A 57,671-nucleotide genomic window follows, 5' to 3' on the forward strand; every position below is an offset into this window, starting at 1 on the left:
GGGGAATTCCTCCCTTTTTAAAGGGAGGTTAGGAGGGATTTTTAACGCTGCTTGCGTTTCCGATATTCCACTGGCGTTTCATTGGTCCAGCGTTTAAAGGCACGATAAAACGTACTTGGTTCCGAGAATCCGGTCAGATAGACAATTCTTTCAACACTTTCAGTGGTACTCGCCAGCAAACGCTTGGCCAGACGACAACGATAATCCGACAGAATCTGTTGAAAGCTGGTATGTGCTTCACTCAGTTGTGTTCTTAAGCGACGTGGCGTGATGTTTAGCTGTGCAGCTACAGTTTCCAGTGTGGTTTCGCCACTTTCCAAAGTAGAGCCAATCGCTCGACGAACTTCACCGACCAGATCATAACGCGCCAGTTCCTGCAGTTTTTCAATTGCCAGCTGCTCATGTAATTGTAAAAGCTCTGGTTCAGCCTGCCACAGTGGAAACTCTAGAATACTTGGGTCGAAATAAAGTCGGGTTTCTTTTTGACCTAAGCTGACCGGACACTCATAAACCCGGAAATATTCCTCGTCAGGAGCACCTTTGGAAAAATTAAAATCGATATAAATCGGTTCAAAACGTCCTTCGGTAATAAATTTGAAGAAACGCAGTACACCCGACATGGCACACTCGGTAAAATGACGATTGACCAGACTTTCAGCAAAAGGCTGCTCGCCATTGGTTAAATAGCAGCGATCATCTTCGATCACCAACTTGGCAGCAAAGGCATCGCTGATCAGTCGTTGATAGGCCAAGGCACGTTTCAGTCCCTCACCAAAATTTTCAGATGAAACAAACAGGTGTTCAATCACCTGACCACGATACAGTGGTAAATGTTCGCCCAGATGCAAACCAATATCCGGGTCCTTACTGACTTCTTCAGCTGCCACCCAAAAGGCATACTGGGCACTCAGCGGCGTACGGTCATTGGCCTCGACCTGATTTAAAGCAACTCCTGCTTTGGTCAAAAGTTCTTCTGTCGGCAAACCCGCACGACGAATCGCCTGATAGCCCAAACGCAATACGACTGATGCATCCGTTAGCTGACTCACTCAAAAGCCTTCCTTGTATGTACTTCATTTATACTTAAAAAGATTAATTTTAGATTAACTGCGATTGACCAAACTGACAACAGAAACCGACATTTTTTTAGTTAAAAAGTTTATCCTGATCGTTCGCTTATTTTACTGACAGATGATCAGTCTAACACCCGTTTCACCTTGTATTTTGCAAAAAAATTGACTATAATTTGCGCCTTTCCAATTTATTCATTCAGGTAGGCTATGGCCAATAAAGAGGAACTCATCGAGTTCGAAGGCGTTGTCACCGAGACGCTTCCTAATACTATGTTCCGTGTACGTTTAGAGAACGGTCACGAAGTGATTGCCCACATCTCTGGTAAAATGCGTAAACACTATATCCGTATTTTAACTGGCGACAGTGTAAAGGTTGAAATGACACCTTATGATTTGACCAAAGGTCGTATCACCTATCGTGCACGCTAAGTTTTAGCGTAAGCAAAAGCCACTTTTAGTGGCTTTTTTATTACTTGATCATTTAGTTGAACAATAAAGTAATTTGACACTAAACTATCCCCTCACGACTATTCATTGAATTAAAATAACATGTCTAAAAAACATGAATATGAAGTGCTTAGTCCTGCTGTGCAGCTTAATCCTCGTCGCCTGTGCCACAGGCGGCAAACATCACCTAAAATCAGTCGCTACAACACTATGTCGGTCAAACTGCCGCACAGGTTCGCAGCCAGCTTGATCTGAGTGCAATGGGATTTAAAACCGCCCAGCAACCGATTCAGACAGCAGAGTTTCTCAGCTATACTATTTTCCGGGACATGAATATTCCGATGGGCACACCGAATATTAGTCAGAGTATTTCGATCGGTGCACCAATGCCTACGCCCTCAAATGGCGGTTATAGCATCGAGATGAAATGCCAAATCCGGTTTGAGTTGAAAGATGAAATTGTCCAATTCGTTCGCTATACCGGCAGGGCTTGTTAAGCTGTCATCCTGTAGTCCAATTTCTTTGATGGATTGATGTTGAGTTAGCTCTCGCTCCCATCTGTACCGCGTGTCAAATTACAACAATACTAATCACACTTCCTGCCTACACTATTGATGAGTCGTTCCTGTGCAGGAGTGAAATGATGCGATTTTCCTATCTCCAACTATCGCTCGGTATTTTGGCCAGTGTTTTAATAGCGGGCTGTGCACATTCCCCCAATATGGGCCAATCTGACCGCGAAGCCTATTTGCAGCAGTTTATTGGACAAAGTAGCCAGCTGATCGATCAAACTCTAGATCTAAAACGTTTAGGTTATCAGCAGGTCAGTGGGCCTGAACTCAGTGCCCAGCAATTAAGCTATGTGGTACAGCGCCCTGTTGCAATTCCTTTGCCTGTAGCACAGTTTCCGGCAGCAGGCGGTGCTGTACCTATTCCGGTTCCTGTGAGTCCTTCAGGTGGCTATGACGTCAATCTGCAATGTAAGATCACCTTCTTACTCAAAGATAATATTGCAACCGCAGTTCGTACTACAGGTCGAACCTGTTAACCTGAGCCAGATACGAGAAATCTGACATAAAAAAACGCAGCCCAAAGCTGCGTTTTTTAATCATTTTTTTAATCAAAACAGACTTAGTTCAATGCAGCAACCACTGCCTGACCCATTTCAACTGTACCGACTTTCTGCATGCCTTCAGACATAATATCTGCTGTACGCAAGCCTTGATCCAAAACATTGCCTACGGCATCTTCAATCGCTTTGGCTGCAGCTTCTTCACGGAAAGTGTAGCGTAGCATCATCGCAACAGACAAAATTGTGGCCAATGGGTTCGCCAGGTTTTGACCCGCAATATCAGGGGCTGAACCATGACAAGGCTCATACATGCCTTTAGCATTTTCATCTAGCGAGGCTGATGGCAACATGCCGATTGAACCGGTAAGCATCGCTGCTTCGTCAGACAAGATATCACCGAAGAGGTTAGAGGTGACAATCACATCAAATTGTTTTGGCGCGCGCACCAGTTGCATCGCAGCATTGTCGACATACATATGTGACAAGTTAATTTCTGGATACTGTTCTTCTTTCAACGCAGTAACGGTTTGTTTCCACAACTCAGTGACTTCAAGTACGTTGGCTTTATCCACTGAACAGACCTTGGCACCGCGCAGCTTCGCCATTTCAAAGGCAACTTTGGCAATGCGTTTGATTTCAGATTCTGAATACACATCCGTGTTATAACCTTGCTTCTCGCCATTTTCCAATTCACGGATCCCACGTGGCTGACCGAAATAAATACCACCCGTCAATTCACGCACGATCAGGATATCCAGACCTGCCACGATTTCAGGTTTCAGGCTTGAAGCATCAGCCAATTGTGGATAGAGAATCGCTGGGCGCAAGTTGGCAAACAGGTTCAGCTCGCTACGTAATTTTAATAAACCGCGTTCCGGACGGATTGAGCGCTCGATCGTATCCCATTTTGGCCCGCCGACGGCGCCCAATAAAATTGCATCGGCTTTTTTGGCCTGTTCCGAGGTCACTTCAGGATATGGTGAACCGTGGGCATCAATTGCCGCACCACCGAGTAAACCCTGTTCCCATGTCAAATCGAGATTAAATTTTTCATTTACACGATCCAGTACCTGCTCTGCCGCTTTGACAATTTCAGGACCGATGCCATCACCAGCTAAAATCAAAATTTGTTTAGACATGAGATTTTCCGTTTAAAGCGTCAGATTCAGACCTGACAAAGGTTAAATTTTCTTTTCTACAAACTCTGCAATGCCGTTGACCACATTATAAGGTTTGCAAAAACGACGAATGGTTTTTTGCTCTTGCAATAAATCCACGCAAAGCGGATCAGGTGCAGAGGCATTTAATAAACTGCTGCTACGCGCACTACGGTCGCGGAACATTTTCAAGGTATAAGTTTTGTTGGCCTGAAAGCGATGAAACACATGTAAAATTTCCGCTTTATCCTTACTGATTGGATAAAAACGGACGACTAATTCATGCTGTCCTGCGGGTACTGACAAGTAAATCGGATTGGCCTGACTTAAATTCTTAGCCTGCAAACGTACCAGTTTTTGCTTTCGCGCCTCATTACTGAGGCGGCCATTGTCGTTATTGACAATGATGGTCTGGTTTAAGCGCTCGAACTGGCAATCCGATGTTCCTTTACAGTAAATCAGCGCATTGTTTTTGCTTTCGGCATTTTCTTTGGCATGTTTGAGCTTCATGGTATCGATGCTTTGACATGCAGTCATCAGCACCGACACCGTACTTAAAGCAAGCCACTGTTTCCAATAATTCGCCATAATGTCTGTCTTACCCAATCAAAAAACCCAATAATCTTCCGATATTAGCAAGGGCATCGCAGTCATGCTATGACAATTTTCGCTGATTTAGCCCTGAATTTCGGCAAATACCCATGGACGTGATTGTTTGGTTTTTTCCTCATAAGCACGAATGTCATCCGCAGCTTGTAAAGTTAAACCAATATCATCCAGACCATTTAACAGGCAATGTTTACGAAATGGATCGACTTCAAATTGAAAGCTTTCACCATTTGGTGTGCGTACTTCTTGTGCGTCCAAATCGATGGTGAGTTGATAACCTTCAGTTGCAAAGCATTCTTTGAATAACTGATCAACAATCTCTTCAGACAAAATCACAGGCAACATGCCATTCTTAAAGCTGTTGTTATAGAAAATGTCGGCATAGCTTGGTGCAATCACGGTACGGAAGCCGTATTCTTCCAATGCCCATGGCGCATGTTCACGACTAGAACCACAACCAAAGTTGGCGCGTGAAATCAAAATGCTCGCGCCTTGATAGCGAGGTTGGTTTAATGCAAAATCCTTGTTTAAAGGTCGTTTTGAGTTGTCTTGACCCAAATAGCCTTCATCCAGATAACGCAATTCATCAAATAAATTCGCACCAAAACCACTACGTTTGATCGATTTCAAAAACTGTTTTGGAATAATTAAATCGGTATCGACATTGGCCCGGTCTAATGGTGCAACGATACCTTGTTCAACGGTATATTTTTTCATTGTCTTTATTCCTAAAGAATGTCATCACTTTAAATCTCCCCTAACCCCCTCTTTATTAAAGAGGGGAACTTCCCCCTTTTCTAAAAGAGGGACTGAGGGGGATTTTTAGAAACTACGCACGTCAACAAAGTGACCGGCAATTGCCGCGGCGGCTGCCATTGCAGGGCTGACCAGATGCGTACGACCGCCATTGCCCTGACGACCTTCAAAGTTACGGTTAGACGTCGATGCACAATGCTCGCCCGGTTGTAACTTGTCAGCATTCATTGCCAGACACATTGAACAACCTGGTTCACGCCATTCAAAGCCGGCTTCTACAAACACTTTATCCAAGCCTTCAGCTTCTGCCTGGGCCTTGACCAGACCCGAACCCGGAACCACCATCGCCTGCTTGATGCTTGCCGCGACTTTACGACCTTTGATCACTTCAGCCGCAGCACGAATATCTTCAATACGCGAGTTGGTGCATGAGCCAATAAAGACACGGTCTAATTGAATTTCAGCCAAGGCCTGCCCGGCATTTAAACCCATATATTGATAAGCACGGTTCCAGTCATTGCGTTGTACTTCGTCTTTGGCTTGTTGCAAAGTCGGTACTGCCTGAGACACTGGAATCACCATTTCAGGAGAGGTTCCCCAAGACACTTGCGGCTCGATCTCTTCGCCTTGCAAGACCACAACCGTATCAAAGTGTGCATCTTCATCCGAATGCAAGGTATTCCAGTAGGCTACAGCCTGATCCCACTGTTCTGCAGTCGGTGCATAAGGACGACCTTTAACATATTCGATGGTTTTGTCATCAACGGCGACCATACCTACGCGTGCACCGGCTTCGATTGCCATATTACACACGGTCATACGACCTTCGATCGACATATCACGGAACACCTGACCGCCAAATTCAATCGCATGACCAGTACCCCCTGCTGTACCAATCTTGCCGATAATCGCCAAGACCACATCTTTCGGTGTCACGCCCTGACCCAACTGACCGTCAACGCGTACCAACATGTTTTTCATCTTCTTTTGAACCAGGCATTGGGTCGCCAATACATGTTCAACTTCTGAAGTACCGATACCATGCGCCAAACAACCGAAAGCACCATGGGTCGCAGTATGTGAGTCACCACAGACCACGGTCATGCCCGGCAAGGTTAAACCTTGCTCAGGCCCAACCACATGCGCAATCCCCTGACGGATATCATTAATATCAAATTCAACAATATTAAAGGTCTTGCAGTTGTCGTCCAAGGTTTGTACCTGAATGCGCGAGGTTTCATCTTCAATGCCGGCAACACCCTGTTCACGCTCTTTTTTCGAGGTGGGTACGTTATGATCCGGTGTAGCAATGTTTGCGCTTAAACGCCATGGCTTGCGCCCGGCGAGTTGTAAACCTTCAAATGCCTGTGGCGACGTTACTTCATGTAATAAGTGACGGTCGATGTACAGTAAGGCAGAACCATCATCACGTTGTGTTACTAAATGGTCATCCCACAATTTATCATATAATGTTTTTGCTGTTTGGGTTGCGCCTGCCATGTCGATGTACTCCACTGGACTGGGTAAATTCTTGCTCTGATTTTGATTATATCGCTGCTGTCACATAAATCTAATTTATCATTTTTATTAGTTAAAAAACTTTTTGGAATCTTTCAAAAGCTGAATAAAATCATGCTTTCGCTGCATTCCCATAAATCTACTTTTCCGATCAATTTATTAAAAATATTCGTTTTTACAAATTAAATGAGAATTATTATTATTCCTGCATAGACAGAGATTTATATTTTGAGGAACTTCGACATGGCACATATCCAACGTTTTGTAGACAATAATCAGCGTATGTTTAAAAAGACCTTCAGCTATTACATTATGCACATCACGGTGGCGATGATTGTCGGTTATTTGGTGACTGGCAGTTTGGCCATGGCAATTGCCTTAAGTTTATTGGAACCCACAGTACAGGCAGTTGCGTTCTTCTTCCACGAAAAAATTTGGGAGCGCAATATCGAACAACAGAATGAGGACATCACCGCCTGATCTTTTCTGTCGATGTTCCTGACCAAAGACCATCTCATCCAAGAGGGTCTTTTTTTGACGCTATTTAAATCCCAAGGCTTTGAAAATGTTTAGTAATGCAGCAATGCAATACAAACAAGCGAATTATGCTTTGATTTATTCTTAAAAAATAACAATAATATAATTACACATAAAAATTCTTTATAGGTGATTAAGATGAATCTCGCAGCTTTTGAAGCCTTCGTAAAAGTCATGGAAACTGGTTCGATTTCTCTGGCCGCAGATCAGCTTTTTATTACCCAGCCTGCCGTCACCAAACGTATTCACAGTCTGGAAGAATATTTTGGGGTCAAACTGTTTGAATCCGCCGGACGTGGTGTACAAGCCACCCATGCCGCGCATTCGCTATTGCCTAAAGTGAAAAACTGGCTGAATGAACTCGGTGATATTCATTATACCTTGAGCCATGAACAGGGTCAGGTACAGGGAAAATTGAAAATCGGCACCAGCCATCATATTGGCCTGCATCATCTTCCAAGTCATTTGCGCCGCTATGTACAAGAATATCCGGATGTAAGGCTGGATGTACATTTTGTCGATTCCGAGCAGGCGCACGAACAAGTCATTGCCGGCGATCTGGAACTGGCATTTTTAACCTTGCCGCCACGGGGCGATGCACGTCTGAATTATGTCACCATCTGGAATGATCCTCTGGTCTTTGTAGTTGCACCCTTTCATCCACTGGCCCAGCAAAAAAATCTGTGCCTGGAAGATTTGCTGAATTACCCGAGCCTGCTACCGTCTTCACAAACCTATACCTCACAGATTACTTTGGCCGAGTTTGAAAAACAGGGCATTAAACCAAAAGTCAGCATGAGCAATAATCCGCTGGAATCAATCCGCATGCTGGTATCCATTGGTCTCGGCTGGTCTGTGCTGCCAAAAACTCTGGTCAATCACGATCTGCATCAGCTGGATATCAATCTGGAAATGAACCGCCGGCTAGGCATGGTCTGGCATCCGGGTCGTACTCAGTCCAAAGCGGCGCAAGCTCTGGTTCAACTTATGCAAAGTAGTTCCCTGCCTCTTTAATTCATTTCTAAAAATGCTGCATTCAAAACAGTGCAGCATTTTGTTACCTAAATACACCCATCTGGGGATTTCTTTCGCGTATTTTTAAGATAAATCTATTCTTTTGCGATGCAGAGGAATACTTAAAATTATTCGATGGAGCCTGACGGATGCAGCTCGATTCTCCCCTAAAACCCCTCTCTCAAGATAAAACAAATGCCAGCAGCCTATGGCTTTCGGCCAAACCGATGCTGTTGCCTACACCTGCGCTTGATTTTGCCGACGAACAGACAGCGCGACACAGCCTACGTGATTACTTCCTGAATACCTTTGATACCTATGAGCAGTTATTTGAATGCCTCAAGCATGAAGATGCTTTTTTTATCAAGCCAATTAATTTGCGTCATCCGCTGATTTTTTATTTTGGTCATACCGCGACTTTTTTTGTCAATAAACTGCTGCTGAGCAAACTCATTACTGAACGTCTGAATCCGCATTTTGAAAGTATTTTTGCGATCGGGGTTGATGAAATGAGTTGGGATGATCTGGATGAAGTGCATTATGACTGGCCGACTGTGCAGGCAGTCCGGGATTATCGACATCAGGTACGCGCGCTGATTCTGAACATTGTTGAGCATGCCCCGCTGAATCTGCCCTTAAACTGGCACAATCCGTGGTGGACGCTGATTATGGGCATCGAGCATGAACGGATTCATCTGGAAACGTCATCGGTGCTGATTCGTCAGCATGCTTTAGAACATGTACACCAGCATCCGCAGTGGCGTGCCAATATCATTACCGGCATTGCCCCGGAAAATAGTTTGATTGCTGTGCCTGAAGGCCAGGTACATCTACAGAAAGATTTTAACCATCCTTTTTATGGCTGGGACAATGAATACGGCCAGCATGAAGCCGAAGTTGCAGCCTTTGAAGCTGCAAAATATCTGGTGTCGAATCAGGAGTTTCTGGCCTTTGTCGAAGCAGATGGCTACCAGACCGGACACTACTGGAGTGAAGAAGGCTTAGGCTGGCTACAATTTTCACAAGCGACTCATCCGTGTTTTTGGTGCAAGACTGAACTCGGCTGGTCACTGCGCCTGATGCTGGAAGAAGTCCCCATGCCCTGGGATTGGCCGGTAGAAGTAAATTATCATGAAGCCAAAGCCTTTTGTCAGTGGAAATCGCAACAGCTTGAAAAAACCATCCGCCTGCCCACCGAAGATGAATGGTATCGCCTGTATGCGGTTTCAGACCTGGATCCAGATTTACCCAGTCCTGAACAGGCCAATATCGAATTGAAATATGGCACCAGTTCCTGCCCGGTCGATCATTTTCAGCAGGGCGATTTCTATGATATTCAGGGCAATGTCTGGCAATGGACTGAAACGCCAATCTATCCGTTTCATGGCTTTCAGGTGCATCCTCTTTATGATGATTTTAGCACCCCGACCTTTGATGGACGGCATAATATTATTAAAGGTGGCTCCTGGATTTCAGCAGGCAATGAAGCCCTGCACAGTTCACGTTATGCTTTTAGACGGCATTTCTTTCAACACGCTGGCTTCCGCTATGTCGCCTCTGATCAAGCCTTGCAACAGTTTCCTTCACAGTATGAAAGTGACCAGTTGGTGTCTCAATATCTGGAGTTTCAGTACGGCGCCGAATACTTTGGCATCGCCAATTTTGCCAAAACATTGGTGCAGCTGGCACAGCCGTATTTCCGGGAAACTGCATGTAAAAGTGCTCTGGATATTGGCTGTGCTACTGGCCGCGCCAGCTTTGAACTGACACACTATTTTGATCAGGTCACCGGTCTGGATTTTTCTGCACGCTTTATTCAGCAAGCCGTCTTTCTGGCCCAAGGTCACCGAATCCGTTATCAGCTCCCCGTAGAAGGTGAATTAAGCGAAGAGAAAATCTGCTCGCTTAAGGATTTCGCTTTGGATCGGCTTGCCTCTAAAGTGGAATTTTTTCAGGCCGATGCCTGTAATCTGAAAGCACATTTTATTGGCTATGATTTTATTCTGGCGGCCAATCTAATTGACCGGCTGCATCATCCCAAAGACTTTTTGATGCAGATCCATCAACGGATAAATATGGGTGGAATTCTACTGCTCAGTTCGCCTTATACCTGGCTGGAAGAACATACTGCACGTGATGAATGGCTGGGCGGGTTCAAGCAGGCAGACAGAGAGGTCACTACGCTAGAGGGTATCTCGGAAATATTAAAGGCTCATTTTGAGCTGGTGACCCAGCCTCAGGATGTGCCTTTTGTTATTCGTGAAACCGCCAGAAAATATCAACATAGCTTGTCGCAAGTCAGCATCTGGCGACGCACTCACTAAAGCCTTCAAGCTAAAAAAGCCAATCATTCGATTGGCTTTTATTTCATCCTTCACTGGTTGAGTTTTCATGCAGGGATTCATTGAGTTGATCCACCACAATGGCCCATGAACCATCAGATGCAATTTTTTCGGTTAGAAACTGACGTTGTGCTTCTGACCAGTACGGTGCATCGAGTAAAGTCAGATCTTTATGCAGTTGATGTTCGTGAATAAACTTTTCAATGCCTTCCTGAGTGGCATCCAAGCCAAGCTGCTGAAACAGATGTGTCATACGCGGTCGAACGTGAGTCATAGCATTACACCTCAAACTTTTCCATTATTTTCATGTCCTGTTTTTTGAGCATAACATGTCCGAGGCAAGCGGACTGTGAAAAAACATTAACACTTACATTGAATTCGGGCAGATAAAAAAGCACAACCGAAGTTGTGCTGGATCAATCAGATGGATAAAAGGCAATCAGTTAAATCGACCAGTCCTGTATGTTCCAGCCCTGCGCTTTGGCTAAAACTTCAAGGCGGTCATCCGGATTCACCGCAATGGCATGATCGGCATATTCCAGCAAGAAACGGTCATTAATCGAATCTGAATAGGCCCAAGACTCGGTCACATCGCGACCTTGCAGCCACTGTTCCAGACGCACCAGCTTGCCTTGTTGATAACACGCGGTATTGATCACTTTTCCGGTATATTTGCCATCGAGTACTTCAGCATTGGTGGCAATAATTTCAGTAATGCCGAATTCACGAAAAATTGGTGCAGTAATAAAATCCGAAGTCGCGGTAATTCCGACCAGAGCATGACCGGCGTCTTTATGCCGTTGAATGGCCTTAAAACCTTCTGGACGCATTTGCGGGCGAATCACCTTTTGCATAAACAGCTGGTGCAACTCGGTTAAATAAGCATGCTCATGTTGGGTCAGAAACTGGAACACAAATTCATTATAGGCATAGGGGTCTAACTGACCTTTTTTATAGTCGTCATAGAACTTGTCATTCATGGCACGATGCTGCACCGGATCGACCAGGCCCTCGCTGACCAGAAACTCTCCCCAAGAATGATCCGAATCCGTGTTTAACAAGGTGTGATCGAGATCAAATAGCGCCAATTTCATGAAAATACTCGTAAAAACTGAAATTTAAGAAAAAAATTGTAAATCTATCTCCGCTAGTCGATAGAAATTCGTTAAGATCATAGCAATTTTAACATTTTTAAACTTTGCTTTTTTCGAGTTGGATAAAGAAATAACGCTCCCCGATGGCAAAGGTATAAATTAAACAATTTTTAGGTAGCCAAATGATCGACTCTGAGGGTTTCCGACCAAATGTCGGGATCATTTTGGCAAACGATGCTGGACAAGTTTTATGGGCAAAACGCATTGGTCATAATGCATGGCAATTTCCACAAGGAGGTATCCAATATGGAGAAACCCCTGAGCAGGCACTCTATCGTGAGCTGAGAGAAGAAGTTGGCTTATTGCCCGAACACGTCCAGATCATCGCGCAAACCAAAGGCTGGTTGCGCTATCGTTTGCCGCATCGATACATACGACCGGACTCCGATCCGGTGTGCATCGGTCAAAAACAAAAGTGGTTTTTACTCAAACTCACGGCCCCCGTTCAGCATATTCAGTTGAATCTGTCTGATCCGCCGGAATTTGATCAATGGCAATGGGTCAGTTACTGGTATCCATTAGGTCAAGTCGTGAATTTCAAACGTGATGTTTATCGCAAAGCCCTGGTGGAGTTGTGTCAGCAGCTACCCCAGCAAAAACCTTAAAAAATCGCATAAATCATGCAGATTTTTTGGTCGGCTATTGTTATAAATAAACGTATCACTGAAATTCTGAATAGACGGAGCAGACCTTATGTCGAATATGCAACTGGACACGTTGAGACGTATTGTTCAAGAGATCAATGCATCTGCCAGTTTGCATGAATCCCTCGATATCATGGTCAAGCATGTCGCGGACGCCATGCATGTCGATGTCTGCTCTATTTACCTTCTGGATGAACGTAACCAGCGTTATCTGCTGATGGCTTCCAAGGGCCTGAAGGCTGAGTCTGTAGGTCACGTATCGTTACAGACTGGCGAAGGTTTGGTGGGTCTGGTCGGCCAGCGTGAAGAAATTGTCAATCTGGACAATGCACCCAAACATGAACGCTTCCTGTTCCTGCCTGAAACCGGTGAAGAGCTGTATAACTCTTTTCTGGGCGTCCCGGTGATGTACCGCCGTAAGGTAATGGGTGTGCTGGTGGTTCAGAATAAAGAATCTCAGGATTTCTCTGAAGCCGCCGAATCATTTCTGGTCACACTGTGCGCGCAGCTCTCTGGCGTGATTGCCCATGCCCATGCGGTGGGCAATATTGATGTCTTCCGCAAGCCAAATAACCTGCCTGCCTATAAAACCTTTCAGGGTGTGTCCGGTTCAGGCGGGATTGCTCTGGGTCGTGCCGTGATTCTCTACCCGCCAGCAGATCTGGCCGCCGTTCCCGATCGTGAAGCCGATGACATCAGCGAAGAACTACAATTATTAGACAGCGCCCTCAACTCCGTCCGTGAAGAAATCCAGTCGCTCGATGACAAGATGCAGGATGCGCTGATGGCCGAAGAACGCGCCCTCTTTAGCGTATTCTTGCGGATGCTGGATGAAAATGCCCTGCCGGCAGAAATCAAGGCGCTCATTCGCGAAGGCCATTGGGCACAGGGTGCAGTGCGCATCGTGATTGATAGTCATGTGGCACAGTTTGCCCAGATGCAGGATGATTATTTACGTGAACGGGTGGCAGACTTAAAAGACTTGGGCCGCCGTATTCTGGCGCGTTTACAGGAAGCTGATGCCAGTCATCGTGAGCTGACCGATGAGAGTATTCTGATAGGGGAAGAGATTTCCACTGCAGCTCTGGTTGAACTGCCAGTGGATAAAATTGCTGCGATTGTCACCACTGAAGGTGCCATGAACTCGCATATGGTAATTGTGGCACGTGCCCTCGGCATTCCGACTGTGGTCGGTGTGACTGAACTGCCAATTAATACCCTGGATGATGTAGAAATGATCGTTGATGCGCATCAAGGCCGGGTCTTCATCAATCCGCCACGGCGTTTGCGCAGTCGCTATAAAGAAATTCAAAAAGAAGAAGAACAGATCGCCAAAGATCTGCGTCAGTACGAAACCAAAGATGCGATTACCCCGGATGGGGTAGCGGTAAAACTGTACGTCAACACCGGCCTGATGATCGATGTGGTCCGTGGCGTGCAACGTGGTGCCAAAGGCGTTGGTTTATACCGTTCTGAAATTCCATTTATGCTACGCGACCGCTTCCCGGGCGAAGAAGAACAGCGCGCGATTTATCGCCAGCAACTCACTCACTTTGCCAATAAACCGGTAGTGATGCGTACCCTGGACATTGGGGCAGACAAAGACCTGCCGTATTTCTCGATTGAAGAAGAAAATTCGGCACTGGGCTGGCGTGGCATTCGTTTTACCCTGGACCATCCAGAAATTTTTTCTTCACAAATTCGCGCCATGCTTAAAGCCAGTATCGGACTGAATAACCTGCATATTCTGTTGCCGATGGTGACCAGTGTCAGTGAGGTTGAAGAAGCCCTCTATTTACTGGAACGTGATCATGCGGCGATTCAGGAAGAAGAACAGGTCAAAGTGAACAAGCCAAAACTCGGCATCATGGTGGAAGTGCCGAGTGTGCTGCATCAGATTGATGAGTTTTCCGAACTGGTCGATTTCTTCTCGGTTGGCTCTAACGATTTGACTCAATATCTTTTGGCAGTCGATCGCAATAATCCGCGGGTTGCCAATGTCTATTCACATTTACATCCTGCCGTACTGCGTGCCCTGACCCGTCTGGTGCAGGACTGTCATCGTAATGAAAAACCGGTCAGTATCTGCGGTGAAATGGCAGGTGATCCGCTGTCTGCGGTTTTGCTCATGGCCATGGGCTTTAATACCCTGTCAATGAGTTCGAGTAATATCCTGAAGGTACGTAAAACCATTTGTCACGTGCCGATGAGTGATGCACAGGAATTGCTACAGCATGTGTTAAAAATGGACAATCCACTGATGGTAAAAAGCTGGCTGGAATATTATTTCAGAACCCATGGTTTGGGTGATATGGTGAAATCAGCCACGCGTATGGTGAGTGCCTAATCCGGGACTTTTCCAGTCCCTCGACGAGTGTAGAGGTGGTTATGGAATTTCTGGTTATCCTGTTCATGCTCATTGCGGTGTTCTATATTGTTATTATTGCACCTGCCTTGCGGGCCCGGAAAAATGCGGATTATTCCGGTTCATCTTATACACGTCCTGCCAGCGGCTATGCCGATCGGCCTAAAATGTCCCCTCTATTGGGCATCGAAATTTCAGCATCCCAGCGACGGCGTTTAGGCCGAAATGATCCCTCTGTGATAGCGGCCAAACTCTATCGTCAGCAAAAAGATCAATTTGCCAGTTTTCAGCAGGCCAGAACTGAACCTCACCCTGCACATTATGGACAGCCAAATCAGGGAAGACTGAATCAATTATTTAATGATTTTATACGAGATGAGCCAACAAATTCATCGCGGCGCTCCACTCAAAATACACAAAATCGTAGCAACCGCCCCGTTGCCCCGCTCTCTCCACTTGGAACCAACTCCAAACAGCCAACGCGTCATCCTCAACCACCTTACAGATCTTAAGCTGCCATTAAAAAAGGGCGATCTTCCATGGAATATCGCCCTTGTCTGTGCTTGTTGTAGCCACGTTTTGCATTTTTCTTTCGGTCTACAAAAACCTGACTTTTGTTGACTTCATGCATGTATTTTGCCACAAAATTATGGATCACCACATGCTCGACTGTTTTCTTCTTGGCCATGTTGTACTTTCGCCTTTTAACTAGATTTTAGTGAGTTTCCACGCGAGTGGGAAAATAATGATACGCCATTTTGGACAATTTTCAAGCATATTTGCCAATGCTTTTTTTAAAAATAAAGACCATTTAAGCAGGATATTCTGTATTACAAAAATGAGCGCTATGGCCGGAAAACATGCTGATTACATTCAGCATTTCATGATGTTTTTCACACAGACAAAACCTGATCAAAAAAAGCCTTTAAAATAAATAAGTTATAATATTTATTTTAAACAGCACGATTCATCTATTAGTTTGATCCTTGGATAAAAACATATGAGGGACTTGAAGATTGTTATTTTCGTTTAATCCGATTCATTATTTGAGTTATCTAAAATATAGAGAATTTGATATTGTCAAAGAGTAGAAAACCGGCTACTTTTAAAAAGTAACCATTTAATTTTCAATATTTTAGACTTTATTAACTTTAAAAATATTTTTTGAGTGACATCACTCAATTATATCCTGTGAATTCCACTTCGTGCGCTAACAGTATTTATATCAAGATATTGAAAATAGAGTAAAACCTGATGCCCTTCGCAGATAACTCAATATTTTATAAATACTGAATAAACGCTACAAGATATTCAAAACTTGGAGAGGAAAAATGAGCCAAGATTTTAAAAAATGCCCTGTTACCCACCTGACTACTGAAGCGGGTGCGCCTGTGGTCGACAACCAGAACAGTATGACGGCAGGTGCGCGTGGACCTTTACTCGCTCAGGATTTATGGCTGAATGAAAAACTGGCCAACTTTGTCCGTGAAGTGATTCCAGAGCGTCGTATGCACGCTAAAGGTTCAGGTGCTTTTGGAACCTTTACCGTGACCAACGATATTACCCAATATACCCGCGCAAAAATTTTCTCGGAAGTGGGCAAGAAAACCGACATGTTTGCGCGTTTCTCGACCGTCGCAGGTGAACGTGGTGCGGCCGATGCAGAACGCGATATTCGTGGTTTTGCCCTGAAATTCTATACTGAAGAAGGCAACTGGGATCTGGTCGGCAATAACACCCCGGTATTTTTCCTGCGGGATGCGCGCAAGTTTCCAGATCTGAACAAAGCCGTTAAACGCGACCCGAAAACCAACAAGCGCAGTGCCACCAATAACTGGGATTTCTGGACGCTGCTGCCTGAAGCCTTGCATCAGGTTACGATTGTCATGTCGGATCGTGGTATTCCAGACGGTTATCGTCACATGCATGGTTTTGGCAGCCATACCTTTAGCTTTATCAATGCCAATAATGAACGCTTCTGGGTGAAATTCCATATGCGTACCCAGCAAGGCATCCAGAACCTCACCGATGCTGAAGCTGAAGCATTAATCGCTAAAGACCGTGAAAGCAGCCAGACTGACCTGTTTGATGCCATCGAACGTGGTGATTATCCAAAATGGAAAATGTATGTCCAGGTGATGCCGGAACTGGAAGCTGAAACCGTTCCTTATCATCCATTTGACCTGACCAAAGTCTGGCCGAAAGGTGATTATCCGCTGATTGAAGTCGGTGAATTCGAACTGAACCGCAATCCGGAAAACTATTTCCAGGATGTGGAACAGGCGGCTTTTGCACCCAGCAATCTGGTACCGGGCATCAGCTACTCGCCGGACCGGATGTTACAAGCACGTTTATTTAACTATGCCGATGCCGCGCGTTACCGTGTCGGCGTGAATCACTCACAGGTTCCGGTCAATGCTGCACGCTGTCCGGTCAATTCTAACCGTCGTGATGGTCAGGGTCGTATGGATGGCAACTACGGTTCCTTGCCACATTATGAGCCGAACAGTTTCAGCCAATGGCAGGAGCAACCGGAATTCAGAGAGCCACCACTAAAAATCACCGGTGCTGCCGATTTCTGGGATTTCCGTGAAGATGATAACGATTACTTCAGCCAGCCACGTGCCCTGTTCAACCTGATGAATGATGAACAAAAGCAGGCCTTGTTTAATAACACGGCTGGCGCGATGGGTGATGCACTAGATTTCATTAAATACCGTCACATCCGCAATTGTTATAGTTGCGATCCGGCCTATGGCGAAGGCGTAGCACAAGCACTCGGCATGACAGTGGCAGATGCACAGGCTGCTCGTGAAACCGATCCAGCCAAAGGCTTAGCCAGCTTGCTTTAAGCTGCCTTAGCGATATATAAAAAACCACCCTCGGGTGGTTTTTTAGTGTGATATCAAGCAGTATACAAATAATACGTCACTAGAAAAAATATAACGATGAGCAAAGATATTGAAGACATCATTCAACAACACGACATCATTTTATTTGATGCTGTTTGTGTGATCTGTAATGGCTGGGCACGTTTCTTGATTAAATACGATAACAAGATACAGTTTAAACTGGTCTCTGCCCAATCCCCTTTAGGTGTTGCCCTGCTCGAGCATTATCAAATGTCCACTGAACATTACAGCACGATGCTCGTCATCCAAGCTGGCACACTTTATACCGAATCCACTGCCCTGTTAAAAGTCATGCAGCATCTCGGTTTTCCGTTGAATTTAATGAGTACAGGCTATTTAGTACCGCGTTTTATCCGCGACTTTCTGTATCGTGGGATTGCTTTAAAGCGCTATCAGCTATTTGGTAAAACTGATTATTGCCTGATTCCATCTAGCGAAAATAAACACCATTTTCTGGAAAATGCTATTCGTGAATTCTGAGCCTGTTTTCACCCAAACACTTCGCAACATTCAGCTAAGCTTGGCAATGCGCTGATTCTATCAAGGACTGATTCCAAAAATACTGTTTCAGTCCCCTGCTGAAATCACAATCTGGCAAAACCTGGGCTTTGAGCGGGTACTGGCCAAAGTCTTGGTTGGATTTTCTGGCATAGGTGAAATGCTGTTTGGCTGATGCTTTCTGTGCTTGCCATTCAACTCATCAAGCAAGAACAGCGTGAAGCCATTAGACAATAATCCGTTTGCCTTCATGTACGCAGTAAAACGGATTAATCAGCTTGGAAGAATGTTTGATAATTTCATGCAATTCATGCTCTGGTGCATCCCGATCTTCATCAGTGAGCTGGAAAGTACGGTAATGAATCGCCAGTGAGCATTTGGCCTGCAAGTCCTGATGTGCATGAAATGCATCTTCCGGATTCATATGAATCGCACGCATCAGTGCACGCGGCTCATAGGCACCGATGGGCAGCAAGGCAATTCGGGGCGCACCCAGACGCTTGCGAACCTCTTTAAAATGCGAGGCATAACCACTATCTCCGGCAAAGAAACAATGTTCCTGACCATGCAATAAGGAAAAGCCACCCCACAAAGCACAATTCTGATCACGCATACCGCGCCCCGAGGCATGCTGTGCCGGCGTATAGACAATGCGGATTTCTTCAAAAAATGCATTTTCCCACCAGTCCATCTCATGCACGGTATAGTGCTTTGGCAAATACCAGGCATTGCCCAGTCCGGTATAAATTGGCATTTCAAATGTGCTATGCAACCATTCCAGTGTGGCCAGATCCATATGATCATAGTGGTTATGGCTGAGCAGCACAGCATCAATATGTGGCAGTTCATCTAGCGCAATACCGGCAGGAATGACCCGCTGCGGGCCAGTGGATGCAGAAGGACTGGCATATTCAGCCCAGACCGGATCGGTCAGGAAATTATAAGGCCCGATTTGAATGAGCACAGTGGCGTGACCAATAAACCAGATTTGCCAGTCATCTAAAGGCGCATCGGGACGCTGCTGTGGCAATGCACGCGGTCGCGCAAAAAACTCGGCACGTTCTGCATCGAGATTGATATTCCAGGTTTTGGATTTTCGGGTAATGAGCCATTTATATAAGTCAAAACGACTGTGCGCCCGAGCAGGATGCTCGAGATTACGAAACTGTTGTCCATTGAAATGATCTGAATGCAGATACTCAAATACCGGCTTAGACCAGAGATGTTTCCAGCTGGACTCCGTGGTTAACTGAAATTTTTTAGTTTTGAGAAGATCTTGCATAAACATCCACTATTTATTATTCGCTATATGCAAGACAGCAACCGCTTGAAATGGTCAGGCGACGCATCTTTTAATGAGCATACAAACTAAAAACAGGCGCACTTGAGTATAGTATGAAATCCATCACAGACAATCATGTATGTTTTTGTTATTTTAGCAAAAAAATAGCGCTCTGATAGCCTGCTGGCTGGCCGGACTAGGGGTACTATCGAGAAAGACATGATGCATGCAGTTTTTTAAAGAATACAAAATCATACCAAGCCCTACTCTGCTGATTTCAGCCAAAATTTTATCCTCATAATGTGCTGATTTGATCGTGCATGCCTGAGTTATGCAACGATTGAGAGTGCGGACGATGAAATCTACTATTTTTAACATTTGGCCAATCTGCTAAATAAACTTGCTTAAACTCTTGTGAACGGATGTAGCCATAGACTTCTTTCATCTAAAAAATTTAAAGCATAAAAAAGGGCTTTCGCCCTTTTGATTTGCTACAGATTTAGCGCTTGGAAAAGTATTGCTCACGCCACTCTTTCCAAAAGTACATAATGATGCCAAACATCACCACGGCAATTCCTGCAAAGGCATGACTGCTGATGATTTCATGATTCAGAGTCGCACCAAGTACCAGTGCGATGACTGGCGTCATGACATTACTCAAAGATACTGTTGAAGCATTTAAACGCCGAATCAGCCAGAAATAACACAGCATCGCCACAATCGAGGACATGATCATGGTAAATACAAACCCGATCAGCGCCTGTGTGCCAGGCAACTGGGTCGGCATATGCTGCCAGATAAATGGAATCAAGAGCAGTGAACCGGCTGCTGATAGCAGCAATGAACCTGTCGCTTGTGACATTGGGCTTAAAGGTGCGTTGATCTGTTTGACCCAGAAGATTGAACTGATATAGGACACCATACTGATCAGCATCAGCACCACACCCCAAGGATTCACCTTGCTGTCTGCCGAATCTAAAAATACAAAACTCAGTCCTGCAATGGCAACAGCCATACCCGACCATTGCAGCCACACTAACTGATGAGTTTTTAAGATCACATGCCCGATCAGACCGGCAATCAGCGGCGAAAAACCAAAAATCAGGGCCATCAGACCTGAGGTCAGATAATTGGCTGCCAGATAAATAAACAGCTGTGCACCGATTAAATTCAGACTGCCGGCCAGATAGCTTTTCATTGAGGTGCTGTCAAAAGGCAAGGGATCACGCATGATTTTTAGCAGGAATAGCGCAATAATCGATGCGCCAAAATAGCGAATGATCAGTACCCACATCGGGTGAATCTCGGCCACGCTCCAGACAATCGCCAAAGGCGTTGCGGCCCAAATCAGCACCAGTAAAGCATAAATACTTGCCGTCACCAGCATGGGAGATGAATTTGAATTCATAAAAGACTCAATTAAAGTTAATCAGAAAGAGTTGAACTAACTTCTCGTTCAAATCCACAATCGACAATACTGATTGCGGCATGGATGCCGCCGCTAAACTGGGATATATGGACATATCCTCAGTTTAGAAAAAGATTTTTGTCACCTTGCGCCATGTATGGCTCATCTATCAAAAGTGAGGCATTACCTACGCAAAGTAATACAAACCAAAACTGAAACTTGAGGTAGTGATCATATAGAGTATTCGATAAACATAAAAAAACAGACCTATGCAAAACATAGGTCTGTTCCAAGATATCTCAATACAACTTAAGCAATTTTGCGTAAGTCTTGTGCCAGATCCAAATGTTTTTCAGCTTCAAAAGCCGTATTCTTGCTGATCATTTTTTTCAGATGACGCATTTCTTTGGCCGCATTGACGGTAATACCGGCAACGATTTGACCATCGGTCACACCATACATCACAAATGAATTGTCTGCGCCTTTGGCTGCATCCATGTCACCACGAACCAGCCATTGGGTCGCTGCCATATTACCGACAAACTGGAAGTTGATATTGAGCTGATCGGTCCAGAACCAGGCCGGATTGGCTTTTGGATGTTCGACACCCATGACATGACGCGCAAAAATGCCTGCCTGAAGATTGGCATTTTCCCAAGTCTCGACACGGCGGAATTCGCCGTCTTCACGAAGTTGTGTCGCGACATCGCCTGCTGCATAAATATCGGCATTTGAAGTCTGGCAGTTTTCATTGACCTTGATCGCAAGATCAGCATCTAAACCGGCTGCAATGGCAAGCTGTGCGTTTGGCACAATTCCGATTCCATAAACCACAGCATCAGCACGTAACTCTTCGCCATCAGCTAAAGTCACCACAATTTCTTCACCATCTAAACGGCAAGCTGCAACTTGAGTATTTAAGCGAACATCTACGCCTGCCAGACGGTGTTGTTCAAGCAGAAATTCACTTAAAATACGCGGTGAACAACGCCCCATTACCATTGGTCCCTGCTCAAGCACAGTCACCTGACAGTCTTTGTAACGCGCAGAGGATGCCAGTTCAAGACCGATCACACCGCCACCGATCAGCAGAATACGTTGACCTGCTTGCAATACAGGAACCAATGCCTGTGAGTCTTCAAGGTTACGCAAGGTATAAACATGTTTGCCTAACGCATCGAAGTTTGGCAGACGGCGCGCGGCACCGCCTGTTGCGAGAAGCAATTTGTCATAAGCAACAACATCACCATTTTGAAGTTCAACCGTTTTCGCGGTCGCGTTGATTTGAGTCACGCCATTGCCACGAATGGTGGTCACGCCAAGATCAGCCAGTTTTTCTGCTGACAGAATTTCAATCTTGGTGTCCTCAGGTTTTAGAATCACATCTTTCGACAGTGGTGGACGCTCATAAGGAAGATGCGTTTCATCACCGATCAGAATGATTTTACCTGCGTACTTGTTGCCACGAAGTTCTAAAATCGCGCTTGCACCTGCCTGGCCAGCCCCTACAATTACGATGGTTTCGATGTTGCTCATGTCAATTAACCTTTTAACTCTGCAGATACGATGCCGAAGCCCGCAATCCATTCACTGATATCTTCATAGCAGTGTGTTGTCATGTCGTATTCGCCCATTTCGCTTAAGGCTGCAAATGCCGCCATCCAGGAACGGACTTCCTGACCACCACGACCGCCGTCACGACGAATTTCATCTTCTGTCATGGCTTCTAAGGTCGCGAAATCAGCGTTCTTGAAGGTTTCAAGTAGTGCACGATCCCATTCAGCATTTAAAGGAACTGCAACCGAAGTATCGCCTGCTGCCAGTTTCTGACCGACTGCAATGACTTTGCCCTGACGTGCTTCACGTGCTTCAGGCGTTGGATTACGACCTGCAATCAGGAATTCTTCTACTTGTGGTGGAACCGAACCCATTTGCGGTGTGGGTGGATCATGCGACAGACCGCCCGTACCCAGAACCAGTACGCGTTCGTTTTCAAGATTCAGTGACTTGATAAACTGACCGACCGCACGACCTAAAGCAATAGTACGTTTGGTGGTTGGCATTGGTGCTGCAGCGCCATTAATAAAAATTGGAATCGTTGGATAACGATCGAGTTTGCCGTCACACAGGAAGTGTAATGGCTGAGTCACCCCATGATCCGCCTGCATACGGTAAGAATATGCAACGTCTACACCTTCATCGAGTACACGTCGAACCAAGCCTAATGCTTTGTCTTCAGGTACATCAATGTGATCATTGTCTTTACCATAATCCCAGTCACCCGCAGCTTTGGCACGAATACCGACACAGAAACTTGGCATCAGGTCATAGAAGAAACCATTAAAATGGTCAGGACCAAAGGTAATAATCAGGGTTGGGTCGTAAGCTTTTACTTCAGCAGAGAGTTTTTCAAAAGCATCACGAACGGCTTGTTCTTTACGCTTTTCCTGTGGTGAAGCAAATTCCATTAAAGGACTGTGCGATGCACAAATAAGTTTAACGGCCATGAGAGACTCCAAAAAGGAAGACTTAAATCCTCCCCATCCTTCCTTTAAAAGGAGGGAGATTCTTTCCCCCTCTTTTATAAAGAGGGGTAAGGGGAGATTTTTAAAAGCAGATTTTTATTCGTCAAAGAAACCGGCACGGGGCTGACGTAAGCCACGAATTCCCAGACCGCATTCTGCATTGATCAGAACGCCAGTCAAAGGACGGTTATTTTGACGAGATGCCAAGAGTACGTATGAACCTGTCATATCTTCCGGTTCAGGCAAGAAATTCAATGGCATACCACGTGCAATTTTCTCAGGATCACGTGCATCGAGCAGGCCAACATTTTCCTGACCGAGCGACGCTGCGCCTTTGATATTCACATTCATACCTGACGGTGCAACCGCATTCACTCGTACTTTAGGCGCAAGCTCATAGGCCAATTCTTTCATAATACCCACCCCTGCATGCTTAGATGCAGTATATACAGGGCCTCCGCCAGCGGAGTACAGTGCCGAATTAGACAAAGTAAATATGATAGAACCTTCAGAAGCGATCAATGCATCCAGTGCAGCCTTCGCACCGAGAATGAGCGACTTGGTATTAATCCCCATAATCTCGTCAAAGGCTTTTTCCAGCTGCTCACCAGAGGTATTGACGATATCGGCATAATGATCCCAGATCCCGGCATTGCCGACGAAACAGTCGAGTTTGCCGAAACGCTCTACAGTGGCATTCACTGCACGAACGTTGTCTGCATAGCTGGCTACATCGCCTTCAATCGCAAGAACTTTACCGCCAAAGTGTTCGTTTAATGCCTCCACTTTTGCTTTTGAACGTTGAAGAACGGCAACTTGTGCACCTTCTTCCAGGAAACGTTCCACTAGCGCCCAGCCTAAGCCTGAACCACCACCGGTAATAAGTGCAACTTCGCCTTGTAGCCAACCCATGATTACTCTCCTGCCATCTCTACATATAATGCGCCGTCTTCAACCACTACCGGGAATGTTTGAATTGGATCAGTTGCTGGCAAGCAAAGTGCCTCACCTGTTTTCAAACAGAAACGTGCAGCATGAAGTGGACATTCCACTGTACCGTCGTCTTCCAGATAACCTTCAGACATAGACGCATTGCCGTGTGAACAGCGGTCGTTCATTGCGAAGAACTCACCACCGTTATTGAATACTGCCAATGCATCAATACCATTCACGCCGCAATCTACTTTTAGCGCTTCGCCTTCGTCTAATTCGTCAACTTGGCAAACAAAAATCTTATTCATTAGAAGAATACACTCAGGTTATGTGAGCTATAGGTCGCTTGATCCAGCATGATCTTACGGTTGAAGATCTGGAAGCCGAGGCCGTCTTCAACTTTACGGATCTTGTCATGGCGTTTACCGCAGTAAATGACAATGTCTTTCTCTTTTTGCGTACGATATAGCAAATAGGTTACATATACGTCGTATTCGCCTTCAACTTCAGCTGGCTCTACGATCACGTTGCTCACCATGTGAGTGGTACGTGATGGAGGCTCTTCAGCCCAAGCCATACCGGTTTCAAGACGTGCGACACGACGCTCTAAAAGGTCTTTGGTATCGTTGAATACCCAAGTCGTCGGTGGCTCAACTGAACGGCGACGGTCACGGGTTTGCGCGTTTGGTGTGGTACGTAGCGTATAAGAAATATCTTCAGCCAAGGTATCCAACCAATCGCGGAATTTCCAGTCGTCCAGCAATTTTGCTTCGCGATACAGGAACTGACTGATTTGATGATGAAGTTCTAAACTCACTTGACTCATTTCATAAGCTCCTTCTCGTATGCGTCAGCTGCTGCTTCAACGTCTTCCCATTTTTCATGGATCAATAAATCTGCCCAGCGGCGGTACATGCCACGTGCTGCAGTTTCAGAGAAAATATAGTTGGTGATCCCCGGAATACCGTCTTCACGGATTTTCTCGTTGCCTTTACCCATTTCCATAATGAGTTTGTTTTGACGGGCTTTATAACCACGTAAAACTTTTTGGATTTCGATCCAGTTTTCAGAGTCATCTTGCTCTAGGAAACCAGCAGGACCGAAAGCACGCGTTGCAGAACGTTCAAATGCTTCTTTGACTTCTTGCGATGCTTCAGCATCCGCAATACAGAATGCCCATACTTCAGTTTTGTTTGGACCACGTGGGTGCCATACACGAAGCGTTGCCGTACCGTTCAACCAAGACAAGGTCGGGAACATGGTGTTATGACCTGCAAGACGCAGGGCACGGACTTCACCTAAACGCTCTTTTACTTCTTCATAAGTTTCGCGGAAGTAGTTGGCTACTTCACCGTCGACCCATACGTTTGCATCTGGTTTTTCTGTAAAGAAGAAGCCTGAACCGTGACCACGTGAACCGTACTGAAGTGCATCTTTAGCCGTTTCCCAGACTGGACGAGCCGTTTGTGCAGCACCAAGTTTTTTCGATGCTTCATCATCTGGTTTTGCGCCAAGGACTTGGATCGCAGATGCATGAGAGAACAAGGCATGATACTGGTCAGATGCAAACTGTTCCGCTGCAAATTTCCAGTTACACTCGATTTCCCATTTGTGTACACCACCGATAATTTCTGTACCACCTGGACGACGGTCAAGTACACCATCTAGATACCAGGCGATATCGCCCATGTATTCTTCAAGATCAGGTGTGGTTTCATCCCAACAAGCGAATACCAGACCTTTGTAAGACTTGACACGATTCACTTCGACCAAGCCCCATTGCTCTTTACATGCACCTTGTGGGTAAGCACGTTCTTCAAGCGGAATGTCTTTTAAAGAACCGTCAATGCCATAAGACCAGCCGTGGTATGGGCAAGTGAATGCACGGGTATTACCACAGTCTGCGAAACTCACACGCATAGAGCGGTGACGGCACTGGTTTAAGAATGCTTTGATTGAGCCATCTTTTTGACGTGCCACGATGATCGGATCTTCACCCATATAGGTATTGAAGAAGTCACCCGCCTTTGGAATCTGGCTTTCATGACAAAGGAACAACCAAGTACGGCCAAAAACGCGTTCAAGTTCTAATTCGTAAATATCTGGATCTGTATAGATAGATGGAGTGATACGCCCATTTTGTGCATCGACTAAAGCGTCGATTTCACGCACATCAATTTTTCCACTCATGAAAAGCTCTCCTGTGACCCATCAAGGCACAAAGTAAATAGACTCAATTCGAATGGATAATGGATTTTGGATTGATTTTGGGGAAATATTTTTTTTGTTTCAATTAATAGCTTTAAGCAATTATTCCACGTGCTTGTTCTGATATTAAAACATTAATAAATATCTCAAGAGTATTTACTTTCTAAATATCAAAATAACCTTCACGACATAGTTGTTTATAGATTATACTTCTATGAAATTATAGTAAGACATTTTTTGGATTACTCTTCGGGCTGATGACATGGAATTACGACACCTTCGCTACTTTATCACCGTTGCTGAAGAACTGAACTTTAGTAAGGCAGCACTTAAACTTTATACGGCTCAACCCTCACTTAGCCAGCAAATCAAAGACCTGGAAGAAGATGTCGGCGTCAAGCTACTCAACCGAACCAAACGTAAAGTGGAGCTGACCGAAGAAGGTGCCGTATTTCTGGAACAGGCGCGCCTGACCCTGGCACAAGCAGACAAGGCCGTTGCCATGGCACGTCAGGTGTCACAAGCCAAGCAGCAAATGCTACGGATTGGTTTTGTTCCGGTGGCCGAGATGAAAATCTTCCCGTATATCTTGCCAAATCTGCGTGTGCAAAATCCGGATTTAAAAATTGAATTGCTCAGCCTGAACAATAATGAACAAATGCGTCTGTTGAAAAAAGGTGATCTGGATCTGACTTTTACCCGTCATAACTTCAATAGTGATGAAATTGAAAGCCAGTTTGTAATTCGTGAGCCTTTGATTTTTATATTACCTAAAGATCACCCTCTGGCAAAATACGAGAGAATTCCAGTTAAAGCATTGAATGGTATTGATTTTATTATTCCATCAGCAGAGCAGTCACATACTTTGCATCATGCCATTCTGGACTTTGCCAAAGCCAATAATGTTGAGCTCAACATCGTACAGAAAGCGGATAATATCCTGTTCAATATCAACTCGATTGGTATCGGCTTGGGCTGCACCATATTACCGGGCTATATTGTACCGCTGACTATGGACAATACCGTAATTCGCCCTCTGGACGTGGAACTGCCATATCTGGATCTGTATGTCAGTTACCACAAAAACAACAAATCCTATGCGGTAACCAAATTCCTTGAGCTATTAACTCGGGTGTTTTATCTGGACATTAACCGCGACGAACAGGACTAATCCCGCTCCATCCCCGATCAAGCATATGCCATTCAACTTTTGAGTAGCATGTGCTTTTTTGTTTTATCATTTTTTGCTAAAAAATTTATTTTAAATTCTATTTTTTGATAAAGGATCAATCTGTAGCTCCTTAATTGGTCGCCTGATCTAGGCTAATACTGCCTGTTTTTCACCCTAAACTCCCTTCATTTACAACTTAAGTCTAATAAAAGTTAAGTCAGTTTTTTCTCGGCTTAAATTTAATAACTTGCTAAAAATAATTAGATTTTTACATCAACCTATACAAATGAGAATCATATGCACTTAAATACATTCTGTTCAATATTTTGCCCACAAAAAAAGGATGACCGAAGCCATCCCTTTTTAAAACACGGTAAAATTATTTTACGCCGTGAACAGCAAGATAGTTTTTGATCACAGTATTGAATTCGTCTGCTTTCTCAACTTGAGACCAGTGACCACATTGGCTGAAGATGTGCGCATCAGCATTTGGAACCACATTCAGGATGTCCCAAGTACGTGATACTGGAATGACCACGTCTTGCGTACCATGAATCAATAACACTGGCACAGTAATATCTTTCATTTTTTCGAAATCAAGCGGGAATTCGAAACGGTCACGGTCACGTGCGCCAACTACATCCATCAAACGATTTGATGCATAGTCATTTGCAGCAGAAGCAAAGCGAACTTTAACCAGTTCATCCGTGATCAAGTCTTTATTTACCACAAACATTGACAAGGTTTTCTTGATGCCTTCTTCAGTCAACACCGGGTTTGCATGCGCTTTGAGTGCAGCAGTTTGTTTCGCACCGCCTGTCCCCATAGACACGATACCCAAAACGCGCTCTGGATAATCCAGTGCCAACTGGAATGCCAACCAGCCACCTAAAGAGTTACCCACTAACCAGGTTTTTTCGATACCCAAAGCATCTAGCGTACGGATCGCATGGTCTACCCAGGCACGAATACCATATTCAGTGTTTGGCGCAACCACAGTTTGGCCATAACCAATGGTATCAATCGCGATACAACGTGCTTGCTCACCAATTTGTGGCAGGTTTAACCACCAGTTTGCCGCAGCAGATACACCTGTGCCTGAACCGTGTAAAAATAGAATAGGCGTACCTTCACCAATTTCGTGGTAATGGGTCAACTCACCTTCAGCAGTTTCAATCCATTTGTCTTCCAAGCCAAAGAACGGATCTGTTTGATAGTCAGGGATTTGAACAGTGCTCATATTACTTCCTCTTACAGTCTTTCGCTTGCGTGTCCCTCTCTTTTCAAGAATTCGACGTCAAGTTGACTCATTAAAATGACTTTTTTACATCCTTATCTTAACCGCTCAAGACGGGTCAACTGATACAAAATTACGATTGCACACTACAAAATAAATATAATTTAAGTTTATGTTTTATATGGTTATTTTAATATCAAAACCCTTATTTATTTTCAGGATTTAGTTTATGTGCAGATAGAAAAACAGCGCTACACCGGATAGCGCTCTTGATCAAGGCAGCAGAATTAGAATTTATAGGTATAAGTGGTTGCTACACGGTATTCCTGAAGGTCTGGTTTTGCTGGATTTGCAAAATTCACATCAATATACATGCCCTGTACGCCTAAACCTTTTAATTTACCTTCTGGCACAGTGTAATTGACGATTGCATTCACTTCATCCGTATTGAAGTTTTGACTTTGATATACTCCGGTACCTTGCTGATCATAGCCTTTGAAATAAATCGCTGTTGCATTTAGTCCCTTCAAGCCGACTTCAGAAAAGTCATAACCATAAGACACATGCCATGACTTTTCTTCCGGCGCTGTGAAAGTTGCGACTCCCCAGTTCGCCAAATAAGGCTGTGGCACCCAGCCTCCCAATGTCGGGAATGCACTGTCACCAAACATTTGCTGATAACCCACGCCTACCGTATGTGCACCATGATTGATTTTTGCAGCTACCGATAATGCCTGGTTATCCACTTCACCATATAATTTGTCACCCGAATCTGAGTTATCGAAGTAACGTACATGGCTATCAAGTTTGGCTTTTTCACCTAACTTGGTTTTATAGTTTGCACCAACATATTGCTGGGTATAAATATCTTGTACATCGGCATACCAGTAGCTTGCACCAATCTCAGGTGTAAATTGGTGATCAATACCCGCAATGTACATACCATCCGCTTCCGCACCTGTATCATAATTTGCTGGTGGCGCAAATTTAGTTAACTCACGGAACTGATTGTCATAACGGTTATTAATGCCATCGATGTAAGCCAAGGTTAACTTAGTATCTTTTACATCTTTTGATTCCAACCATGCACCACTATAAGTCGTCAACAACTGACGTGATGGATCGAAAACTAAAACTGGAGAAACAGGTAATAATTCACCTACTTTCAATTCAGTTTGAGATACTTTGGCTTTTAATGTCGCACCAACCTTCCCAAAATTATCTTTTGATTCTTTGCCATCATGCGGCAAAATCCAGTCTGGATTTTTATCACGCGCATTCAATTTGAATGCATGTTGTACCAAAAGATCTGCACCTACTTGAATGCCAGCACCAATATCTTGGTAACCTGACTTCGCATCCAAAGTGATCCCTTGCGACCATGAACCCCAGTTCGCTGCAGGATTTTCTTTGATTTGGCGATCAAGATAGAAGTTTTTAAATTTTAATTGCACATTACTGTCGTCAATAAAATCTGCATTCGCTGCAGTTGTTCCTAAAGTTGCTATCGCAGCAAACATTGCTATCCATAAGTTTTGACGACGCATCATGAGTTCCCCATTTAACAGATAAAATCTATGTCGCCATCATGCGCAAGTCGATTTAAATAAAAAATCCGACCACAGTATTAAGATTTTCTGCTTTCATCGGCCGATATTTCAGACCTCTCCTCAAGCAACCAATCGCTTAGACTTTAAAACGATTAATTAAAATAAAAAATTGACCAGATATTTAATTCAAACTTTTGTTTCTTCTATTAATAAGAGTAAATTTTTTAAAATCTTTCAGCAGCCATTTTTTATTTATCGTTTTTATGTTTAAGGAAAATATAAAGCCAAAATAATCGCCCTACAATATTATCACTAAAACATCTCACCCCAGAGTTTTAATATATTAATCAGTCTCATTTAAAATAAAAAAGCACCCAATTTGGATGCTTTTTTATCAAACTTATTTTAATACTGAGCGATTAAAAGTTAAGCTTGTAACTCACGCGCTTTAGACATGGTTAATGCTAAATCTTCAATCATGTCTTCCTGACCACCGACCGTACCACGACGACCAAGCTCCATCAGGATTTCACGTGCAGAAACGCCATATTTTGCTTCAGCGCGTTTAGCAAACAGCAGGAATGAAGAATACACACCCGCATAACCCAAAGTTGCTGCATCACGATCGGCACGGATCGGGTTGTGCATCATTGGAATGACCAGATCTTCAGCAACGTCTTGTACTTTGAACAAGTCAACGCCAGTGTCCATGCCCATACGGTTTGCAACCGCAATGAACAACTCAAGTGGTGTATTACCCGCACCCGCACCCAAACCTGCAGATGCCAAGTCAACACGTACTGCACCGGCTTGTACCGCAGCAACCGTATTCGATACACCCATACCCAAGTTATGGTGACCGTGGAAACCGAGCTCAATGCTTGGGTCCAAGTGTTGACGTAAATGACCAACACGATCAATGACATCTTGAGGAAGCATATAGCCTGCTGAGTCAGTGACATAGATACAGTTTGCACCGTAAGACACCATCTTGTTTGCTTCTTCAAGCAGTTTTTCAGGAGTCGCCATGTGAGCAAGCATTAGGAAGCCCACTGTGTCCATGTCTAACTTACGCGCAGCAGTGATGTGCTGTTCTGAGCAATCCGCTTCTGTACAGTGCGTTGCAACACGAATAGTAGAAACACCAATTTCATGCGCCATTTTCAAATGGTCAACCGTACCGATCCCAGGCAGAAGAAGTGCAGAAATTTTTGCATTCTTCATACGTGGTACAACAGCTGTTAAATATTCTTCGTCAGTCGCAGCAGCAAAACCGTAGTTGACGGATGAACCGCCAAGGCCGTCACCGTGCGTGACTTCAATTAAAGGTACGCCTGCATCATCAAGTGCTGTTGAAATCGCAATCATTTGCTCAACAGTGGTTTGATGGCGCTGTGGGTGCATACCATCACGCAAAGTCATATCATGAACAATAATCTTAGACATGTGGTTGCTCCTTAAGCGTCTTTATTGAATACGTGTTCTGCAAACATCTCTGCAGTACGTGCTGCAGCAGCAGTCATGATGTCAAGGTTACCCGCATATTTCGGCAGGAAATCACCAAGCCCTTCAACTTCTAAGTAAATTGACACGCGGTTGCCATCAAAAACTGGACCATTGACAAGCTTGTAACCCGGTACATATTTTTGAACTTCTTTAATCATTGCATGTACAGATTCAGTGATCGCTGCTTGATCCGGTTCACCTTCTACCAGACAGTGAACCGTGTCACGCATCATCAGTGGTGGCTCAGCCGGGTTGATGATGATAATCGCTTTACCCTGTTTCGCGCCGCCCACTTTCTCAATGGCACCGGCAGTGGTACGGGTAAATTCATCAATGTTTTTACGTGTACCTGGACCTACTGATTTAGTCGATACCGTTGCGATGATCTCACCATATTCAACCGGCTGAACGCGAGAAACTGCAGCTACCATCGGAATCGTTGCCTGACCACCACAGGTGACCATGTTTACGTTTGGCACTTCGCCACCCGCAAGCAATGCTTCCAGGTTGACCGGTGGTACGCAGAATGGACCGATCGCAGCAGGCGTCAAGTCAATCATCAGTACACCAAGTTCATTGAGCTTGCGGCTGTTTTCAGCATGTACATAAGCAGACGTTGCATCGAATGCAATTTTAATATCATCTGCAATCACGTGAGGCAGAAGACCATCCACACCTTCAGCGGTGGTTTTTAAACCCATTTTTGCAGCACGTGCCAGACCTTCAGAGGTCGGGTCAATCCCCACCATCCACACTGGCTCTAACCATTCGCTGCGTTGTAACTTGTAAAGCAAATCAGTACCGATATTACCTGGACCGATCATTGCACATTTAATCTTTTTCATGAATGTACTCTCTTGGAATCTCGATTATTCAGCAGCAAATGCAGCTGTAACAGAACCGAAGCCTTCAATTTCAACTTTGAATTCATCGCCTGGTTGAGCCACAACCATAGGCCCTAAGGCACCTGTTAAGATAATGTCGCCTGCAAGTAATGGACGACCACGGCGTACCATTTCATCTGCCAGCCAAACTGCAGCATTGAGTGGATTGGCCAGACATGCTTTACCCACACCTTGAGACACAACTTCGTCACCACGCGTCATGACCATTTTGCAGTTCACCAGATCAAGGTTTTCAAGTTTTACAGGTTGAGAACCTAAAACGAATGCTGCGGAAGATGCGTTATCTGCAACTGTATCAATTAAACTGATTTTCCAGTTTTCGATCCGGCTATCGACCACCTCAACTGCAGGCAGGGCATACTCAGTCGCGCTGATAATGTCTGCATAGGTATGTTTTTCTTTGGTCAAATCCTGGTTAATTACCAATGCGATTTCCGCTTCAACCTTAGGTTGAATCAGCAGACCTGCAGGAATTACTTCACCATCGCCATAGGCCATGTCAGCAAACAACATGCCGAAGTCAGGCTGATCTACGCCGAGTTGCGCTTGAACCACTTTAGAGGTTAAACCAATTTTACGGCCTACCAGACGGCGACCTTCAGACAAAGCGCGCTCGGTATTCACTTCTTGAACGGCATAGGCAATATCTACGTCAGCACTTTCACCACCCAGTTCTGGGCGAATCGGCGCGATCGCAGTTTGTGATAATTCAGCGCTACGAAGGGCTTGTGCAACTGATTCAACAACAGCAGAATTCGACATCAATGTTTCCTTAAACTGCAAAAATTAGGCTTATGCTGAGATCTAAGATGGACAGAAAATATGGACATGATCAGGCCGATAATCCGTCAGGATTACCTTTCTCAGAGCGAGCATAGGAATAAACAGTTTTAGAATGGGAAAAATACGGCGTTTGTGCCAATAGTTATTTTATTTTTTGCTATAGCTATTATCTATAAGAATAATTTATGAAAAACTAAATAAAACAAAATCTTATTATTTAAAACACATCGTTATTTAGCAAAATAACTGCCATAATATGACCGAATAAAATCAGTACAATTACGACTTTAGACTAAAAGATAAGAACCAGCGCTTAAATCTGCGGCATTCCCCAGCCAATTCAAACCGGGGAAATACTTGTTTTTCACTGCAACAAAGATAATGGATTAAACTGCTTGTTTCCATTGGACTTTAGCCAACAATGCAGTATGTAAAGCAGCCACATCATCCACGATACAGACTGGATTAAATTGAGCCAAAAGTTCAGGCGCATGCACGCCATAACTTACGCCAACACTTGGCATGGCAATATTTTGCGCCATTTCCAGATCATAAGAAGTATCACCGACCATAATCGCATGTTCAGCCTGCACACCGGTTTCCGCCAGAATTTCTTCCAACATTAATGGATGAGGTTTAGAACGGGTTTCGCTGGCTGCGCGCGTAGTCACAAACAGCTCCTCACTGTTCGTCTGTTTTAATACACGATCCAGACCTTTACGGCTTTTCCCTGTGGCTACTGCCAGCTTCACGCCTTGCTGCTGTAAATCTGCGAGCATGTGCGCTACGCCTTCAAACCAGGAATCCCCTGATGAATTCGCCACATAATGCTCTGAGTAGCTTTGTAAAATTTCCGCATGCAACTCAGGCACACTCGGGAATAAACGCTGTGCCACTTCAGGCAAGCCTAAGCCAATAATGCTTTTCGCGTCTTCATCAGTTAAGGGCTGCTGAAATTGCTGTGCGGCAAACTGTAAACTCGCCACAATTTGACCGACTGAATCAAATAAAGTGCCATCCCAATCGAAAATGACCAGTTTTACAGGTGTGTTCATAAGGTTTCCTAAATTTGATTCAAGGTTAGGTAGCTTTACCACCTCTCTCTACCCTCTCCTTGTAGAAGAGGGTAGAGAGAGGTTTAATGCCTAAAATCTCCCCTAGCCCCTCTTTAAGAAAGAGGGTTAGGGTGGATTGAATTTATTAAAAGAAAAAATAAGTCTTTACTGAGCCGTCGGCTTATCCGCTTTCTGTGCTCTTAACTGTGCCACCAGACTCTGCATATCTTCCGGCAAAGGTGCTTCAATCATGGCATAACCCGGAATTTCCAGACGCATGGCATGCAGGCAAAGACGGCGTGGTTTCGGCCCGTTATAGCCAGTTTCATGACCATATTTTTCATCGCCCACCAGCGGATGACCAATACTGAGACCATGTACACGAATCTGATGGGTACGACCCGAAAGTGGAGAGGCATAGACCAGTGTGGCATGCATAAAGCGTTCCTGCACATTCCACTGCGTCTTCGACTCTTTACCTTCTTTCGGCGATACACAGACACGACGCTCGCCATTGGCCAGCTCATAGCGATGTAAAGGCGCATCAATCAACTGACGGTCAAGTGCTACGTTACCTTTGACCACAGCGGCATAGGTTTTTTTGATTTTATGTTCACGCAACATATCTTGTAATGTTTTCAACACGCTACGCTTTTTGGAAATCATCACCAGACCGGAAGTATCACGGTCAATCCGGTGAATCAGTTCCAGATACTTTTTACCGGTTGCGGCACGCAAGCCCTCAATCAGGCCATAGGCCACACCGCTACCACCATGCACAGCAATCCCGGAAGGTTTATTCACGACCATCAAACCTTCATCTTCATAAATCACACGGGCCAATAAGCCTTGTGCCACTTTGTCAGAAACAGGTGCAGCAGATTCATCTTTTTGTTCATAGCGAATCGGCGCAACGCGAATCTGGTCACCGATTGCGAGTTTGGTTTCTGCTTTAATGCGTTTTTTATTAACGCGAACCTGGCCTTCACGAATCAGACGATAGATACGGCTTTTTGGCACACCTTTCAGACGACTAAACAGGAAATTATCGATGCGTTGTCCATCTTGATGTTCATCCACTTCAAACCAAGTGACGTTTTGCCATTGTTGCGTAGAATTCATACAGTTACTATGACCCAAAAAATACTAAAATTGATTAAAAACTGATCACTTAGGTTATGCTTTACACAAGAAACATAAGCTTAGCCCATAGGCAGATGATGCAAGGTTTGATATAGTCAGCGCACGGAAACCATCGTTTGTGAGTAAAAGTTGAATCATTTCAGATTTTTCTGAACTTGATTGTTCAATTAAAGACTCACATGATACGGGAAGGTCCCCAAAGAATTATGCCACGCCGAAGGCTTATTATATCGGCAAACAAAGCAAACTGTTGCGTTTAATTGTACCTCAGGTACATAAATCAGTTTGTCTTAAAAAATATGTCGCCAACTTTCGTTGGTTTTTAAACGTAAACTGATACACATCAGATTAGTCGCACCCTGAAGACGACTTCAGGCTACAGCGTCGATGCATTGGATCTGCACAGTTTGTAAAGATACGACGACAATTCCGTATCAAGACACTTTCTATAAAGAAGGGATGATCTTCGAGCAATGTGACAGTGAAAGTTACATACATCCAATGCACCGCTCGTCCGCCAGTGAAGCGTTCAGGTGACTTTAATCCGTTTAAAGATTGAAGCCGTATTGCCATCATCAATACGTGAATCAAAACCGAAGCCTATCTATACAAGTAGAAGCCGGTAAGAAAAGACTCAGACCACAATGAAATTCATTGCAGATTTGAGCCATTGATCCGTGATGTGTGATGTTCGCTACGTGTATAGCGATTTTTTGCTGTGTATCACTATAAGGTGTTACACCCATGAAACGTATGTTGATTAATGCAACACATGCCGAAGAAATTCGCGTTGCACTTGTCACTGGTCAGCGTCTTTACGATTTTGATTTAGAGAATCGTACCCGTGAACAAAAAAAATCCAATATCTATAAAGGTCACGTGACTCGCGTTGAGCCTTCTTTAGAAGCTGTATTTGTCGAATATGGTGCAGGTCGTCAAGGCTTCCTGTCGATGCGTGAAATTGCAAACTCATATTACAAAGCCGATCCGCGCCAGACCTCAAATATCCGTGAACTGATCACGGAAGGCACCGAGCTTTTGGTTCAGGTGGAAAAAGAAGAGCGTGGCAATAAAGGCGCTGCCCTGTCTACGTTTATTTCACTTGCTGGCCGTTACCTGGTTTTAATGCCAAACAACCCGAAAGGTGGTGGTATCAGCCGTCAAATTTCTGGTGCTGTGCGTGAAGAACTGAAAGAAATGCTGGCGACGCTTAACGTACCACGTGGCATGAGCGTGATTGTGCGTACTGCCGGCATCGGCCGTTCACAAGAAGAGCTGCAACTTGATCTGCAACATCTGCTTGACCTTTGGGCACAAATCCAGAAAACAGCAAGTTCTGGCCCATCTCCAATGTTGGTGCATCAGGAAGCGGGTGTGGTGACACGTGCCATTCGTGACTACCTGCGTGATGATGTTGCGGAAATTCTGATTGACTCTGAGCAAGCCTATAACGAAGCTTATAACTTCGTAAAAGCAGTCATGCCACGTCAACTCGACAAACTGAAAACCTATACCTTAAATGAGCCTTTATTTGCTCATTTCGCGATTGAAAGCCAGATTCAGACTGCCTATGAACGTGAAGTAAAACTGCCTTCTGGTGGTTCGATCGTCATCGATCAAACTGAAGCTTTGGTGTCGATTGACATCAACTCAGCAAAATCGACCCGCGGTAGTGATGTTGAAGATACTGCGCTGAACACCAATATTGAAGCTGCAGAAGAAATTGCGCGTCAATTGCGTTTACGCGATATCGGCGGCCTGGTGGTGATCGACTTTATCGACATGACCAAAGATCGCAACCAGCGTATGGTGGAAGCGAAACTTCGTGAAGCGACCCAGAGTGACCGTGCCCGTATTCAATTCGGTCAATTGTCACGTTTTGGCCTGATGGAAATGAGCCGTCAGCGTCTACGTCCTTCTCTTGAAGAAGCGACTGGCTATGTCTGCCCACGCTGTCATGGTACCGGCATGGTACGTGACTTGCGTTCACTTTCACTTTCAATCATGCGTAAAGTGGAAGAGATTGCGCTGCGTGAACGTCAAGGTGAAGTTCAGGTCGAAGTTCCGGTCGAAATTGCTGCATTCATGTTGAATGAAAAGCGTCATACCCTGGTATATCTGGAACAGACCTCGAATGTACGTGTGACAGTATTGCCGCATCCACATCTAGAAACACCGCATTATGAAATTACCTATAATGCCGAAGGCTTTGCCCCAACCAGCTATGAACGTACCGAAGCGACCCGTTCAAGTGAAAAAGAATTGGGCTATGAGTCTTCTGAATGGCATCTAGAAGAAGAGCAGCATGCGCAACACGCAGCACCAGCGCCTTCACAGCCGCAACAAAACAACGGCCGTAATAACAATAAACGCCGCAATCCACAAAACCAGCCGGCTCAACCGCAAGTGGCACAGCAAGCACCTGTACAGGCAGCAGCTCCAGTGGCTTCAAGCAGCCCATGTGCATGGTTAGAAAACCTGTTTGTACAAAAACAGGCAGCGACTGTTGATCCATCACGTACTGCCAATAATGCTGCAGCAGCGATTGAACAAATGATCAATGGCGGTGCGGTAAGTCGTGGCCAGTTCGGTCAGGTGGCTGCACCGGTTGCACAGCCAGCACCACAGCACGTAGCACAACCTGCTGCTGTATCAAGCAACAATAATGCTTACCTGGCACCATCGACTGTTGCACAAAAACAGGAACGTGATGCGGCAGAAAAACCGGCAGAGCGTGAAGAAAGAGCACCACGTCACAACAAGAAACCGCGCAACCCGAACCCGAAGCACAAAGAACCGCGCGAGCAGGTTCAGTCTGAAGCTCCTGTACCTCAGCAACATCAAGTGCATGAAGAAGTGGTTCAGGTGTCTCGTCAAGAACAACGCCATGAAGCACGTGAAAACAAGCGTCATTCTCGCCGTCAGCATCACAACGAGCCAGCGCAGCAAAATGATGTTCAGAACAATGAACAACAGCCACAACAGGCAATGCCGCGCCGTGACCGCCGCAACCAGCAACGTCCGGAACGCCCAAATCGCCACCGCGATCCAAGTGTTCTGAACGAACAAGCGCCTCAGGCAGCTCCTGCAGTTGTTGAAGCGCCGGCCGTCAATGACAAGCAGCTTCGTGTTGAATTGGTCGATGCACCCCGTCCGGATGTGATGCCAACAGCAATGGTCGTAAATATTGACCAGGCAAAAAGCGAAATCGTGGCATTGAATGACAATGCTACAGTTGCAACGCCAGCAGTTGAAGTCACTGCACCGGCAGATGCGCCAGTTGAAGCGGCTGCAGCTGAAAATGTGGTTGAAGCCACCTTGACAGCTCCTGTGGAAGAAATTGTAGCGACTGAAGCAACGTCTGAAAAAACACGGGCTAGCAACGATCCGCGTCAGCGTCGTCGCCAGCAGCGTGCAGCACAGTCGCAACAACCTGCAGCTCAGCAGTTAACACCGTCACAAGTGCCAACTTTGGGCCAGTTCACCATTGGTAGCCTGATTCGTCATGTCTATGGTGAAGACTGCTCAGTGCTGATTGAACAGTTTGGTTTATTACCAACCTTCAACCGTGCTTTAGAAAAGTTCACGAAAGAGTACAACGCGAGTCTGGTGGCTGCCGCAGCGCCTGCTGCTGCTGCAGAGAAAAAACCGGTCACCCGTGATGTTGAAGTAACGGTAGCCAAGGTTGAAGCAGAGCCTGCTCCAGTCCTGGACCTGAACCCACCAAAACCGGTCTCAGACAAGCGTGTTGCCAACGATCCACGTGAGCGTCGCCGTTTGGCTAAACAGGCTGCGGAGCAGGCTTTGCAACAAGCCAAACAGCAGGCAAAAGTGGAAGCCGCGCCGGCAGTTGAAGCTGCGCCAGAACCTGTAGCAGTAGAAGCACCAGCTGAACCTGTTGAAGCAGCTGTAACTGAAGCACCTATAGCATCGGAAGCAGTGATTGAAACGACAGAAAATACTCAGCCGACGGAACCAGCAACTGAAACCGCAGCACCAGTAGAAGTGACCACTGAAGTTGCACCAGCTGAAGTTCAGGTCGAAGAAGCTGCTCCAGCTGAAGCAAGTGCTGAAACAGAAGCGCCTGTGGCAAAAAGCAAAGATGTGGCAGAAGCGACCCTAGAGGAAGCTGAAGCCAGCGAAGCGGAAAAAGCCGAGAAGCAAGCTGCTCGCCCGCGTCGTCCACGTGGCCGTCCACCGAAAAAAGCCAATACTGCAACTGAGTCATAATTTGCCCAATTGCAGTCACATAAAAAAACCTAGTCATTTCGATGACTAGGTTTTTTTTGCTAGATTTGGTCAAAATAGGTAGATTGCACTAGCTTTTTAACGTTAAAAGATGGATAGCTTGTCTACTGTATATAAATTAAACCTATCGGATACGAAAAACAAATAGGATTCTCATGACCCAAATGAAACCGCACGATCTTATTGGTATTGCAGATGTCGCTGCCAAAATCCCGGCCTTCTTAATCAAAGTGCCTAATTTGCTGACTGGGCTAAGACAGGCTTATTTACGTACTCCGAATACACCGGCCGGTCTGGGTCTGGCTTTTGAAAAAGCTTCACAGCGTAATCCGGAAGGTATCGCTTTGCGTTTTGAAGATCAAAGCTATAGTTATACCACTCTTAATGCCTGGGCCAACCAGATTGCACATTTCTATCTTTCCTTGGGTGCCAAAAAAGGTGATGTCGTGGCGCTGATGGTCGAGAACCGCCCTGAACTCATTGCCAGCGTGCTCGGTCTGGCCAAACTCGGTGTCACCACGGCACTGGTCAATACCTCACAAGTGGGTAAGGTGCTGACCCACAGTATCAACCTGGTCAAACCAATTGCGGTGATTGTCGGTGAAGAGTGCCGGAACGCGGTCAACGAGACTCGTGATGACCTCAATATTAGCAGTGATCGCCTGCATTGGTTTGCCGATCAAAATACTCAAGCCGATCCGGGTCAGGCGCCTGCGGGCTTTATCAATCTGGCTGAAAAAATCGATCTCTCCCCGAAATTCAATCCACCGACCACCCATTCGGTGCAAGGCAAAGATGGGCTGTTCTACATTTATACGTCGGGCACCACCGGCCTGCCTAAGGCAGTCATCTTTACCAACGGGCGCTGGACGCTAGCTTATGGCACCTATGGCCATGTGCTAAACCTGAAGAAAGATGATGTGATGTACTGCACCCTGCCGCTTTATCATGCCACAGGCATGGTGGTGTGCTGGTGTGGCGTGATTGCAGGTGCAGGAACGCTTGCGATTCGACGTAAATTCTCGACCTCCTCCTTCTGGAAAGATGTAAAGAAATTTGATGCATCTGCAATTGGCTATGTCGGTGAGTTGTGCCGCTATCTGATGGATGCCCCTCCCTCTGAACTGGAAAAAGACCATCGGGTCACCCGAATGATTGGAAATGGCATGCGCCCGAATATCTGGGACAAGTTCAAATCCCGTTTTGGGATTCAGGAAGTGCTGGAATTGTATGCGTCCAGTGAAGGCAATGTCGGTTTTAGCAATATTTTCAATTTTGACAATACCGTCGGTTTCTCCCCGACACCCTATGCCATTATTGCCTTTGATAAAGATAAAAATGAACCGGTTCGGGATAACAAGGGTCACTGCAAACGGGTGAAAAAAGGTGAAACAGGTTTACTGATTGGTAAAATTACCCGTCGCTCACCCTTTGATGGTTATACCGACCCGGAAAAAAACAAGTCCGTGATCATGCAGGATGTATTTGGCAAAGGTGATGCTTATTTCAATACGGGCGATCTGGTACGTAATATCGGCTTTCGTCATGCCCAGTTTGTCGACCGCTTAGGTGATACTTTCCGCTGGAAAGGTGAAAATGTCTCGACCACCGAAGTCGAAAATATGCTCACCGAGTATGACAAAATTGTTGAAGCCGTGGTCTATGGCGTTGAAATTCCAAATACCAATGGTCGTGCCGGGATGGCAGCGCTGACCTTAAAACCAGACATGCAACTGGATCAAGAAGACCTGCAACAGATGGTCAGCACCTTTAAACAGTGCTTGCCTGCTTATGCCGTTCCGGTGTTTTTACGTATCCAGCAGCAAGTCGAAACGACAGGCACCTTTAAATACCAGAAAAACAGGTTGAAAGAGCAAGCATTCGATCCGAATAAAACCGATGAACGCCTGTTGGTTCTCTTACCAGGTGCAACGGCCTATTCTGAGCTCACAGCAGAGATTTTTGCCAACATTCAGGCCTACCAATATCGCTTCTAAGTACTGAAGTTGCCTATTTTTTGTTTAGATAAAGCACAATTGTTCTATTTATAATCAAACATGGGCAACTTTGTTATTTTTTGCTTGCGCTGAAATGAGATCTTGCTACAATACGCTCCATCAAACAAAGTGGTGCTTTAAGCTATTTAGCTTGACTTGCACTATACATTCAAACCTAGTTTGAATGCCGGTTCAGGGCCGTTAGCTCAGTTGGTAGAGCAGTGGACTTTTAATCCATTGGTCCCGCGTTCGAGTCGCGGACGGCCCACCATTTCTTTGATATCCCTTGATGGGCCGTTAGCTCAGTTGGTAGAGCAGTGGACTTTTAATCCATTGGTCCCGCGTTCGAGTCGCGGACGGCCCACCATCATTCTAAAACATCAGTTTTAGAAATCTCAATCAAATTCATTTTGATTACCCAGAATGGGCCGTTAGCTCAGTTGGTAGAGCAGTGGACTTTTAATCCATTGGTCCCGCGTTCGAGTCGCGGACGGCCCACCATTCTTTGCTTAGAATGTTTTCTGAAACATCCCTTACACTATTTTGATTTGCTTTCTATCAGCTGCTATTATATTTTCACGCTTGGATTTTAGGCTGATTTGTCTTCAAAACTTGTTTTGATTTTTAAACAGTTATAAATAGTTTTCTTTAATCCAATTCTAAAAAAAAGAGCAGCGCCGTTTCTTATCGCATTATTTTCTAATATCAAATGTGGTGTCTTTTACCAGTTCATAAGCTTTAGAGGGTGCAGGATAGCCGCGATCAAATAATTCACGATTGATTCTTTCCTTTTCACTATAGATTTTGTCCAGATTCATCACCAGATGGTTCGAATCCTTAATCGTATAATAAAAGCTCGCCCCTTCTTTGCGACTCACCACCACCTCGGTACGTTCCGGATTGATAAACCAGCGGTCTTTACGGTAGGTGATATTGTGAGCCGTGCTGTTTTTGGTATTATCAATAAATACTTTGCCATACTGTAAAATGCTGCGATGCACCGTACCATCCGGCATCAGAGTCAAAATAAATTCTGCCTTGCCTTCAGTACAAGGCGCAAAGCGGCCATCACAATCAATTTCAGTATGATAGCGGCCTATAAACGCCTTGGCATCCTCTGGTACAGTTGCAGGGTTTAAATCAGCTTCTGCCGGAAGAGTCGCCTGCCCTGCGACCTGAGTTAAGGATTTGGCACTGACGGTCACTACATCGGCCTTCGTATTGGCAGCGGAAATTTTAACACCCTCTTCTGAGGTTGCCTGACTTTCCTGTTCAGGTTTGACTTGTTGCTGATCACAAGCCTGTAGTATGCCCATCCCCCCCAACATTAGGCCGAATTTAAAAAAACTGCTTAATGTACAACTTGATACATCCAATTTCATTTTAAAGCATACCTAAATTAGGAAACACAGCACGTACAGAGCACATTGCAAGCCAATGAACTTTACACAAGAGTTCAATAGAATTTTCACTATGTTAGTGGCTCTTAGAGCTGGATTTAATCTTTATTAACATTACTTAACGAATTTATTTGCAATCAGCACTTTAAAAATTTTGATCCAACTCCATTTTTGAAGTATGGATCTGTTTTAGGATTCAACCCTATTTTTAATCAGGAGATTTTAATGGCCAATGTTGGTTTATATCGCTCTAACCGCTCAAACATGATTGCAGGTGTGATGGGTGGTATTGCTGAACGTTTTGGTTGGAACGCGAATTTATTACGTCTGATTTTTGTGGTGATTTCAATCATGAGTGCCGCATTCCCGGGTATTTTGGTTTATCTGGTTCTGTGGTTAATCATGCCAAAAAAGCAGTACAACATTGAACAGGACAAGGTTCAGCAAGTTCAGGGCTATCAAAATCCTGTGCGCACCGTCAATCAGGATAAACGCTATTAATCTGCATCCTAATTTATAGCAAGATGTATTGAAGTGCTTCCTCCTTCACCCAGTCTAATGGGGTGAGATTTTGATGCCACGATAATTCCCCTAGATTATCGTGGCTTTTTTTTGCCTATATTTTTGTTATTTCTATGCTGTATGACAGCTTTTTACTTTATCTTTTAGCTCAATTAGCGATAAATTCAATATTCCAATGTTTGAAATGGATGTCAGATGACTCAGGCAGAATGGATGATGCTCTGGCTCTGTGCCTTAGCTGCACTGCTGCATGGTTTAAGCGGATTCGGCTTTCCCATGATGAGTACAGCCGTTCTGTCCAGTGAATATCCGCTGAGTATGGCAGTGACGCTTGTGATTCTGCCCTGCCTGCTGCTTAACCTGATTATGCTCAATGCCGATCCACAGCATGGCCTGTTCAGCAGTATGGGCTATTATCTCAAACGTTATTGGCCCTTAATCCTGAGTAGCCTGCTGGGAAGCATGCTCGGAGTTCAGTTATTATTCTGGTTGAATGAAGGGATTCTAAAATTATTGCTGGGTCTGGTGATGGTGTTCTATGTACTCGACCAGCTAAGAACACGGCCGCTGCAAGTCAGTTCTCATGTTTCCAGTATGCTGTATTTTGGTTTACTGGCCGGCATTATTGGAGGTGCGACCAATGCTATGGCACCTTTTCTGATGATGTATCTGATGAGTTGCCAGCTCTCAAAGATAGATATTGTTATTATCAGTAATCTCAATTTTATTGCCGGTAAACTGATCCAGCTGATTTTACTATTTCCAATTCTGATCACACTGGAAACCCATCAACAGCATATTCTGATCGGGATCAGCTTATTCGCCCTTGCTGGTGTCTGGATCGGAGGCAAAATACGCCATCGTTTATCTCAGCAGCATTTCAAATGGATTGTCCTGGCTTTACTTTTTGGCTTGGGCCTGTATGCCCTCTGGCAAAGTGCTGGATTATTGCAACAATCTGGTTATAGTATCTTTAAATAGGGTATTTTTTAAACAAAGCAAAATTACAAATTCAAAGCTGATATAAAAAAATGACGTAAATAAAAACCTTGCAAGGAGAGCATATGACTCAGACCAATCTAGCCACCCCAACCAATGCGATGCCTAAAGGGCTGCTCAAAGGCTGGATCCTTATTGTTGTTGCAGCTATTGTGGCCTATAGCCTCTATCTTTATCTGCCCTATGACCAGAATGCCAATAAGGGTCTGGCTCTGCTGGCTTTTATCGGTATTCTCTGGCTGACTGAAGCGATTCATATCACCATTACCGCACTTTTAGTTCCAGTGATGGCGGTGTTACTCGCCATGCCAATGGCCTCTGACGGGGGACTGGTTCCCATCACCACACAAGCCGCTTTGGCCACTTTTGCCGATCCTGTCATTTTCCTGTTTTTTGGTGGTTTTGCGCTGGCAACGGCATTGCATATCCAGAAGCTGGACCGGAAAATTGCCATGTGGATTATCTCCATGTCTGGTGGGCATTTGGGTATTTCTGTACTGGCGATTTTTGTGGTGACGGCGCTGCTGTCCATGTGGATTTCCAATACGGCCACTGCTGCCATGATGCTGCCTTTGGCCTTAGGCTTGCTTTCACATCTGGATGTCAGCAAGGATCGTAAAACTTTTGTCTTTATCCTGCTCGGCATTGCCTATTCGGCCAGTATTGGCGGGCTGGGCACCATGGTCGGTTCCCCTCCGAATGCCATTGCCGCCAAGGCACTCGGCTATGATTTTGCCGACTGGATGAAAATCGGCTTGCCGATGATGTTCATTATTCTCCCCGCCATGCTAGTCAGTTTATATCTGGTACTACGTCCAAAACTAAATCACAAAGTACAATTTGTGACCGAAGATATTCCCTGGACCGGCACCCGTATAGCCACCATGATCCTCTTTCTCTGTACTGCAATTGCCTGGATTTTCAGTAAAAAATTCACCGAAATTTTTGGTATTTCTCAGCCGGATACCTGGATTGCAATTTCGGCTGCCTGTATGGTGGTAATTCTAGGTACCGCAAGCTGGAAACAGATTGCAGAAAATACCGACTGGGGGGTCTTGTACCTATTTGGTGGTGGTCTGACCTTGAGTGCCATTCTGAAGGATTCAGGCAGTTCGCTGGTACTGGGGCAAACTCTGGCCAATGCCTTTGGTGATGCCTCCCCGCTGATGATTATTTTTGTAGTCGCCACTTTTATTATCTTCCTGACTGAATTTACCAGTAATACCGCTTCGGCTGCCCTGCTGGTACCAGTATTTGCCGCAATTGCGGATCAGATGGGCATGCCCAAAGAAATTCTGGTGATTGTCATTGGTATTGGTGCCTCATGTGCCTTTATGCTGCCGGTAGCTACCCCGCCCAATGCGATTGTTTTTGGAACCGGTCATATCCAGCAAAGCGAAATGATGAAAGTCGGTTTTGTACTGAATATTATGTGTATCTTTATTATTTCACTGTTTATTTACTGGTTCTTCCTCTAAACCAAGTCCAATAAAAAAGCACGTTTTGGCGTGCTTTTTTATTGGCAAGTATCGCTGCTTTTTAAGCAAAATCCTTGCTCAAAGCAGATGCATTAAACTCAGATAATTTCTCTAAAATCATCTTATTCAGTTCTGCTTTTGATCTTAAGTTGATTGAGTTCCTGATTCAGTGCAGCAATGATATCGGCACGACTGATAATTCCCACCAGCTGTTGTTGACTGACCACCGGAATATAATTAAAAGAACGTTCAACAAAATAAGGCACCAGATCCTGAATCGGCTGGGTCGGCTGCACCGTGACGACTTTTAAGCTCATAATATGCCTGACCTGATCTTCCCAACTGCTGCGAATATCCGAAGCACGCTTAAACCATTCCACCACGTCATACATGGCCAAAGTGCCGACCAGTTTTTCTTCTGCATTGACCACGGGCAGGCTCATCAGGTTCATCTGTTTAAACTTGTCCAGCGCATGATGAATATTGTCATTTTCATGCAGCGTGACCACATCTTTGGTCATAATATCCTGACAAGTAAATTCATGCACCGCCCGCGCATTGGCAATATCCTGTGCTTCCAGAATAATCTTTTGCAGGTCATATTCACTGATATCCAGCAATTCTGTTTGCTGGTCTAGCACGTCCTGAATATCCTGCGGCTGAATGGTAACTTTCTGGGTCGGGGTTGGATCTTTAGAACGGGTATTCAGTTGCGCCTGCTGCGGATAGCTCTTGCCAATCATGCGGTTAAATACAATGGCGATGATCATCAGCAGCAGTGAATTTAAGAGCACCGGATAAAACACAAAGGCATAGCCCAGATCATGTACCGCATTTCCGCCCAAGACCGCAGTAATCGCGACCGCACCACTCGGGGGATGCAAGGAATCTGTGGTCATCATCAGCATAATCGACAGAGCGACGGCGACACTAAAAGCTTCAGTCGGATTGGCCATGAATAATGCGCAGGTTACGCCGACCACAGCCGCAATGGTATTCCCCACCATAATATTCCAGGGCTGTGCCAGAGGACTGGCCGGCACTGCAAACAGCAACACCGAAGACGCCCCCATCGGTGCAATATACCAGGCCTTAAAATCACCCAGAATCCACAAACTCAGCAATGAGGATACGGCCAAGCCGATCAGGGCACCGATGCCGCATAACAGACGGTCTTTGAGCGGAAGGACTTTGAAGTTTGGTTTTAAGGTATTGAGCCAGTCTAGATTTGAGTGAAACACAGTCTACCTGATTTACTTTTTATCGATTTTCCGCATTATAGAACCAAGCAGCCTTAAAGGTATATTTGTTTTATATCTTTTAATGCTGCAGGTATGCCTACTTTTTAGAAAAAAAATGTCGGCATGATTGCTCATCATCAAAATGGTTTTGAAGGGCTGAGGCTTTATACTTCATGCATATTCCAACAACATCGTGACTTACAATGAAGCTGATAAAACTGTTTAAAATCATGTTATTTTGCAGTAATTTCAGTGGGCTTTGATAGCGGATTTTCATCTGATTCAGATCGAATAATCGGCTCGATTTTAATCAGCTCGACCTCACCATAGAAGGTCGAAAATGCCACATCTCCGGCATCGATGCCAGTGCCAATCCGAATTAAATTTTCTACAGGCGCCAAACGGGTCGGATCAAACAGTACCCACCCACCCTCTAAATAAGCTTCAAAAATGGCGTGAAAATCGGGTAAAAACTTTTCGATTTCGACATAACCGACCACCATGCGTGCTGGAATGCCTAAAGCACGACACAGCGCAATACCTAAATGAGCAAAGTCACGACAGACGCCCGCCCGATGGATGAGCACATCTGTTGCAGTACTAAACTGATCCGTGCTGCCAGAAACATAAAATATATTGTTATAAATCCATTGTTCAATCGCTTTGACCCGCGCATAACCCGGCGTCATCCAGCCAAAGGACCGATTGGCCATTTCTGCAAATAAATCCGAATTACAGTAACGGCTGGCCAGCAAATAAGGCAGCACCGCATCAGGCAAATCCGGAATCAGCACTTCATTCAGATTATGCTGCGCATCTGCATTAATCACCGGATGACGTTCAACTGTCGCGTTATAGTGCACTTCAAAGACATCACAAGGTTGGACATGCAGACGTATATAACGATTTTGATGATTTAAATCCTGGAATTCACGCCATACGACAGGCATATTAAATGTCAATTGTTGTTCAAGAATAGTTTGATCGGAATGATGTGCCGCCTGAATCAGAAAAACAAATTCTGTGGTCTGGACAACCTTATATTTTAAATGACATTGAATTTGATAAGTGGTCATGAATTTCCTTATTTTTAAGCATTATTATATTGTGTGAATATTAAACTAATTTTAGGATGCTAATCGTATAAGATCAGTTGAGCTTTATAACGCTCCGGTTAATCGGATGCCATATATCTGATTTATTCTTGATTTTTAAGTTAGCCTCAATCGGCCAGTAAAGCTGAAATCACGACAGATGCATAGATGACTCTTCTTGTTTAAAGGTATTCTGGGTTTTTTCAAAAAAGGTTCCACACATTAACCCTTTGCCACTCCCCTGCAAAGTCCTTATAATTGAGCACAATTTTTCTCTAATTTTAAGTGGATGACCATGAGTCGCGCCATATCGCATATTGATACCTTCCAAGGCTTAATTCTTGCCTTACAAACTTACTGGGCGGAGCAAGGCTGTGTAATTTTACAGCCTTACGACATGGAAATGGGCGCAGGAACATTCCATACAGCGACTTTCCTTCGTGCTTTAGGGCCTGAAACCTGGAACGCAGCCTACGTTCAGCCGTCACGTCGTCCGAAAGATGGCCGTTATGGCGAAAACCCCAACCGTCTGCAACATTATTACCAATTCCAGGTGGTACTGAAGCCAAACCCGGACAACATCCAACAGCTCTACCTTGACTCGCTTAAAGCGATTGGGATCGACCCACTGGTACACGACATTCGTTTTGTCGAAGACAACTGGGAATCGCCAACCCTCGGCGCTTGGGGTCTAGGCTGGGAAGTCTGGCTCAACGGTATGGAAGTGACTCAGTTTACTTATTTCCAGCAAGTGGGCGGTGTTGAATGCTACCCAGTGACAGGCGAAATCACCTACGGTCTTGAGCGTCTTGCCATGTACTTGCAAGGTGTAGACTCGGTTTACGATTTAGTTTGGACCAAAGGTCAGTTCGGTACTGTGACCTATGGCGATGTGTTCCATCAAAATGAAGTTGAGCAGTCAACTTATAACTTTGAATATGCAAACGTTGAAAAAATGTTTGAGCTGTTCGATTTCTACGAAGCTGAAGCAACGCGTTTAATCGAAGCTGAACTGCCATTGCCTGCTTATGAGCAAGTGATTAAAGCATCACACTGCTTTAACTTATTAGATGCGCGTGGCGCGATTTCGGTGACTGAACGTCAACGTTATATTTTACGTGTGCGTACTTTGGCACGTGCCATTGCAAATAGCTATGTAGCAGCGCGTGCGAAATTGGGCTTCCCGATGGCTGAACCTGAGCTTCGTGATGAAGTTTTAGCGCAGTTAAAAGCACAAGTTGAAGCGGAAGCAAAAGTTGAATCTAAGGAGAGCAAATAATGTCTAAACATACCGTTTTGTTCGAATTAGGCTGTGAAGAACTTCCACCGAAAAGCCTTAAAAAATTACGTGATGCATTGCAAGCAGAAACCGTAAAAGGCTTAAAAGATGCTGGTCTTGCTTTTGATTCTATCGAAGCCTATGCAGCACCACGTCGTTTAGCATTAAAAATTACCAATGTTGATGGCGCGCAAGCTGACACGCAAAAACGTTTCGACGGCCCTGCAAAGCAAGCAGCCTTTGATGCGGAAGGCAACCCAACCAAAGCGCTTGAAGGCTTTATGCGTGGTCAAGGCATCACGGTTGATCAAGTATCGACTTTCCAAGCCGGTAAAGTTGAAAAAGTGTGCTACCTAAAAGATGTCAAAGGCCAAAGCCTTGATGCACTTTTACCACAAATTTTACAAAATGCATTAGACAACCTGCCAATTGCAAAACGCATGCGTTCTGCGGCGAGCCGTACTGAATTTGTACGTCCTGTGAAATGGGTGGTATTGCTTAAAGACAACGACATTGTTGATGCAACCATTCAAGATCACAAAGCAGCTAACGTGACTTTCGGTCATCGTTTCCATGCACCTGAAGCAATCACTTTAACGCATGCTGACGAATACTTAGCGAAATTAAAAGCAGCGCATGTTGTGGCTTCTTTTGAAGAACGTCAAGCCATTATCGACCAACAAGTGAAAGCGTTGGCTGATGAAGTCAATGCCATTGCAATTGTACCAAGTGACCTTCGTGACGAAGTAACAGCATTGGTTGAATGGCCTGTTGCGCTTCGTGCAAGCTTTGAAGAACGCTTCCTTGCTGTTCCTCAAGAAGCGTTGATCACGACCATGCAGGACAACCAAAAGTACTTCTGCTTAGTGAACAGCGACAATAAACTTCAACCGTACTTCATTACGGTGTCTAACATTGAGTCGAAAGACCCGACACAAATTATTGAAGGTAACGAGAAAGTGGTTCGTCCACGTTTGTCGGATGCTGAATTCTTCTTCCTGCAAGACCAAAAACAACCGCTTGCTTCTCGTAAAGAGAAATTGGCGAACATGGTGTTCCAAGCAGAATTGGGCACGCTTTGGAACAAGTCTGAACGTATTGCAAAATTGGCTGTTGCTTTAGCGCCTATTACGGGTGCAAATGCTCAAGACGCTGAAAAAGCAGCGCTTCTTGCAAAATGTGACTTAACCTCTGAACTTGTGGGTGAGTTCCCTGAACTTCAAGGGATCGCAGGGACTTACTACGCACGTCTTGAAGGCGAAAATGATGAAGTTGCTGAGTCTTTAGGCGAGCAGTATTTACCTAAATTCGCGGGTGACGTTTTACCGAAAACCAAAACAGGTACAACCATTGCCCTTGCGGATCGTTTAGATACTTTGACGGGTATTTTTGGTATTGGTCAAGCGCCTACAGGCTCTAAAGACCCGTTTGCACTGCGTCGTTCTGCAATTGGTATTTTGCGTCTTGTGACTGAAAATGAACTTGATGTGTCGATTGAAAACCTGATCAAACTTGCTTTAGCTGCTTATGGCGATGTATTGAAAGATCACGACAAGACTTTAAATGATGCAGTTGCATTCCTTGAAGGCCGTTACCGTGCGAAATACGAAGACCAAGGCGTAGCTGTTGATGTGATTCAAGCTGTTCAAGCCTTGTCACCAAAATCTCCACTTGATTTTGACAAGCGTGTAAATGCGGTCAATCACTTCCGCGCGCTTCCTGAAGCTGCTGCACTTGCTGCTGCCAACAAACGTGTTGCCAACATTCTTGCCAAAGAAGCTGCACCTGAAGGTGCTGTGGTTGAAGCAAACCTGGTTGAAGATGCTGAAAAAGCATTGTTCGCTGAACTTGCGAAAATCACGCCTGTGGTTGAGCCGTTATTCGCTGCCAAAGACTACACTGCTGCGTTATCTGCACTTGCTGCACTTCGTGCGCCAGTCGATGCTTTCTTTGACGGTGTAATGGTGATGGCTGATGATGCTGACTTGAAAGCAAACCGTTTACGTATGCTTGCTCAGCTGCGTGATTTGTTTACGAAAGTCGCTGATATTTCAGTGTTACAGCACTAAGTTCCGATTTAATAAAAAACCCGCTTTAAAGCGGGTTTTTTATTTCATACTTTTCATCAATTTCAGCCATTAAGCTTTTGAAATAGTCATTTTTTTCATTAAGATAAAAATTATATATTCGTCCAGCTCGTTCATCATTGCTCCGCATTGCTTTTCTCATTAACTCGATTGCAACTAGATAATCTTCAATTTCATTAAACCAATATTCACCATGTAATAATCGATTTTCTAAAGATTGTTTTAACGCTAAATATTCTCTCTGGATATTATCTAAAGCTGTATAAGCAAATAGTTTATTCTGCTCATCATAAATACTATGAATTTTTTCAAACCAATAAGAAATTGGCAACAAGCCAACTAATTTTTCATTTTCAAATTTCTTTTTAACTTCATTTTCCATAATAATTATTTCTTTATTCAGTCTTCTCAAGAGAACAATTGCTTCATCTAATTGCTTCTTGAGTAACTCATAAATAGAAATTTCTTCATAAACTGTATCTTCTTTCTTTTTAGAATATCTCAACAAGTCAAAACCAGATTTATTAATTGTGATACGAGAAATAAAATTATTAAATTCATCCTTATCTTTTTCGCTTCTTCCTCCTTCATTATTTAGGATTGTGTGCCCAATCGAAGCATTCCGAACCTTACGGATCTTTTTCAACTCACTATTTGCTTCCCATTGAACTTTGAATACTTCATATAGATGCTTCAAGCTATCTTGTTGAAGAATGAAACATTGTAAAATTCCATAGCAATGAATGTATTTAAGCCCTGTTTCTTTAGGAAACTCCGTTTGCAGATAATCCTTAAAGGCTAAGGATGTGTCTCCTAACACATCTAAAGCACTGCATAGCATCCACCATCTGTGCTTATCATTTAATAATTGGTAATGAAGAACTCCACAATTAATATAATTACGCAGCTGATTTTCTAAATTTTCTATTTGATCTAAAGAGTCTAGTAGATGATCCATACTTATATCTATACGGGTAGAGTATTCTTTAAAATTAGTTTTCAAATCATAGGCAATTTCATCTGAATTGCCTATACTCAACCTAACAACACTCAACAAGAAAGAATCATATGAAATTTAAAGCTCTTATTTTGACGGGTCTTGCGAGTATCGCAGTTACAGCTTGTACATCTGCACCAAAAATCCCGCAGCTTGAAGTTGGCGTCTTACAGGAAGTACAAAACCTCGAAGTATCTCCAGAAACCACCAACAACAAGGCAAAACTGACCAAGTTCCTCGACAAATGCGTGATTGAATTTACCGGCGATCTTGGCAATAACCGTGTCGTTGAACAATGGTCATTTAAAGGCCTTACCCTGATGGATGCAGGTTCAGCAACTTTCCAGCGCGACGGCACCAGCACTGCACAAAAGTTTGATCTACATGCCAAAAATGTACAAAAAAACTTTATTTCACTCCGCCATCACTTTGCCAAAGATGCATTAACTCAATGTGACTAAGCATCCTGCCCTGTTTTTATTCAGAAAATGGGGCAATTCTTTATCTAAAATAAATAAAAACCGGTTTCATATCTCACCGCGCCGTCTTTCATTACAAAAAAGCTAAATTGTACTTCTTGGAAGTGCTCACGAATCCATCAGATCTTCATTGTTTTCGTGAAATTATCCGCTACACTCAAAATCAAACAAAAGATCGCTATTTGACTACTTCGAGGTCGATCACATTATGATGATGAAAAAAGCTATTATTCTCGGCACTGCATTTTTAATCTGCATTCCGGTATTGACACAAGCTGCAACCGAATCAGAAGCACAAACCAGCAAACCTATTGTGCCATATGGCACCAATCCAAATCTTTTGCATGTCTTTGCCTATAAAGCTCAGGAAGGCGTCATCAATACCGCAGAAAAAGTCGGTGAAGTGACTGAAAAAGGCATTGCCAAAGTCAAACCAGGTGTAGATCGTGCTTGGGGAAATACCAAGGCAGCGGCTTCAGAAACCGCACAAAAAGTCGATCAGGGAGCTACGCAAGCAGCCCAACAAACCAATCAGAAAATCCAGCAAACCAAAGAAGTGTGGCGCGCCAACCCTCAACAAGCAGCACCGATTGTGCAACAGCCTTTGAGTGAATCCTCTGCGCCTCAGCAAACCACAACACCACAGATGCAACCTCAATCCGGTTCCGGCACTGCCACCAGCTATGCAGTGACTGATTTATAAGAAAAGCCCGTCATGGGCTTTTTATTTATCTTTCAGCAAAAAATACTCACTTCAAGAGAAGGGTTAAAAATCAATTCACCTGCCGTATCGGCTGGCCATTTTTAAAAGCTTCAATATTTTCGACCATCTGATTCACAATGCGCTGCCGTGCATCAACACTGCCCCAGGCATTATGCGGCGTCACAATCAGGTTTGGAATTGTAGCATCAAGCAGGACATTGCCTTCTTTCGGTGGCTCAACCGTTAAAACATCGGTCGCTGCACCGGCAATCTGACCCTCACGCAGCGCCTGCGCCAAGGCTGCTTCATCGACAATTCCGCCACGCGCACAGTTAATTAAAAATGCGCTTGGCTTCATGGCTTCGAGTTCAGCATGACTGATCAAATGCCGGGTGTCTTCAGTGAGTGGACAATGCAGACTGAGAAAATCAACTTGAGCAAGCAACTCGGCAAATGCTACACGGGATGCATCTGCTGGACGGTTTGGCAGCGCCGCAATCAGAACTTTCATGCCAAAAGCTTCAGCCAGTTTCGCCACCGCATGGCCCAGTTCACCATAACCGACAATGCCCAGTGTTTTTCCGGCCAGCTCGACAATTGGCGCATCCAGCAAACAGAATTGTGAAGATTTTTGCCACTGGCCTTGTTGTAGCGCATGTTGATAAGACAGAAATGAAGTGGCCAGATTGAGCATTAACATTAAAGTATGTTGTGCAACCGCAGACGTTCCATAGGCCTGACAGTTACAGACCACAATGCCACGTGCTTTGGCTGCTGCCAGATCGACATTATTGCTGCCGGTCGCAGAAATCAGGATCAGTTTCAGTTCAGGACATTGCTGAATGGTCGCAGCATCAATCAGTACTTTATTGCTAATAATGACCTCAACCTCGGCCACACGGGAAGCAATCTCGGCCGCCGAAGTCGTTGGATACAACACAAGCGGATCAAAGGCTGCATGCAGTGCCTGAAAGTCCAAATCCTGTTGGTCTAGAGAAGCATAGTCTAAATAAACGGCTTTCATGGCTGTTCCCTCAATCCTGTTGAACCATTGATCTTTATCATTTAAAACAAGTCATTGAGGCTTTTCAAGCAGTTTCCGCTCTGCCAATCTTAATCTAGCGGTTTATCGAGATGATTGCGCAATGAACGCCGGATTTTATAGATCACATACACCGCCAGAATGATCATGAAAATAATCGATGCACTCATCATAATCACGGCTGGATGTACACTTTCTGCATGTGCCAGATTGGGCAGCGCTAAACCGACCATGAAACAGACTTGTATCATCTGGGCAGATTGCATCATATAGAGACCCCCTGGTTCGTTTCAACTATCGGGAGCAGTACGGGTGGATATTATTTGTACCGCCTATCTCTATATTATGCCTAGCCAATCACATGTCAAGTAATTGTTTTTTATTAAAAAATAAAGCTAGTTTATCTCATTGTGCGTCACAAACTGCGTATTTTTGTCACTTTCATCGATAAAGGCCGCAGCGCCATACTCATTGGTACTTAAATTCAAGTGCTTATAGCTGAACACATAATAATCGCTATAACGTTTCATGAGAATCGGGTGCATGCCCAGACTGAGTTCATCCTGCTCCTTGATCAGTTTCATGACATGCCGGTCATTCATCACCACCAGATAACGCTCATCATTCAAGCTGATGCTCAATAGGCCATTGCCTTTGGCATAAATCGGAATCAGGAATTTATGGTTCAGGGCAATCGCGCCTTCTGCATAACTTTCGATTTTATGACTGATGACATTAAATACCAGACCATGTCCATATTGATCCAGAAGCAACTGACGATTTTCCTGCGGCAAATTCACATGAATGCCAAGCTTGAGCAGGTCATGCTGATCGACCTGTTTATTTCGCAATAATTCTCTTAAGATCACCTGTTTCTGGCTGGCATCAAAAAACTGATTATCCAGTTGCAGATCATTATTTTTCAGGATACGCCCCAAGGCCATACGATGGCGTGGCAAGACATTTTCAATGACTTTGCGATAATAGAACTTGCTGTTTTTCTTGACCCGACGCATTTTCTGGTAAAAATAACTCGGTTCGTAATCATGTACCAAAAAGTCATACAGCAATTCGGAACTGGCCAGAACGGCAATGGCATCATGTCCGGTAAATGGCAAATGCAGCACATGATGCTGCGGAATCAGGGCCTGTAATTTCAGATAATGCGCACGGTCTTCGGCACAATACGGATCATAGACAATAATATATTCGCACGTGCTATCGATATCTTCGGCTTCAACCCGCATTCCTGCATTCAGCTCTGGTTGATAGAACATATTATAGCGGGCATCGTGTACATCATCCGGATTGATCGAATATTGCGGCACCATCGCCACCACGCGCTGCACGCCTAAGGCGCGGGAATACTTGATCGCGGCATAGCCACCCATCGAGCCACCATAGGCAACCCGCTGCTGAAACGGCGCAATCAGTTCAGCCACTGCCTTTAACATGTTCCACATGGAACCTTGCGGGAACCAGGACTTGTGCTTGGGCATAATACCCAGAACATTGAACTCGAATTTCTGTAGCGACTTTTCTGCATTGATGTTGAGGCCCTTGGCACGGGTAATCAAATCGCCAAATGAAAAAATCAATTCTGAAGATGACCCCGGCATAAAAATCGCGCGTATATGCTCATCTTCAAAAACAATCTGCTTGTCCATAACTTTCCCGTGCTGGTAAATCGAACCCTTCCACAACAATTCAATCAATGAATGCTGTCAAAAAAGTGAATATGCTATTTTATATCGATCAAAAAGATTAAAAAGCGCAAAATATGACACAATCATTACATCCGGCAGCAAAACGGGGTTTTAGTGCATCTGCCGAGCTGTATCAGCAAGTGCGTCCCGATTATCCGGCAGAGATCAGTCAGTGGCTGGCCGATACTTTGACTTTGCCTGTCGATGCGCGTCTTTTGGATTTGGGCAGTGGGACCGGCAAGTTTATTCCTTATTTACGCCCGCTCAGTAAAAACATCATCGCTGTCGATCCGGTTGCGGAAATGCTGGCACAATTAAAACTGGCCCATCCGGACATTGAGGCTGTTGAAGGCCTGAGCCATCAACTCCCCTTGCCTGATCATAGCCTGAATGCGGTATTTTGTGCACAGTCATTTCACTGGTTTGCGAATGCAGAGACCTTACAGGAACTCAACCGAGTCCTAAAACCCGATGCTTATCTGGTTCTGGTCTGGAATCAGCGGGATACCCGGGTAGCCTGGGTTCAGGCACTGGCAGAGTGTATCGCCCCATTAGAAGGTGATACCCCGCGTTATCATAGCGGAGCGTGGCGCAA

General features: G+C 44.8%; 51 protein-coding genes, 3 tRNA genes and 2 pseudogenes (1 of these 56 running past the window's edge). 26 read left to right on the plus strand and 30 right to left on the minus strand.

The window, feature by feature from the left end:
• Positions 1 to 41: 41 nt before the first annotated feature.
• Positions 42 to 1,049 carry an AraC family transcriptional regulator gene (locus tag LOZ91_RS09525; protein ID WP_005172840.1) on the minus strand — a complete coding sequence of 336 codons (1,008 nt, stop codon included), beginning with the start codon at positions 1,047 to 1,049 and terminating at the stop codon, positions 42 to 44.
• Between the two features lie 231 nt (positions 1,050 to 1,280).
• Between LOZ91_RS09525 and infA the strand changes: the two genes are divergently transcribed.
• From infA to LOZ91_RS09540, 3 genes and pseudogenes are all read left to right on the plus strand, one after another.
• Positions 1,281 to 1,502 carry a translation initiation factor IF-1 gene (infA, locus tag LOZ91_RS09530; protein ID WP_001284370.1) on the plus strand — a complete coding sequence of 74 codons (222 nt, stop codon included), beginning with the start codon at positions 1,281 to 1,283 and terminating at the stop codon, positions 1,500 to 1,502.
• A 133-nt stretch (positions 1,503 to 1,635) separates the two neighbouring features.
• Positions 1,636 to 2,017, plus strand: a pseudogene (locus tag LOZ91_RS14640) (hypothetical protein).
• Positions 2,018 to 2,163: 146 nt separating this feature from the next.
• The gene (locus LOZ91_RS09540) at positions 2,164 to 2,568 is read left to right on the plus strand and encodes a hypothetical protein (protein WP_005095474.1); all 405 of its coding nucleotides are present in this window, start codon (positions 2,164 to 2,166) and stop codon (positions 2,566 to 2,568) included.
• A gap of 83 nt (positions 2,569 to 2,651) precedes the next feature.
• Here the strand turns inward: LOZ91_RS09540 and leuB are convergent, their stop codons facing one another.
• The 4 genes from leuB to leuC form a co-directional block, all read right to left on the minus strand.
• On the minus strand, positions 2,652 to 3,731 hold the full coding sequence (gene leuB / locus LOZ91_RS09545; protein WP_005095472.1) for a 3-isopropylmalate dehydrogenase: 1,080 nt from the start codon (positions 3,729 to 3,731) through the stop codon (positions 2,652 to 2,654).
• A 42-nt stretch (positions 3,732 to 3,773) separates the two neighbouring features.
• Complete coding sequence (locus tag LOZ91_RS09550; RefSeq protein ID WP_180082922.1) at positions 3,774 to 4,337, minus strand: hypothetical protein; 564 nt, start codon at positions 4,335 to 4,337, stop codon at positions 3,774 to 3,776.
• A gap of 87 nt (positions 4,338 to 4,424) precedes the next feature.
• Positions 4,425 to 5,075, minus strand: a complete 651-nt coding sequence (gene leuD / locus LOZ91_RS09555; RefSeq protein ID WP_005172848.1) for a 3-isopropylmalate dehydratase small subunit — start codon at positions 5,073 to 5,075, stop codon at positions 4,425 to 4,427.
• A 105-nt stretch (positions 5,076 to 5,180) separates the two neighbouring features.
• Positions 5,181 to 6,614 carry a 3-isopropylmalate dehydratase large subunit gene (gene leuC, locus LOZ91_RS09560; protein WP_005095467.1) on the minus strand — a complete coding sequence of 478 codons (1,434 nt, stop codon included), beginning with the start codon at positions 6,612 to 6,614 and terminating at the stop codon, positions 5,181 to 5,183.
• Positions 6,615 to 6,875: 261 nt separating this feature from the next.
• Here leuC and LOZ91_RS09565 point away from each other — a divergent pair, with 261 nt between their 5' ends.
• The 3 genes from LOZ91_RS09565 (at position 6,876) to ovoA (ending at position 10,507) form a co-directional block, all read left to right on the plus strand.
• Entirely contained in the window at positions 6,876 to 7,112 is a 237-nt protein-coding gene (locus LOZ91_RS09565; RefSeq protein ID WP_005172852.1) for a DUF2061 domain-containing protein, read from the plus strand.
• Positions 7,113 to 7,307: 195 nt separating this feature from the next.
• Positions 7,308 to 8,183 (plus strand): LysR family transcriptional regulator, encoded by an 876-nt coding sequence (locus tag LOZ91_RS09570; RefSeq protein WP_005095462.1) that lies wholly within the window; start codon positions 7,308 to 7,310, stop codon positions 8,181 to 8,183.
• A gap of 149 nt (positions 8,184 to 8,332) precedes the next feature.
• Positions 8,333 to 10,507 (plus strand): 5-histidylcysteine sulfoxide synthase, encoded by a 2,175-nt coding sequence (ovoA, locus tag LOZ91_RS09575; protein ID WP_244783096.1) that lies wholly within the window; start codon positions 8,333 to 8,335, stop codon positions 10,505 to 10,507.
• Between the two features lie 43 nt (positions 10,508 to 10,550).
• Here ovoA and LOZ91_RS09580 read toward each other — a convergent pair whose 3' ends face one another.
• A complete protein-coding gene (locus LOZ91_RS09580) occupies positions 10,551 to 10,799 on the minus strand; it encodes a DUF2789 family protein (protein WP_005095458.1) in 249 nt (82 codons plus the stop codon).
• Positions 10,800 to 10,968: 169 nt separating this feature from the next.
• A complete protein-coding gene (locus LOZ91_RS09585) occupies positions 10,969 to 11,619 on the minus strand; it encodes an HAD family hydrolase (protein WP_005095456.1) in 651 nt (216 codons plus the stop codon).
• A gap of 182 nt (positions 11,620 to 11,801) precedes the next feature.
• On the opposite strand from LOZ91_RS09585, the gene LOZ91_RS09590 reads away from it, so the two are divergent.
• The 3 genes from LOZ91_RS09590 (at position 11,802) to LOZ91_RS09600 (ending at position 15,200) form a co-directional block, all read left to right on the plus strand.
• On the plus strand, positions 11,802 to 12,284 hold the full coding sequence (locus LOZ91_RS09590) for an RNA pyrophosphohydrolase (protein ID WP_005095455.1): 483 nt from the start codon (positions 11,802 to 11,804) through the stop codon (positions 12,282 to 12,284).
• Positions 12,285 to 12,372: 88 nt separating this feature from the next.
• Positions 12,373 to 14,670 carry a phosphoenolpyruvate--protein phosphotransferase gene (gene ptsP / locus LOZ91_RS09595; RefSeq protein ID WP_005172856.1) on the plus strand — a complete coding sequence of 766 codons (2,298 nt, stop codon included), beginning with the start codon at positions 12,373 to 12,375 and terminating at the stop codon, positions 14,668 to 14,670.
• Positions 14,671 to 14,711: 41 nt separating this feature from the next.
• On the plus strand, positions 14,712 to 15,200 hold the full coding sequence (locus LOZ91_RS09600; RefSeq protein WP_286379207.1) for a hypothetical protein: 489 nt from the start codon (positions 14,712 to 14,714) through the stop codon (positions 15,198 to 15,200).
• On the opposite strand, the gene LOZ91_RS09605 is transcribed toward LOZ91_RS09600, so the two are convergent.
• Positions 15,197 to 15,376: a hypothetical protein gene (locus LOZ91_RS09605; RefSeq protein WP_159516202.1), complete on the minus strand. Its 180-nt coding sequence runs from the start codon at positions 15,374 to 15,376 to the stop codon at positions 15,197 to 15,199. The two genes, LOZ91_RS09600 and LOZ91_RS09605, sit on opposite strands and share 4 nt — an antisense overlap.
• A gap of 643 nt (positions 15,377 to 16,019) precedes the next feature.
• Between LOZ91_RS09605 and LOZ91_RS09610 the strand changes: the two genes are divergently transcribed.
• The 3 genes and pseudogenes from LOZ91_RS09610 to LOZ91_RS14645 form a co-directional block, all read left to right on the plus strand.
• Entirely contained in the window at positions 16,020 to 17,540 is a 1,521-nt protein-coding gene (locus LOZ91_RS09610; protein WP_005095448.1) for a catalase, read from the plus strand.
• 96 nt (positions 17,541 to 17,636) lie between these two features.
• Positions 17,637 to 18,080 carry a DCC1-like thiol-disulfide oxidoreductase family protein gene (locus LOZ91_RS09615; RefSeq protein WP_244783098.1) on the plus strand — a complete coding sequence of 148 codons (444 nt, stop codon included), beginning with the start codon at positions 17,637 to 17,639 and terminating at the stop codon, positions 18,078 to 18,080.
• A pseudogene (locus LOZ91_RS14645) lies at positions 18,061 to 18,270 on the plus strand (DoxX-like family protein); the annotation flags it as partial. The gene LOZ91_RS09615 and the pseudogene LOZ91_RS14645, both read left to right, overlap by 20 nt.
• 54 nt (positions 18,271 to 18,324) lie before the next feature.
• On the opposite strand, the gene LOZ91_RS09625 reads toward LOZ91_RS14645, so the two are convergent.
• From LOZ91_RS09625 to hcaE, 8 genes are all read right to left on the minus strand, one after another.
• Positions 18,325 to 19,380 (minus strand): MBL fold metallo-hydrolase, encoded by a 1,056-nt coding sequence (locus LOZ91_RS09625; RefSeq protein ID WP_005095443.1) that lies wholly within the window; start codon positions 19,378 to 19,380, stop codon positions 18,325 to 18,327.
• A 499-nt stretch (positions 19,381 to 19,879) separates the two neighbouring features.
• Positions 19,880 to 20,788, minus strand: coding sequence for an EamA family transporter (locus LOZ91_RS09630; protein ID WP_100534656.1), 909 nt, complete (start codon positions 20,786 to 20,788; stop codon positions 19,880 to 19,882).
• 309 nt (positions 20,789 to 21,097) lie between these two features.
• Positions 21,098 to 22,324, minus strand: coding sequence for a 3-phenylpropionate/cinnamic acid dioxygenase ferredoxin--NAD(+) reductase subunit (hcaD, locus tag LOZ91_RS09635; protein ID WP_244783099.1), 1,227 nt, complete (start codon positions 22,322 to 22,324; stop codon positions 21,098 to 21,100).
• Between the two features lie 5 nt (positions 22,325 to 22,329).
• On the minus strand, positions 22,330 to 23,295 hold the full coding sequence (locus LOZ91_RS09640) for a 3-carboxyethylcatechol 2,3-dioxygenase (RefSeq protein WP_100357564.1): 966 nt from the start codon (positions 23,293 to 23,295) through the stop codon (positions 22,330 to 22,332).
• A 114-nt stretch (positions 23,296 to 23,409) separates the two neighbouring features.
• The gene (hcaB, locus tag LOZ91_RS09645) at positions 23,410 to 24,225 is read right to left on the minus strand and encodes a 3-phenylpropionate-dihydrodiol/cinnamic acid-dihydrodiol dehydrogenase (protein ID WP_005095434.1); all 816 of its coding nucleotides are present in this window, start codon (positions 24,223 to 24,225) and stop codon (positions 23,410 to 23,412) included.
• A 2-nt stretch (positions 24,226 to 24,227) separates the two neighbouring features.
• Entirely contained in the window at positions 24,228 to 24,554 is a 327-nt protein-coding gene (hcaC, locus tag LOZ91_RS09650; protein ID WP_005095433.1) for a 3-phenylpropionate/cinnamic acid dioxygenase ferredoxin subunit, read from the minus strand.
• On the minus strand, positions 24,554 to 25,072 hold the full coding sequence (gene hcaF, locus LOZ91_RS09655) for a 3-phenylpropionate/cinnamic acid dioxygenase subunit beta (RefSeq protein WP_159516200.1): 519 nt from the start codon (positions 25,070 to 25,072) through the stop codon (positions 24,554 to 24,556). Before hcaF ends, hcaC begins: the two co-directional genes overlap by 1 nt.
• Positions 25,069 to 26,436 carry a 3-phenylpropionate/cinnamic acid dioxygenase subunit alpha gene (gene hcaE, locus LOZ91_RS09660; protein ID WP_005095430.1) on the minus strand — a complete coding sequence of 456 codons (1,368 nt, stop codon included), beginning with the start codon at positions 26,434 to 26,436 and terminating at the stop codon, positions 25,069 to 25,071. The genes hcaF and hcaE overlap by 4 nt, the downstream gene beginning before the upstream one ends.
• A gap of 280 nt (positions 26,437 to 26,716) precedes the next feature.
• Between hcaE and hcaR the strand changes: the two genes are divergently transcribed.
• Positions 26,717 to 27,625, plus strand: a complete 909-nt coding sequence (hcaR, locus tag LOZ91_RS09665; RefSeq protein ID WP_005172878.1) for a DNA-binding transcriptional regulator HcaR — start codon at positions 26,717 to 26,719, stop codon at positions 27,623 to 27,625.
• A gap of 379 nt (positions 27,626 to 28,004) precedes the next feature.
• Here the strand turns inward: hcaR and LOZ91_RS09670 are convergent, their stop codons facing one another.
• The 7 genes from LOZ91_RS09670 to LOZ91_RS09700 form a co-directional block, all read right to left on the minus strand.
• Positions 28,005 to 28,865, minus strand: coding sequence for an alpha/beta hydrolase (locus LOZ91_RS09670; protein WP_005095425.1), 861 nt, complete (start codon positions 28,863 to 28,865; stop codon positions 28,005 to 28,007).
• 284 nt (positions 28,866 to 29,149) lie between these two features.
• Positions 29,150 to 30,409 carry an OprD family outer membrane porin gene (locus tag LOZ91_RS09675; protein WP_244783126.1) on the minus strand — a complete coding sequence of 420 codons (1,260 nt, stop codon included), beginning with the start codon at positions 30,407 to 30,409 and terminating at the stop codon, positions 29,150 to 29,152.
• Positions 30,410 to 30,838: 429 nt separating this feature from the next.
• Positions 30,839 to 31,858 carry a 4-hydroxy-2-oxovalerate aldolase gene (gene dmpG / locus LOZ91_RS09680; RefSeq protein WP_004278525.1) on the minus strand — a complete coding sequence of 340 codons (1,020 nt, stop codon included), beginning with the start codon at positions 31,856 to 31,858 and terminating at the stop codon, positions 30,839 to 30,841.
• Between the two features lie 11 nt (positions 31,859 to 31,869).
• Positions 31,870 to 32,763 (minus strand): acetaldehyde dehydrogenase (acetylating), encoded by an 894-nt coding sequence (locus tag LOZ91_RS09685; protein ID WP_004278526.1) that lies wholly within the window; start codon positions 32,761 to 32,763, stop codon positions 31,870 to 31,872.
• A 24-nt stretch (positions 32,764 to 32,787) separates the two neighbouring features.
• On the minus strand, positions 32,788 to 33,585 hold the full coding sequence (locus LOZ91_RS09690; RefSeq protein ID WP_005095421.1) for a fumarylacetoacetate hydrolase family protein: 798 nt from the start codon (positions 33,583 to 33,585) through the stop codon (positions 32,788 to 32,790).
• 407 nt (positions 33,586 to 33,992) lie between these two features.
• Positions 33,993 to 34,661 carry an HAD-IA family hydrolase gene (locus tag LOZ91_RS09695; RefSeq protein ID WP_244783100.1) on the minus strand — a complete coding sequence of 223 codons (669 nt, stop codon included), beginning with the start codon at positions 34,659 to 34,661 and terminating at the stop codon, positions 33,993 to 33,995.
• A gap of 165 nt (positions 34,662 to 34,826) precedes the next feature.
• A complete protein-coding gene (locus LOZ91_RS09700; protein WP_100329293.1) occupies positions 34,827 to 35,783 on the minus strand; it encodes an RluA family pseudouridine synthase in 957 nt (318 codons plus the stop codon).
• Positions 35,784 to 36,548: 765 nt separating this feature from the next.
• Between LOZ91_RS09700 and LOZ91_RS09705 the strand changes: the two genes are divergently transcribed.
• From LOZ91_RS09705 to LOZ91_RS09725, 5 genes are all read left to right on the plus strand, one after another.
• Positions 36,549 to 40,034, plus strand: a complete 3,486-nt coding sequence (locus tag LOZ91_RS09705) for an Rne/Rng family ribonuclease (protein WP_244783101.1) — start codon at positions 36,549 to 36,551, stop codon at positions 40,032 to 40,034.
• 173 nt (positions 40,035 to 40,207) lie between these two features.
• Entirely contained in the window at positions 40,208 to 42,049 is a 1,842-nt protein-coding gene (locus LOZ91_RS09710; RefSeq protein ID WP_244783102.1) for a long-chain-acyl-CoA synthetase, read from the plus strand.
• A 195-nt stretch (positions 42,050 to 42,244) separates the two neighbouring features.
• Positions 42,245 to 42,320, plus strand: a tRNA-Lys gene (locus LOZ91_RS09715).
• 20 nt (positions 42,321 to 42,340) lie between these two features.
• Positions 42,341 to 42,416: transfer RNA gene (locus LOZ91_RS09720), tRNA-Lys, on the plus strand.
• Positions 42,417 to 42,474: 58 nt separating this feature from the next.
• Positions 42,475 to 42,550 (plus strand) — tRNA-Lys (locus LOZ91_RS09725).
• Between the two features lie 191 nt (positions 42,551 to 42,741).
• Here the strand turns inward: LOZ91_RS09725 and LOZ91_RS09730 are convergent.
• On the minus strand, positions 42,742 to 43,431 hold the full coding sequence (locus LOZ91_RS09730) for a hypothetical protein (protein WP_244783103.1): 690 nt from the start codon (positions 43,429 to 43,431) through the stop codon (positions 42,742 to 42,744).
• A 243-nt stretch (positions 43,432 to 43,674) separates the two neighbouring features.
• On the opposite strand from LOZ91_RS09730, the gene LOZ91_RS09735 reads away from it, so the two are divergent.
• From LOZ91_RS09735 to LOZ91_RS09745, 3 genes are all read left to right on the plus strand, one after another.
• Positions 43,675 to 43,950: a PspC domain-containing protein gene (locus LOZ91_RS09735; RefSeq protein ID WP_244783104.1), complete on the plus strand. Its 276-nt coding sequence runs from the start codon at positions 43,675 to 43,677 to the stop codon at positions 43,948 to 43,950.
• 216 nt (positions 43,951 to 44,166) lie between these two features.
• Positions 44,167 to 44,952: a sulfite exporter TauE/SafE family protein gene (locus LOZ91_RS09740; RefSeq protein ID WP_244783105.1), complete on the plus strand. Its 786-nt coding sequence runs from the start codon at positions 44,167 to 44,169 to the stop codon at positions 44,950 to 44,952.
• An 83-nt stretch (positions 44,953 to 45,035) separates the two neighbouring features.
• Positions 45,036 to 46,448: a DASS family sodium-coupled anion symporter gene (locus LOZ91_RS09745; protein ID WP_005172903.1), complete on the plus strand. Its 1,413-nt coding sequence runs from the start codon at positions 45,036 to 45,038 to the stop codon at positions 46,446 to 46,448.
• Positions 46,449 to 46,570: 122 nt separating this feature from the next.
• On the opposite strand, the gene LOZ91_RS09750 is transcribed toward LOZ91_RS09745, so the two are convergent.
• Both LOZ91_RS09750 and LOZ91_RS09755 read right to left on the minus strand, forming a co-directional pair.
• A complete protein-coding gene (locus tag LOZ91_RS09750) occupies positions 46,571 to 47,689 on the minus strand; it encodes an HPP family protein (protein ID WP_005095404.1) in 1,119 nt (372 codons plus the stop codon).
• 233 nt (positions 47,690 to 47,922) lie between these two features.
• Positions 47,923 to 48,765: a transglutaminase family protein gene (locus LOZ91_RS09755; protein WP_005172908.1), complete on the minus strand. Its 843-nt coding sequence runs from the start codon at positions 48,763 to 48,765 to the stop codon at positions 47,923 to 47,925.
• A gap of 313 nt (positions 48,766 to 49,078) precedes the next feature.
• Between LOZ91_RS09755 and glyQ the strand changes: the two genes are divergently transcribed.
• Both glyQ and glyS read left to right on the plus strand, forming a co-directional pair.
• On the plus strand, positions 49,079 to 50,062 hold the full coding sequence (glyQ, locus tag LOZ91_RS09760) for a glycine--tRNA ligase subunit alpha (protein WP_005095400.1): 984 nt from the start codon (positions 49,079 to 49,081) through the stop codon (positions 50,060 to 50,062).
• Complete coding sequence (gene glyS, locus LOZ91_RS09765) at positions 50,062 to 52,131, plus strand: glycine--tRNA ligase subunit beta (RefSeq protein WP_244783106.1); 2,070 nt, start codon at positions 50,062 to 50,064, stop codon at positions 52,129 to 52,131. The genes glyQ and glyS overlap by 1 nt, the downstream gene beginning before the upstream one ends.
• Positions 52,132 to 52,156: 25 nt before the next feature.
• Here the strand turns inward: glyS and LOZ91_RS09770 are convergent, their stop codons facing one another.
• Complete coding sequence (locus LOZ91_RS09770; RefSeq protein WP_141667087.1) at positions 52,157 to 53,206, minus strand: hypothetical protein; 1,050 nt, start codon at positions 53,204 to 53,206, stop codon at positions 52,157 to 52,159.
• A gap of 11 nt (positions 53,207 to 53,217) precedes the next feature.
• Between LOZ91_RS09770 and LOZ91_RS09775 the strand changes: the two genes are divergently transcribed.
• Entirely contained in the window at positions 53,218 to 53,607 is a 390-nt protein-coding gene (locus LOZ91_RS09775) for a hypothetical protein (RefSeq protein ID WP_005095392.1), read from the plus strand.
• 226 nt (positions 53,608 to 53,833) lie between these two features.
• Positions 53,834 to 54,328: a hypothetical protein gene (locus LOZ91_RS09780; protein ID WP_244783107.1), complete on the plus strand. Its 495-nt coding sequence runs from the start codon at positions 53,834 to 53,836 to the stop codon at positions 54,326 to 54,328.
• A 70-nt stretch (positions 54,329 to 54,398) separates the two neighbouring features.
• Here the strand turns inward: LOZ91_RS09780 and LOZ91_RS09785 are convergent, their stop codons facing one another.
• The 3 genes from LOZ91_RS09785 to LOZ91_RS09795 all read right to left on the minus strand — a co-directional run bounded on the left by LOZ91_RS09785 (position 54,399) and on the right by LOZ91_RS09795 (position 57,037).
• Positions 54,399 to 55,352, minus strand: a complete 954-nt coding sequence (locus tag LOZ91_RS09785) for a 2-hydroxyacid dehydrogenase (RefSeq protein WP_100329301.1) — start codon at positions 55,350 to 55,352, stop codon at positions 54,399 to 54,401.
• 89 nt (positions 55,353 to 55,441) lie between these two features.
• Entirely contained in the window at positions 55,442 to 55,639 is a 198-nt protein-coding gene (locus tag LOZ91_RS09790) for a hypothetical protein (protein WP_005172920.1), read from the minus strand.
• 126 nt (positions 55,640 to 55,765) lie between these two features.
• Positions 55,766 to 57,037 carry a hypothetical protein gene (locus LOZ91_RS09795; RefSeq protein ID WP_244783108.1) on the minus strand — a complete coding sequence of 424 codons (1,272 nt, stop codon included), beginning with the start codon at positions 57,035 to 57,037 and terminating at the stop codon, positions 55,766 to 55,768.
• Between the two features lie 113 nt (positions 57,038 to 57,150).
• Between LOZ91_RS09795 and LOZ91_RS09800 the strand changes: the two genes are divergently transcribed.
• Positions 57,151 to 57,671, plus strand: partial view of a class I SAM-dependent methyltransferase gene (locus LOZ91_RS09800; RefSeq protein WP_180185883.1) — the 5' portion only. It continues 256 nt past the right edge of the window; the window shows 521 of its 777 coding nt (coding positions 1-521); the start codon lies at positions 57,151 to 57,153; its stop codon lies beyond the right edge, outside the window.

The organism is Acinetobacter sp. F-1 (assembly GCF_022869025.1).
Lineage (GTDB): Bacteria > Pseudomonadota > Gammaproteobacteria > Pseudomonadales > Moraxellaceae > Acinetobacter > Acinetobacter pseudolwoffii.

Coding starts and splice junctions, on each gene's coding strand:
- LOZ91_RS09605 (WP_159516202.1), bottom strand. CDS start 15,376: ATGGCCAAGAAGAAAACAGTCGAGCATGTGGTGATCCATAATTTTGTG.
- LOZ91_RS09710 (WP_244783102.1), top strand. CDS start 40,208: ATGACCCAAATGAAACCGCACGATCTTATTGGTATTGCAGATGTCGCT.
- LOZ91_RS09670 (WP_005095425.1), bottom strand. CDS start 28,865: ATGAGCACTGTTCAAATCCCTGACTATCAAACAGATCCGTTCTTTGGC.
- LOZ91_RS09740 (WP_244783105.1), top strand. CDS start 44,167: ATGACTCAGGCAGAATGGATGATGCTCTGGCTCTGTGCCTTAGCTGCA.
- LOZ91_RS09775 (WP_005095392.1), top strand. CDS start 53,218: ATGAAATTTAAAGCTCTTATTTTGACGGGTCTTGCGAGTATCGCAGTT.
- LOZ91_RS09730 (WP_244783103.1), bottom strand. CDS start 43,431: ATGAAATTGGATGTATCAAGTTGTACATTAAGCAGTTTTTTTAAATTC.
- LOZ91_RS09600 (WP_286379207.1), top strand. CDS start 14,712: ATGGAATTTCTGGTTATCCTGTTCATGCTCATTGCGGTGTTCTATATT.
- LOZ91_RS09585 (WP_005095456.1), bottom strand. CDS start 11,619: ATGAAATTGGCGCTATTTGATCTCGATCACACCTTGTTAAACACGGAT.
- hcaD (WP_244783099.1), bottom strand. CDS start 22,324: ATGAGCAACATCGAAACCATCGTAATTGTAGGGGCTGGCCAGGCAGGT.
- LOZ91_RS09700 (WP_100329293.1), bottom strand. CDS start 35,783: ATGAATTCTACGCAACAATGGCAAAACGTCACTTGGTTTGAAGTGGAT.
- LOZ91_RS09695 (WP_244783100.1), bottom strand. CDS start 34,661: ATGAACACACCTGTAAAACTGGTCATTTTCGATTGGGATGGCACTTTA.
- LOZ91_RS09675 (WP_244783126.1), bottom strand. CDS start 30,409: ATGCGTCGTCAAAACTTATGGATAGCAATGTTTGCTGCGATAGCAACT.
- LOZ91_RS09640 (WP_100357564.1), bottom strand. CDS start 23,295: ATGGCCGTTAAACTTATTTGTGCATCGCACAGTCCTTTAATGGAATTT.
- LOZ91_RS09755 (WP_005172908.1), bottom strand. CDS start 48,765: ATGACCACTTATCAAATTCAATGTCATTTAAAATATAAGGTTGTCCAG.
- hcaR (WP_005172878.1), top strand. CDS start 26,717: ATGGAATTACGACACCTTCGCTACTTTATCACCGTTGCTGAAGAACTG.
- hcaF (WP_159516200.1), bottom strand. CDS start 25,072: ATGAGTCAAGTGAGTTTAGAACTTCATCATCAAATCAGTCAGTTCCTG.
- LOZ91_RS09790 (WP_005172920.1), bottom strand. CDS start 55,639: ATGATGCAATCTGCCCAGATGATACAAGTCTGTTTCATGGTCGGTTTA.
- LOZ91_RS09685 (WP_004278526.1), bottom strand. CDS start 32,763: ATGAAAAAGATTAAATGTGCAATGATCGGTCCAGGTAATATCGGTACT.
- LOZ91_RS09785 (WP_100329301.1), bottom strand. CDS start 55,352: ATGAAAGCCGTTTATTTAGACTATGCTTCTCTAGACCAACAGGATTTG.
- LOZ91_RS09570 (WP_005095462.1), top strand. CDS start 7,308: ATGAATCTCGCAGCTTTTGAAGCCTTCGTAAAAGTCATGGAAACTGGT.
- LOZ91_RS09795 (WP_244783108.1), bottom strand. CDS start 57,037: ATGGACAAGCAGATTGTTTTTGAAGATGAGCATATACGCGCGATTTTT.
- hcaB (WP_005095434.1), bottom strand. CDS start 24,225: ATGGGTTGGCTACAAGGCGAAGTTGCACTTATTACCGGTGGTGGTTCA.
- hcaE (WP_005095430.1), bottom strand. CDS start 26,436: ATGAGTGGAAAAATTGATGTGCGTGAAATCGACGCTTTAGTCGATGCA.
- ovoA (WP_244783096.1), top strand. CDS start 8,333: ATGCAGCTCGATTCTCCCCTAAAACCCCTCTCTCAAGATAAAACAAAT.
- LOZ91_RS09690 (WP_005095421.1), bottom strand. CDS start 33,585: ATGTCGAATTCTGCTGTTGTTGAATCAGTTGCACAAGCCCTTCGTAGC.
- LOZ91_RS09780 (WP_244783107.1), top strand. CDS start 53,834: ATGATGATGAAAAAAGCTATTATTCTCGGCACTGCATTTTTAATCTGC.
- hcaC (WP_005095433.1), bottom strand. CDS start 24,554: ATGAATAAGATTTTTGTTTGCCAAGTTGACGAATTAGACGAAGGCGAA.
- LOZ91_RS09615 (WP_244783098.1), top strand. CDS start 17,637: ATGAGCAAAGATATTGAAGACATCATTCAACAACACGACATCATTTTA.
- leuB (WP_005095472.1), bottom strand. CDS start 3,731: ATGTCTAAACAAATTTTGATTTTAGCTGGTGATGGCATCGGTCCTGAA.
- LOZ91_RS09565 (WP_005172852.1), top strand. CDS start 6,876: ATGGCACATATCCAACGTTTTGTAGACAATAATCAGCGTATGTTTAAA.
- leuC (WP_005095467.1), bottom strand. CDS start 6,614: ATGGCAGGCGCAACCCAAACAGCAAAAACATTATATGATAAATTGTGG.
- infA (WP_001284370.1), top strand. CDS start 1,281: ATGGCCAATAAAGAGGAACTCATCGAGTTCGAAGGCGTTGTCACCGAG.
- LOZ91_RS09735 (WP_244783104.1), top strand. CDS start 43,675: ATGGCCAATGTTGGTTTATATCGCTCTAACCGCTCAAACATGATTGCA.
- glyS (WP_244783106.1), top strand. CDS start 50,062: ATGTCTAAACATACCGTTTTGTTCGAATTAGGCTGTGAAGAACTTCCA.
- LOZ91_RS09550 (WP_180082922.1), bottom strand. CDS start 4,337: ATGGCGAATTATTGGAAACAGTGGCTTGCTTTAAGTACGGTGTCGGTG.
- ptsP (WP_005172856.1), top strand. CDS start 12,373: ATGTCGAATATGCAACTGGACACGTTGAGACGTATTGTTCAAGAGATC.
- LOZ91_RS09590 (WP_005095455.1), top strand. CDS start 11,802: ATGATCGACTCTGAGGGTTTCCGACCAAATGTCGGGATCATTTTGGCA.
- LOZ91_RS09705 (WP_244783101.1), top strand. CDS start 36,549: ATGAAACGTATGTTGATTAATGCAACACATGCCGAAGAAATTCGCGTT.
- LOZ91_RS09630 (WP_100534656.1), bottom strand. CDS start 20,788: ATGAATTCAAATTCATCTCCCATGCTGGTGACGGCAAGTATTTATGCT.
- LOZ91_RS09610 (WP_005095448.1), top strand. CDS start 16,020: ATGAGCCAAGATTTTAAAAAATGCCCTGTTACCCACCTGACTACTGAA.
- LOZ91_RS09580 (WP_005095458.1), bottom strand. CDS start 10,799: ATGACTCACGTTCGACCGCGTATGACACATCTGTTTCAGCAGCTTGGC.
- dmpG (WP_004278525.1), bottom strand. CDS start 31,858: ATGTCTAAGATTATTGTTCATGATATGACTTTGCGTGATGGTATGCAC.
- glyQ (WP_005095400.1), top strand. CDS start 49,079: ATGAGTCGCGCCATATCGCATATTGATACCTTCCAAGGCTTAATTCTT.
- leuD (WP_005172848.1), bottom strand. CDS start 5,075: ATGAAAAAATATACCGTTGAACAAGGTATCGTTGCACCATTAGACCGG.
- LOZ91_RS09540 (WP_005095474.1), top strand. CDS start 2,164: ATGCGATTTTCCTATCTCCAACTATCGCTCGGTATTTTGGCCAGTGTT.
- LOZ91_RS09745 (WP_005172903.1), top strand. CDS start 45,036: ATGACTCAGACCAATCTAGCCACCCCAACCAATGCGATGCCTAAAGGG.
- LOZ91_RS09625 (WP_005095443.1), bottom strand. CDS start 19,380: ATGCAAGATCTTCTCAAAACTAAAAAATTTCAGTTAACCACGGAGTCC.